This is a genomic window from Paraglaciecola aestuariivivens, assembly GCF_052983255.1.
In genome coordinates, this window is sequence record NZ_JBRKBA010000006.1 from 229,297 (window position 1) to 286,967 (window position 57,671).

Sequence of the window (57,671 nt, forward strand, 5' to 3'; positions counted from 1 at the left end):
TTGTTTATTTTATCTTATATAAAGCAAGGCGTTAATTGGCTTTAAAGCAATTGTTTATATGTTGCGCTATTTTACTATTTAGCTAGCGTTGGTTTTTTGGTAGGATCCCCGCCTAATTTTCTGACGCTCAATATCCATGGCTAAAAACGTTGTTGTACTCGGCACCCAATGGGGTGATGAAGGAAAAGGTAAAGTAGTAGATTTATTAACTGATCAAGCTACTTATGTGGTTCGCTATCAAGGGGGCCACAATGCAGGTCATACCTTAGTCATAGACGGTGAAAAAACAGTTCTGCACCTGATCCCATCTGGAATTTTAAGAGAAAATGTTACCTGTGTAATAGGTAATGGAGTGGTTCTCAGTCCAGAAGCTTTGCTAAAAGAAACCGCTATGTTAGAAGCACGCGGAGTGCCAGTTAAAGAGCGCTTAAGGATCAGTGAAGCTTGTCCTCTTATCTTGCCTTATCATATTGAATTAGATGTCGCTCGTGAAAAAGCCCGAGGCAACAAAGCCATAGGTACGACTGGTCGTGGTATTGGTCCTGCCTATGAAGACAAAGTATCACGTCGTGGTTTACGTGTGGGGGATTTGTTCAATCCTCAAGACTTTGCGGTTAAGTTAAAAGAAATCCTTGAATATCATAACTTTATGTTAACTAACTACTACAAAGTAGAACCAGTTAGTTATGAAAAAGTATTGGCTGATGCGTTAGCTGTCGCCGATATTTTAAAAGCCATGGTAGTAGACGTAACTGATGTACTAGATAAAGCCCGTTTACGTGGTGATAAAATAATGTTTGAGGGCGCGCAAGGCACCTTATTAGACATAGATCATGGCACCTACCCTTATGTGACTTCTTCCAATACCACTGTTGGTGGCGTGGCCACTGGCGCTGGATTTGGTCCACTTAACTTAGATTATGTACTAGGCATAGTTAAAGCTTATACCACTCGTGTGGGGTCTGGACCTTTTCCTACTGAACTAGATTGTGAAGTGGGTCAGCATTTAGGGGTGAAAGGTCATGAGTTTGGAGCGACCACAGGACGTAAACGTCGAACAGGTTGGTTTGATGCTGTGGCCATGAAGCGTGCCGTACAAATTAATTCTATTACTGGATTTTGTTTAACCAAGTTAGACGTACTTGATGGCCTTGAAAGCTTAAGTATTTGTACTGGTTATAAAGATGCACAAGGTAATATCAGCGATGTGCCTCCAATGGCGGCAGATGGTTATGATTTGATTACCCCTGTATACGAAAGCATGCCAGGTTGGAGTGAAAACTCTTATGGTGTTACTGAGTATGAGGCTTTACCACAAGCTGCTAAAAATTATATTAAGCGCTTAGAAGAACTCACAGGCGTGCCAATTGATATCATTTCAACCGGCCCAGATCGCAACGAAACCATAGTATTACGCCACCCTTTTGAGGTGTAAGCAAGCAATCAATTAACCAAGCCTACTAAAGATTTAGTGGGCTTTTTTTTCGCTTTATAGACCAATATAGCTAAAATTGATTAATTATTGACTGGCATTGTATGATACAAAAATCTTTTCTAGATCCCTAAGTTGCCAGCAATTGAACCATACCAACATATTAGTCATAGACGACGTAGAAGCCATTCGAACCTTTATCAGTTTAGTGCTTAAGCGCATGGGATATGAGTTTGTTGAAACCGCAGACAGTGCTGAAGTAGCGCTAGTTAAGGCTCAGAAAGTCATGTTTGATCTTATTTTGTTAGATATCAATCTGCCTTCTATGAATGGTCTAGCCTTGCTTAAACAGTTAGTTGAACATAGCCCTAACAGTAAAGTTGTGATGTGTTCAGCAAAAAATTCTGAATCTAACATCCAACAAGCTATGGCCGATGGAGCGGTGGGCTTTTTAGAAAAACCTATTACTCAAACAAGTTTAAAGTCTATGCTGTCACGTTTAGGTTTTGCCACCCAAGCCAATTAAAGCCCAAGTGATAGGCGCAATGAAGCATAGCTCACCTATAGCACTACTAAAAGTTTAAAGGAACTTCATGCACCCCTCTAATTCTCAAACGAGCGACACTAAGTTAGTGGATATAGCAACTTCAATTCAGGTGTTAAGGCAGACATTTGAATCAGGACGAACCAAAGATTTGTCTTGGCGCTGCGCGCAACTAAAACAAATTCAAAGCATGGTAGAAGAGCATCAAGACGCTATACTTAATGCATTGCAATTAGATTTGGGGCGCTGTGCAATGGAATCTTGGACAGCTGAATTAGGTGGGGTGATTAGCGAAGTAAAACATGCACTTAAACATATTAAAAAGTGGAGCAAAGCTCGTAAAGTCAAGACTCCTTTAGTGGCTCAACCTGGGGCTAGTTATATTTTGCCTGAACCTTTAGGTAATGTATTAATTATTGGGGCTTGGAATTATCCTTTGTTGTTAGTGTTGTCACCTTTAGTGGCAGCAATAGCTGCGGGGAACTGTGCCGTCATTAAACCCTCTGAATTGTCGGCCAATATGTCACAATTGTTGGCACGCCTCATTCCGCGTTATTTAGACAGCCAAGCAGTATGTGTAGTGGAAGGCGCTGTTGCTGAAACCACTGAATTGTTAAAGCATAAATTTGATCACATTATCTACACTGGGGGTGAAGCTGTAGGTAAAATTGTGATGCGCGCAGCGGCAGAATTTTTGACCCCAGTCACCCTAGAGTTAGGGGGGAAAAGCCCATGTATAGTGGATGATTCAGCCAATTTAGAAGTAACAGCTGCACGTATTGTGTGGAGTAAGTGGATGAATGCTGGGCAAACATGTGTTGCTCCAGATTATATATTGGTTGATAAAGAGTTAGCCCCGGCATTAATTGCGGCAATAAAAACCAAGATCCAGGCCTTTTATAGTGAAGACGCGGCACAATCAAAGGATTACGCTCGTATAGTTAATACCAGACATGCTCAACGTTTAGTGGATAGTTTAGCTGGACAAAATGTGATTTTTGGAGGGCAGCATGATGTGCAGAATCATTTTATTGAACCCACATTAGTGTTAGATCCCGCGCATGATAGTCAATTAATGCAAGCCGAAATCTTTGGCCCTATTTTACCCATAATCACTTTAGATAAGGTTCGACAAAGCATAGATTTTATAAATCAAAACGATAAACCTTTGGCCTTATATCTTTTTAGTAAAAACAATCAGTTAGAACAACAAGTGCTGCAGCAAACGAGTGCCGGTATGGTATGTATTAACGATGGATTTATGTTTGCTGCCAACCCCAATTTACCTTTTGGGGGAGTGGGCAATAGTGGCATGGGGGCCTATCATGGAAAAATTGGTTTTGATAACTTTAGTCATTTAAAAACTGTAATGAAACGTAGTTTTTGGATGGATATTCCTCTCAGGTACCCACCTTTTAATCACTTAAAACTTAAATTATTAAAAAAAATACTCTAGGAAAATTATGTCTATTATGCCTTTTCATTTAGCCATTCCAGTGACAGATTTACAGCAAGCTGAAAGGTTTTATCAAGGTTTGCTAGGATGCGAAAAAGGTCGAAGTTCAGCACACTGGATAGATTGGAATTTTTTTGGCCACCAGTTGGTTACCCATAAAGTTGCTAATATGCCTACTATGCCGACCCACAATCAAGTTGATGATAAGGCCGTACCTGTACCGCATTTTGGTGTAGTGTTGGCCTGGCAAGATTGGCAACAACTGGCAGCACGCTTAGAAGACAGTAATTTAGATTTTGTGATTAAGCCTTATATCAGATTTGCAGGTGAAGTAGGCGAGCAAGCCACCATGTTTTTTTATGATCCCAGTGGCAATGCGTTAGAGTTTAAAGCCTTTAAAGATTTGTCACAGTTGTTTGCTATTTAATCCTAAAAACTAATTGGTAGTTATTATATTGATTATTTTTTACGATTAGATGATCTAATATTCTTCATTAGCCTTATGAGTAATACAGCCTTAAGCTGTAGTGAGAATTTTAAGTTAAAAAAGGAAAAATAATGAGTACTATTAATATCGGTATCAATGAGCAAGATAGAGAAACAATAGCCGAAGGCTTAAAAAACCTATTGGCCGATTCTTATACTTTGTATCTACAAACTCATAATTTTCATTGGAATGTCACAGGGCCACAGTTTAGAGAGTTGCACCTAATGTTTGAAGAGCATTACACCGAATTGGCGGTGGCGGTAGATGATATTGCCGAGCGTATTCGTACCTTAGATGTAGTGGCACCTGGCACTTACAAAGAGTTTGCTAAACTCAGCTCGATTAAAGAAGTTGACGGCGTACCTAGTGGTAGTGAAATGGTCAAAATTTTATTACAAGGTCACGAAGCTGTGGTTAAAACCTGTCGTAAAGTGTTAGTGGCTGCTCAAAAAGCTGATGATGAATCAAGTGCAGCTTTAGTGTCTGATCGAATGCGCATTCATGAAAAAACCGCTTGGATGCTACGAGCCTTAGGTCACTAAACTCAGCGCATAATGCATTTTGAAATAGCCCAAATTCACCCAGAGTTTGGGCATTTCTGTTTAAACTTGTAGGTTATTCAGTACATTGCACCGCTTTTAAGGCTTCTTCTTCTAAGGTCTCATCTTTAGCTTTGGATTTTTTAGGCTCTAAGTAAGCTTGATATCGTCCTGGTTTGTGATTAACCGCAATAAGTAGATTCATGGTGATGGCACCTATCACTGACAGAATCACCAACTCAAAATTAAAAATTAAAATTGAAGAGCCTAAAATGGTGGCGTCAACTAACAAACCAAAGTTGCCCGCTCTAATATTAAATTTATTTTGCAGGTACAGGGCTAAAATGCCTAAGCCACCCAAACTAGATTTATGTCTAAACATTATTAACAGCCCTACCCCTATCAGCATACCGCCTGAAAACGCGGCAAACAGAGGATCTATGCTATTAATATTAATTAGTTTAGGCATTTGTTCACTCATCACTGAAACCACAGTCACCGATATAAAAGTGTTAACAGTGAAGCGTTTGCTTAATTGAGTCCAGGCTATGTAATAAAAAGGTAGGTTGACCAAAAAAAATAATAAACCAAAGTTTAATTCAGTTAGGTGAGCACCAATAATGGCGATACCCGCTGTGCCACCAGTGATTAAATTGTGTGTGCCAAATAATGCCACCCCAAAAGATACCAATAAGCCGGCACATAATAAGGCCAACACATCTTCATAAAATCTATGGGTGGGGAACTGCACAGTTTACCTCTATTTGGTTAAGTGACTAAAAATTAGTCTAATTGAACGAGGCGCGAATTTTACACAGTTAAGTGCGCATTGTTAGGGTAAACAGGTTATTGCGTGGGCGCATTTAAATAGCCTAAGTACCTAAATCTTTACGACTATCGCAGTCTATGTAAACACAGTGTAGACAGCATGTTTTTTAGGCCTGTGTGACCTCTCATCAGAAAAATTTATTGGCCTTACTAACTTAGTCGCCCTTGCAACAAAGAGACAAAATAAAAGTGCTTACATTTAGGCTAGTGACAAATAGGCCGTTTATAGGCCAAACTAGGTGATAATTATTTAAGGAGATAATAATGAACAAAGATATTCAGGGCATGTGTTTATTTTTAGGCATGATTGGATTGGCTTATGCTGCAATTTTAGTGATTACTATGGTGTTTACTGGCGTTAAGATCCTCAAGAGCATTATTTTTATTTCGGCGTTTTCCTCATTTTTAATTAGCTTAGGTTTAACCCCACAGGTGAAAGAAAGATTAGTGCAAACCATTAAAGCTAAATTGATTGCCTAATTCCATTCTTTAAACATTTAGGAGGCACAATGAAAAAGCTTATAACTGGCGTTTTTGTCATAAGTGTTGCGCTAATTTTAAGTGCTTGTGCCAATCTCACCCCGCATTTTGAAAAACCACAGGTAAAGGTTAGCTCTTTTCGGGTATTGCCAGGGCAAAGCCTGAACCCAACTTTTGAAATTGGCTTATTAGTGACTAACCCAAATTCAGTCGATTTAAATATAAAAGGTATGGCCTACACTGCCAGTATTGCTGGCAAGGAGTTGTTATCTGGTGTGGCGAATCAGCTACCTATAGTGCCCGCTTATGGGCAAGAGTCTATAAGCTTACATGCTCAAGCTGATTGGTTGTCGGGCATTAAAGTCTTAGCTGGGGTGTTGAAAAATCAAGATGCGCCTATTCGTTATCAACTCAAAGTGAAATTAGACGTGGGGTTATTTTCATTGCCCATTTATATTAACCAAGAGGGTGAACTAAGTTTACCTCGTCAATATTAAAAAAAAGGGCAGGTTAATGACTTAACCTGCCCTTAGATTTTTAACAGATTAATTAGGTACGTTCAAATACCGTTGCAATCCCTTGGCCTAAACCAATACACATAGTAGCTAGTCCTAGTGACTTATCATTGGCTTCCATTAAATTAATCAAGGTAGTTGAGATACGTGCTCCTGAGCATCCAAGTGGGTGACCTAGTGCAATGGCGCCGCCGTTTAAGTTCACTTTGTCATCGTAACTATCAATCCAGCCTAATTGCTTAATGCAAGACAAGGCCTGGGCGGCAAAGGCTTCATTAAATTCAGCTAATTCAATATCTGCCATAGTTAAACCAGCGCGCTTTAAGGCTTTTTGCGTAGCTGGCACTGGGCCAAAGCCCATAATAGCGGCGTCACAGCCTGCTACTGCCATTGCCCGGATTTTTGCTCTAGGGGTTAAGCCCAATGCCTTAGCTTTATCTGCAGACATAATTAACATAGCGGCCGCGCCATCTGATAAGGCCGAAGACGTGCCAGCTGTCACTGTGCCATTCACAGGGTCAAAGACCGGCCTTAGGCCTGCCATTGTCTCTATGGTGGAATCAGGACGTATGACTTCATCAACACTAATAGATTTTAGAATACCCTCTGCATCATGGCCTTGGGTTGCCACAATTTCGTTAGCCCAACGGCCTTCTTGTGTGGCTTTGTGCGCGCGTTGGTGAGAGCGTGCCCCAAAGGCGTCTTGCATTTCACGACTAATGCCATTTTGGCGACCTAATAACTCTGCGGTCATGCCCATGCTGCCTGACGCTTTGGCAGTATGTTTAGCAATGCCAGGATGGAAATCTAAGTTAAAGTCCATAGGCACATGGCCCATGTGCTCAACCCCACCTATCATGTACACGTCGCCGCGTCCTGACATTATGCCACTAGTGGCATCGTGCAATGCCTGCATTGACGAACCGCATAGGCGATTAACTGTTACCGCGCTGGTTGAGCGAGGAATATCAGTTAATAGTTGCGCATTACGGGCAATATTAAAGCCTTGTTCTTTAGTTTGTTGTACACAACCCCAAATAATGTCTTCTATTTCATTTGGATCTAGGTTGGGGTTACGTTCTAGTAACTTAGTCATTAAATGGGCTGAAAGGGTTTCAGCTCGCACGTGTCTGAACATTCCGCCTTTAGAGCGACCCATAGGTGTGCGTATGCAATCAACTACTACCACTTCTTTCATGATCATCTCCTTAGACTAGTTGGCAAAATAGGATTTATTTTCTGCGGCCATCGCTCTGACGCCATCAGATATTTGGTAAATGGGCCCTAGATCAGCGTATTTATCTGCTAACGCAACAAATTTGTCTAAGCCCATGGTTTCGATGTAACGGAAAATCCCGCCTCTAAATGGTGGGAAGCCTAATCCGTACAATAACGCCATATCAGCTTCGGCAGCGCTGCCTACTATGCCTTCTTCCAAACACCTTATGGCTTCGTTGGCCATAGGGATCATCACACGTGCGATGATTTCTTGCTGATCAAATTCTCGGGTTTGAGCACAATGTGGAGCAAATAAACTATAGGCTTCGCTGGCTGCTTGCTTGGTAGGGCGACCGCGCTTATCTACACCAAAGTCATAAAAGCCTTTGCCATTCTTTTGTCCTAAACGCTGCGCTTGATACAACAGAGTGACAGGATCATTAGCAATTTTTTGCATACGCTCAGGTATACCTTCGGCCATCACACCAGAGGCATGATCAGCTGTATCCATACCTACAACGTCTAGTAAATAAGCTGGGCCCATAGGCCAGCCAAATACTTTTTCCATGACTTTATCTACTGCTACAAAATCAGCCCCGTCCATTACTAGGCGACTAAATCCGGCAAAATAAGGAAACAACACTCGGTTAACTAAAAAGCCAGGGCAGTCATTCACTACTATTGGGGTTTTACCCATTTTTAAGGTTGCAGCAACAACAGCAGAAATGGTCTCGTCAGAGGTGTGTTCACCACGAATGATTTCTACTAAGGGCATTTTGTGCACTGGGTTAAAAAAGTGCATACCGCAGAAGCGTGCAGGATTTTTTAAACTCTTGGCTAATTGATTAATTGAAATGGTAGAAGTGTTGGAACAAATGATGGCATCTTCTGCTACATGTTGTTCTGTTTCTGCTAAAACCACACTTTTAACTTTAGGATTTTCAACAACTGCCTCTATCACTAAGTCAGCATCTTTAATGGCAGAATAGTCTAAAGTAGGGGTAATGTTGTTAAGGGTGGCGGCCATTTGTTTGGCATCTACTTTGCCACGCTGCATGCCTTTGGCTAAAATGCCAGCGGCTTCTTTTAATCCCAAATCTAATGCAGATTGCTGAATATCTTTCATGATCACGGGGGTGCCTTTTACCGCCGATTGATAGGCAATGCCACCCCCCATGATCCCTGCACCTAGCACAGCAGTTTGATTGACCGCTTTTTTGGCTAATTTAGCCTGTTTTTTACCTTTACTTTTTACCAGTTGGTCGGCTAAGAAAATCCCCACTTGGGCTTTCGCGGCATCTGACTTGGCCAATTCTACAAAACCTTGGTTTTCTAATTTCATCGCGCCATCGCGATCTAGCCCAGCGCCTTTTGCGACAGTATCTACCATCATATGGGGAGAGGGATAATGCTTGCCAGCTTTGGCAGCAACCATAGCTTTAGCAGTTGAAAAACTCATCATAGCTTCATTTTGGTTTAGCTTTAATGGCGCCATTTTTTCTGCGCGGCGAGATTGCCAATCTAACTCTCCAGATATGGCATCTTTAAGCATGCTAATTGCCGCTTCTTTAAGTTTTTCAGGGCTAACTACCGCATCTACCGCGCCTTCAGCTAAGGCTTTATGGGCATTACGATCGCGACCAGTGGTCATCCATTCTAGGGCGTTATCTGCGCCTATTAAGCGAGGTAATCTGGCCGTACCACCAAAGCCAGGCATTAAGCCTAATTTGACTTCAGGTAAGCCGATTTTTGCTGTGGTATCTGCGACTCTTAGGTCACAAGCCAAGGTCATTTCAAACCCGCCACCCAAAGCAAAACCATTTACAGCGGCTATGGTGGGTACAGGTAAATCTTCAAATTGGTCAAAGGCTGCAGAGGTCTTTTTCACCCATGCTAATACTTCTTCGTCTGGCATAGCAAAGAGTTCGGTAAACTCAGTGATGTCTGCACCTACAATAAAAGTGGATTTGGCAGAACTAACCACCACTCCTTTTACCTTAGGATCAGCTGCAATGGCTTTAGCTGCGCCGTCTAAGTCAGATACTGTTTGTCGGTCGAATTTATTAACTGAGCCTGGGGCATCAAATACCATATCTGCAATTCCGTCTTGCAGTAAGCTTACTGTGAGGCTCTTGCCTTCGTATATCATTATCATCTCCTGTGGCTTATGCCATAGCATGGGTTGGGAGGCAGGGTAATGCACTGCAAATACCTGAGGCATAGATTCTTGTTAATAAAGTGCTAAAGCGCAACCTAAGTATTAACAAAATATATTCAAAATATGCCAAGTCATGTTACATGTGGGTAAAAAACCAAAATTCAACTGGTCATTCCAGTTAAGCTAAACTTTACCTTTATTTCGCCACTTAATCACTCTCAATTTTGCTAGGATCAAGCTAAGCTTATTTTCTGTTGCATTTTAGGGAAGACATTTTTGAACACGCGTTATTTATTTTTTTTAGCAGCGGTTTTCTCAATCTTTGTGGCTAACAGTGTTGCCCAACCCGCTGCTTCTGTTGTTGATGAACATCTTGAGTTGCAACGCAAAAACTTTATGGCAGCAGAAGCCTTAGCTCATAATCCCAATAGTCGTACCTTTAAACGCTTAATGAGATCCTTAGAAGGTTATCCGCTCACCCCTTATATTGAGTTAAAGACCCTAACAAAATTTCCGTACATGGCGAACCAAAAACGCATCGCTAAGTTTTTAAAAAACTACGAATCTACGCCATTAGATAAACCGCTAAGAAAAAAGTGGCTGCAATATTTGGCTAAAAAAAATCAGCCAGATTTATTTATTGAGTTTTACCGCGACTTAGGAGACAGCGCCTTAACTTGCCAATATGGCAGCTACTTAATCAATAAAGATCCACAGCATCAAGAGGCCCTAGCCTTGGCTGAATCACTGTGGGTGGTAGGCAAGTCGCAACCTAAACAATGTGACCCCTTGTTTTCCCATTGGCAACAGCTTGGTTTAAGAACCCCAGAATTAGTATTAAAAAGACTGGCACTGGCGGCTAATGGCGGTAATCACACACTTATTCCTTATTTGAAAACCTTGTTGCCTAAACCACAGCAATATTTAGCCGATTTGTGGTTAAAAGTAAGGCGCTCTCCTAGTCAGGTGAGTCGTATTTCGAATTTTCCCAAACAATTTCCTGAAGTAGAAACAGACATTATGGTTTATGGGCTGAATCGCCTTATTAGCCGAGATAGAGAATTAGCCTTAAAAAGTTGGGAAAAACTTTCTAACCAATTTACGTTTTCAACTCAACAATTAACCACTTTAACTCATAGGTTTGCCGTGTTTTTAGCCTTGGCTGATCACCCTCAAGCAGAAACTTGGTTGGAAAAAGCCAGTAATTATCAGCCCGATGCTGAATTATTAAGGTGGCATTTAGCCCATGTTCTTCGTCAACAAGATTGGCAGCATGCCATAGATGTCATAGATTTTGTGCCAGAAGAGGTGGCCCAAGATTTTGTTTTTCAATACTGGAAATCACGGGCCTACGGACAACTGGCCGCAACAGATTTGGCCACCTTGGGCCTTCAAAAGCTCGCTAAGCACAGACATTATTATGGCTTTTTAGCCAGTGCTAAATTAGCTATTCCGGCAAATTTAAACAATATTCCATTATATATTGCGCAAGCCGATTTACACACAATAGCAAGCATGCCAAGTGCCCAGCGAGCTTTCGAATTTAGACATCTCGGACGTAATCTTAGTGCAAGACGTGAGTGGATTTACTTACAGAGTCAACTAACTACTGAACAGCAACTTACGGCTGCGGTTTTGGCTAGTCAACAAAACTGGCATGACCAAGCCATTTTTGGCTTTACGAGGGCTGGCTATTTAGACGATCTAGCCCGTCGTTTTCCTATGCCTTTCGATACTCATTTGCAAACTCATGCCAAGAAGAATGATATCGATCCTGCATGGGCATTTGCCATAGCCAGACGCGAAAGTTCTTTTATGCCCGACGCCGCATCTGGGGCGGGTGCGCTAGGTCTAATGCAAGTAATGCCTGGTACCGCGCGTTATTTAACTAAACAAAAAGTCGGTCAAAGGCATTTATTCAATCCCGCCAAAAATGTAGCTCTAGGCACTAAGTATATGCGCTATTTATTGAATAAAATGGATAACAATACTGTGTTAGCTACGGCCTCTTATAATGCAGGGTGGCGCCGGGTAAAACAGTGGTTGCCAGAAAACCAACCTATGGCATTAGACTTATGGATAGAGACCATTCCTTACAAAGAAACCCGCAACTATGTAAAAGCGGTGATGGCCTATCAACAAATTTACCAACAACAATTAGGCGAAAAAGGCTATTTATTTAACGAATTGGCACACATGCAGATTGAGCCCTCAGGTTAACTGATCCAAATTGAACTGTTACATGCTCTGTAAAAACTCTTGTGTTAATCTAGTGCCATATGATCACCCAATTACCTTGATGAGAGTATTTGCATGTCTTTAGAAGCAAATTTAGCCCAGACCTATCCCCAGCATATAAGTGAATTACAAAGTCGTACCCGTGAAGCCATTCAGCGCGAAAGTATTGATGGATTAATCATTCACTCTGGCCAAGGCAAACGGATATTTTTAGACGACAATAATTATCCGTTTAAAGTCAATCCACATTTTAAAGCTTGGTTGCCTGTTATCGATAATCCAAATTGTTGGTTGATTGTTAATGGTGAAGACAAACCCAAATTAGTGTTTTATCGACCTAAAGATTTTTGGCATAAAGTGCCAGACGAGCCAAGCGCCTTTTGGGCAGAACACTTTGATATTGTACTGCTTACTCAAGCCGATGCGGTGGAAAAACATTTGCCTTTTGATAAGTCTAAATATGCTTACATAGGTGAGTATATTGAAGTAGCAAAAGCCCTTGGTTTTAGTTTGGTAAACCCCGACAGGGTACTGCATTATTTGCATTACCAACGTGCTTATAAAACAGATTATGAATTACATTGTATGCGTGAAGCTAACCGCTTAGCAGTGACTGGCCACCGTGCCGCACGCTTAGCTTTTGAGCAAGGTTTAAGTGAGTTTGATATTAATCTGGCTTATTTGTGTGCGGTTAGGCAAGGCGACAATCAAGTGCCTTACAACAATATTATTGCCTTAAATAACAATGCCTCAATTTTGCATTACACAGAATTAGAAATGGAAGCACCGGCAGAATCACGTTCATTTTTAATTGATGCAGGAGCCAATTTTAATGGCTATGCGGCCGATATCACCCGAACTTATACTAACCAGCCCGGGCTGTTTGCTGATTTAATTGAGGCGCTGCATAAGATTACTAAGAACTGTATAGATGCATTAAAACCTGGTGTTTCTTATGTGCAAATTCATGCCTTAGCCTTTAAACAAATCGCGGCCGTACTAAGTGAATTTAAGATAGTCAATTTAAGCCCAGAAGACGTGCTAAGTTCAGGAATGGTTGGAACTTTTTTCCCCCATGGAATTGGCCACTTTTTAGGGTTACAAGTGCATGATGTGGCTGGCCATGTGTCTGACGATCGTGGTACCCCTTGCCCAGCGCCCGCCGAGCATCCGTTTTTACGAACAACCCGTATGATAGAAGCTAGACAAGTTTTTACTATTGAGCCTGGTTTGTATTTTATAGATAGTTTATTGGCAGATTTAAAAGCCACTGAACAGTCAAAATTCATTAATTGGGATGTGATTGATGAGTTGCGCCCATTTGGGGGCATTCGCATTGAAGACAATGTCATAGTGCATAGAGACAAAAATGAAAATATGACAAGAGATCTACAATTAGACTAACAATGAAAGTGGCCGAGAATATTCTCTCGGCCACATGTTCTTATAAGGAAAAAGCACAGACTTAATTTGTAGTAGTGTGGTTACGACAAAGTTGCTCGGTAAGTAAACCGACATAATCCCTTGGTAATCACACTTATTCACTTAATTGAGCTGTTGGTCTGAGAAAAGAGCTAGATTTGTGAGGTTTTTAAGCCTTTTTTTGCTCATTCCTAAAAAGTATATGTTATTTATCGAATCCTCCCGGTCATTGGCCGCTAAATTATTTGCTTGCTAGGTAAATTGTTTTAGCCTTGCGCCAATTTTTCAAAGCTGTGCCTTTGAAACTCTCAATTTTTTACACGGAACCTATTTTTATGCCAAGACTTTTGTTGTGTCTTCTGCTCTTTTTTGTTCATTTAAATGCCATACATGCTCAAGATAAATTAACTAACAAGTTTGCCAATGTTGATATTCCTAATATCACTGGCGACATAGTTTTAGATGGAGAGTTAGACGAGCAGCAATGGCGTCAGGCCACAGAGCTATCATTAAATTTTGTTACTCACCCTTTTGAAAATACCCGCCCGCCTGTTGCTACTAAGGTTAGAGTTTTTGAAAATGGAGACACTCTGTACGTGGCATTTGTTGCACAAGACACCTCAGTGCAAGACATTAGTGCGTTTTATCGCGACCGAGATGGCATATGGAGCAATGATTTAGTTGGCATAAAACTAGATACCTTTAACGATAGTCGCTTAGCCTATCAATTTTTTACCAATCCTCTAGGTATTCAAGCCGACGCTATACAAAATGAAATGACTGGCCGCGAAAGTGATAGCTGGGATGGGATTTGGCAATCTGCTGGTAAGTTAGTTGCAGATGGCTATCAGGTAGAAATGGCCATACCTTTGCGAATTTTAAATTTTGCTGAAGGCCAAGAAAATAAAACATGGGGGGCTGAGTTTGTTCGCTTTTACCCACGTGAAGACCGCTTACGTATTTCTAATGTGCCTTATGACAGAAATAATTCCTGTAATTTATGCCAACTGGGCGCTATTAATGGGTTTAAGCAAGCCAAGCAAGGTAAAAACTTAGCCGTCATTCCAACTTTAGTTTTGGGTAAAGGGCAAAGTCGTTCACCTGAATCTAGCTTAGATTGGAGCGACTCTGACAATAAAGAAGTGGGGCTAGATCTTAAATGGGGAGTAACGCCAGAAATTTCTATCCAAGCCACCTTAAATCCTGATTTTTCACAAGTTGAAGCAGATGTTGCGCAACTAAGTATTAACGATACCTTTGCACTATTTTTTGCTGAAAAACGCACCTTCTTTTTAGAAAATGCTGATTATTTTTCAAGTAACTACAACTTAGTTTATACCCGTAACGTTGGAAACCCTGACTATGGCGCCAAAGTAACTGGGCGCATGGGGCAACACACTTTTGGGTTATTTGTGGCTAACGATGAGAGCACCACCTTTTTAGTACCAGGCAACTTAGGCTCTACAATTGCAAGCCTAGACGACGAGTCTTTAAATTTAGCGTTGCGTTATCGTTATGACTTATCTTCACAACTGTCTATTGGCTGGACTAGCACCCTAAGAGATTCAGAAGGCTATTATAACTATGTAAATGGCTTGGATGGTAAATACCAGATTACCGAAAAAGACACCATTAGGGCGCAAATTTTGCGCTCAGATACTCTATATCCAATAGATTTATATAAAGATTATTGCGCTAACGACTGTGAGCAAGAGCAAGATTTTTCAGAAGCAGCCTTAAGGCTAAAAAAAGACCAAGCTTTTAGTGGTAACGCTTACATCATTAGTTATGCCCATGAAGAACGTAATTGGAACCTTAGGGCTCAGCAAAATAGTCGTGGTGAAAATATAAGAACAGATCTCGGATTTGGTGCCTTAGCCGATCGTACCCAAGCGGTTATTGGTGGAGGGTATAATTGGTTTAGTGAAAATACTTGGTGGAATAGAGTTCGACTGTCGGGAGATTGGGATATCTCGCACAATGATAATGGCGAATTAATTGAAAAAGAAATAGAAATGGATCTTGGGGTAAGCGCTCAGCTGCAATCCTATTTTCAGATTGGAGTGTTAAAAAGACAACGAGTGGGTTTACGTGCCGATCCTTCAAACTTATCAATTAAAGGCAACAGTTCTTTATTTACTGAAAAAATGGGCAAGCTGTACTTTGAAATGCGCCCAAGCCCAGCTTGGTACATTAGTGGTTTTAGTCGATTTGGTGATCACATAGATTTTGATAATAACCGATTAGGTAAACAATTTTTGCTGCGCCCTACTGTTAATTGGAATTTAGGCAGCAGTTTACAATTTAAAGTTCGTCATACTTATCAAAAGTTTGAAGTAGAAGAGCAACCATTATTCACTGCTAATCTAACCGACTTTAGAGCAACCTATCAATTTGACCAGCGCCAATTTTTACGGTTAATTTTGGTGTATGCAAACATAGAGCGTAATCAGCAAAACTATAACTTTGAGGTAGACGAAAACCGTAAAAGTTTAGGCACTCAGTTACTCTATTCTTACAAGCTTAATCCCTTAACCAAGTTTTTTGTAGGTTATTCTGACTCAGCTTATCAAGATGACGATTTAAGTACTTTAACTAAAAATCAGCGTTCAGTATTTATGAAATTCAGTTATGCTTGGTTAAATTAGTCTAGTAAATAAAGCAAAAGCTTAAGGAATTAAAAATGGAATTATTGTTCGAGTATATTTTTACTGCGCAGTTTGTATTACTGGTTTTTGTAGTGGCCTTGTTAAAAACCTCTATTAAATTTGTGCCGCAAAACCGTGCATACGTAATAGAACGTTTTGGAAAATATCAATCAAGCAAAGAAGCTGGGCTGAATTTTATTATGCCTTTTATCGACCGTGTAGCGGCTGACCGTTCGTTAAAAGAGCAAGCAGTTGATGTACCCGAACAAAGTGCCATTACTAAAGATAATATTTCCTTGCATGTAGATGGGGTGTTGTACTTTAGAGTGTTAGACCCCTATAAAGCTACCTATGGTGTAGACGACTATGTGTTTGCGGTTACTCAGCTGGCTCAAACCACTATGCGTTCTGAATTAGGTAAAATGGAATTAGATAAAACCTTTGAAGAAAGGGATATGCTTAACACCAATATTGTTGCGGCAATTAATGAAGCGGCAGGTCCATGGGGAATTCAGGTATTAAGGTACGAGATTAAAGATATAGTGCCGCCTCAATCAGTTATGGAAGCCATGGAAGCTCAAATGAAGGCTGAGCGTGTTAAACGCGCACAAATTCTAGAGTCTGAAGGTGATAGACAAGCAGCCATTAACCGTGCAGAGGGTGAAAAAGCCTCGGTGGTGTTAGCCGCTGAAGCAGATAAATCTGAGCAAGTACTACGTGCCGAAGGTGAAGCTAAAGCTATAGTGGCAGTTGCGACAGCACAAGCCGAAGCACTAAGGCAAGTAGGTGAAGCAGCGGCCACAGATGAAGGGCAAAAAGCCATTCAATTGGATCTGGCAACCAAAGCAATAGAAGCCAAACAAGCCATAGCAAAAGAGTCTTCTGTGGTGTTATTGCCAGATAGTGGTACAGAAGCGGCAAATGTAGTGGCGCAAGCTATGACAGTGATTAATCAGCTAAATAAGGGGTAAGTTATGGATTGGATAGTCAATAATTTAGCTGAAACCTTGTTGGTTGTAGGACTCTTGTTACTAGTAGTAGAGATAGTAGTTTTAGGTTTTTCTACTTTTGTGTTGTTTTTTGTAGGCTGTGCCGCAGTATTAACATCGGCATTATTATATTTAACTTGGTTGCCCAACACCCTTGTTGCTGCATGTCTATCTACGGCTATTATAACCGCTATATTAGCCATCTTTTTTTGGAAACCTTTAAAAAATATGCAGTCAAAAGTAGATGATAAGTCAGCTAAAGGAGATCTTGTTGGCCATCAATTTATTTTAACTGAAGAGGTTTCACCTTCAAGCCAGCCTATTTATCGCTATTCTGGCATTGATTGGAAGCTACAATCGGACCAAACCATAGCCGCTGGCTCTAAAGTAGAAGTGATACAAGCAGAAGTAGGAGTGTTTCACTTAAAAGCGCTTTGAGTTTAATAAAGTGACCCAAGTCCGCCAATTAAATAGGCGCACTTGGGTTTGAATCTAAATGTGCTAGTTCATATAGCATAGTGCGCCATAACTTTTCTTTTCTAAAGATCATATTTTTAACTTTTTGAAATTAATTGCTAGGACTACTCTCAACTCAAATGAGTAGCACTTATACATGTAACCTTTAACCAATATAATTAGAGTTTACTGAAGATGAGCAAGCGAATTACAAAAACATACTAGATCAACCGATTACAAATATTAGTTTGGGAAATAAACATTGAGTCACAGATTTCAAGACTATGCACTATTTTATACTATGTTATGGACTTGCATACTTTATATTTAAAGATTTTACTAAAAGTTTTGGTACCATTCTGCCACGCGACAATAAGTAATGTTGAACTTAATCTATGTCGCTTTGGAGATGTTATGAGTAATAAAATTACGAAATTTATTACTGTGATTACGATTGCAGTAGGGATGGCCGGGCAAGCAAGTGCTACGCCTATTCTGTATTTTCAAAATGGACAGAATTATTCTGATGGTCAAGGTAACCTATGGGAGTTTTTAGGTTCATTTGATTTAGGTGCCGGTGAAGAGTTCATCGATCTAAATAACAATGGAATTGAAGACGCGGGAGATAATTTTCCTACGCCTTTAAATGGCCTTCAAGCTGCTGCGTTTTTAGGTTTTGGTAATATTCAAGATTTAGCGATTTCCGCTTTTCATTTTGATGTTGGCAACGGGGCGATTAGTGCACAAGAATTTGAGTTTTTTGAAAGTATGAGTGCAAGTGGCATAGTCGAAGTAAACTTTATGGCTTGGTATGATGGTTTTGAGCAGGCAATAAAAATTGATGCACAAGGTCTTGATGCTGATAAAAATAATGATGGAAAATATCAACCAGGAGATGATCGCTCAGCTTATGTTAAGGACCGTTCTGATATTGGTGATTATACCAATTATGTTTTCAAAAGAGTTGACGTGCCAGAGCCTTCTACATTAGCTATTTTTGCAATAGCTATTGGAGGGTTAGCTTTCCGTAGTTTTAGAAAATAAAAGCAAAGACTTAATAGTTAAAGCTTAATATTATTTAAAAGCACCTTGCTTACTTTTTATACTTAGGTACAAGACGGCATACCTTATGTCGTCTTTTTTTGTAAAACCCCACCGCTTTTTTTGCTAATGTAAGACTAATAAGGAATTGGATCTTTTAGTTAGATCCCAAGGTATCCCAATGCCTACTGACGTATAAATAAAGGCGTTAGTTTTCATTGAGATAGATAAATTTTATTAGGAAACACTCTAATGCAAAACTTAACCACTTCTAAACTAGCCAAAGTCGTTGAAGTTAACGGCCAAGTGCAACTTGATTCGGAGCAAAACTTGGTCATACAAGCCGGGCAAAGCCTGGATTTTGGGGCTACTTTGCGCTTTGAAAAAGGCAGCCAAGTCACGTTAGCATTTGAAGATGGAACTGTGCAAAAAATTAGTGCCCCTGCTTCAGAGCATGACAGTGAGTTAAGTGTTGAGACTTTGGCTAACAATGTAAATTTTGATGCATTAGATGAAATTCAAGATGATATAGCTGCCATACAAGCATTAATAGAGTCAGGCGAAGAAGTGGAATTGCCTGATACCGCGGCAGGTGGATTACAAGGCAATGAAGGAACCAGTTTTGTTACCTTAAGTCGTGATGGAGATGAGCTTTTAGCACAAGCAGGTTACGACACAACAGGAATAGATAACCCCAACACTACCAATGAACAGCCAGAACTGGCAGCTAGAACGGCGCAGCCTACTATTACTCAAAGTGACTTTAACACTATACCGGAAGATACTATTGCCACAGGTAATGTATTAGATAACGATAGTGACTTGGATGATGAGTTAACTGTTCAATCTTTTACTGTTGAAGGGGATTCAACCGTCTATTTAGCCGGCCAAACCGCTTTGGTTGAGGGTGGAAACATTGTTCTAAACCAGGATGGTAGTTACACCTTTACTCCAGATGAAAATTTTAATGGTTTAGTACCTGTAGTCACTTACACCACCAATACTAACGCTTCTGATACTTTGACTATCGAAGTCACTCCGGTATCTGATCTTGTTGATGACAATGAGTCAGTTACAACCGCGGAAGATACCAGCGTGAGCGGGAACGTATTAACTAATGCCTCAAGTTCCGATGGTACGCCTGTCATTACTAGTTTTGTGGTAGGCGGCGTGACTTATTCTGCGGGTGCCACCGCAAATTTAACCGAAGGTGATTTAACTCTTAACGCTAACGGTAGTTTCACCTTTGTGCCTGCGGCTAATTACAATGGCGCAGTGCCTGTTACTACCTACACAGTATCTGATGGAGTGAACACAGATATCTCAACCTTAAGCATTAATGTGACACCAGAATCAGATTTGGTGGACGGCGATGAGTCAGTTACTACAGCTGAAGATACCAGTGTAAGTGGGAACGTATTAACTAATGCCTCTAGTGCCGATGGTACGCCAGTGATCACAAGCTTTGTGGTAGGTGGCCTAACATATTCTGCGGGTGCCACGGCTAATTTAACTGAAGGTGACTTAACCCTAAACGCCAACGGTAGTTTTACCTTTGTGCCTGCGGCAAATTACAATGGTGCGGTACCTGTTACCACTTATACCGTATCTGATGGAGTGAACACAGATAGCTCTACTTTAAGCATTAGTGTGACACCAGAGTCTGATTTGGTGGACGGCGATGAGTCAGTTACTACAGCTGAAGATACCAGTGTGAGCGGGAATGTGCTGGCGAATGCTAGCAGTGCCGATGGTACGCCAGTGATCACAAGCTTTGTGGTAGGCGGCGTGACTTACTCTGCGGGTACCACAGCTAAATTAACTGAAGGTGATTTGACCCTAAATGCCAACGGTAGTTTCACCTTTGTGCCTGCGGCAAATTACAATGGCGCGGTACCTGTTACCACTTACACAGTTTCTGATGGAGTGAATACTGATAGTTCAACTTTAAGCATTAGTGTGACACCAGAGTCTGATTTAACGGATGGCGATGAGTCAGTTACCACAGCTGAAGATACCAGTGTGAGCGGGAATGTGCTGGCGAATGCTAGCAGTGCCGATGGTACGCCAGTGATCACAAGCTTTGTGGTAGGCGGCGTGACTTACTCTGCGGGTGACACGGCTAATTTAACTGAAGGTGATTTGACCCTAAATGCCAACGGTAGTTTCACCTTTGTGCCTGCGGCTAATTACAATGGTGCAGTACCTGTTACTACTTATACCGTATCTGATGGGGTAAACACTGATAGTTCAACTTTAAGTATTAGTGTAACGCCTGAATCTGATTTAACTGATGGTGATGAGTCAGTTACCACAGCTGAAGATACCAGTGTAAGTGGGAACGTATTAACTAATGCCTCTAGTGCCGATGGTACGCCAGTGATCACAAGCTTTGTGGTAGGCGGCGTGACTTACTCTGCGGGTGCCACAGCTAAATTAACTGAAGGTGATTTGACCCTAAATGCCAACGGTAGTTTCACCTTTGTGCCTGCGACAAATTACAATGGCGCGGTACCTGTTACCACTTACACAGTATCTGATGGAGTGAATACTGATAGTTCAACTTTAAGCATTAGTGTGACACCAGAGTCTGATTTAACGGATGGCGATGAGTCAGTTACCACAGCTGAAGATACCAGTGTGAGCGGGAATGTGCTGGCGAATGCTAGCAGTGCCGATGGTACGCCAGTGATCACAAGCTTTGTGGTAGGCGGCGTGACTTACTCTGCGGGTGCCACGGCTAATTTAACTGAAGGTGATTTGACCCTAAATGCCAACGGTAGTTTCACCTTTGTGCCTGCGGCTAATTACAATGGTGCAGTACCTGTTACTACTTATACCGTATCTGATGGGGTAAACACTGATAGTTCAACTTTAAGTATTAGTGTAACGCCTGAATCTGATTTAACTGATGGCGATGAGTCAGTCACTACAGCTGAAGATACCAGCGTGAGCGGTAATGTTCTAAGCAACGCCTCAAGTGCCGATGGTACGCCAGTGATCACAAGCTTTGTGGTAGGCGGCGTGACTTACTCTGCGGGTGCTACAGCTAATTTAACTGAAGGTGATTTAACCCTAAACGCCAACGGCAGTTTCACCTTTGTGCCGGCGGCTAACTACAATGGCGCAGTGCCGGTCGCTACCTATACAGTGTCAGATAGCGTTAACACTGATACTTCTACTTTAAGCATTAATGTGACACCAGAATCAGATTTAACGGATGGCGATGAGTCAGTTACTACAGCTGAAGATACCAGCGTAAGTGGGAATGCTCTAAGCAACGCATCTAGTGCTGATGGCACGCCAGTGATAACAAGCTTTGTGGTAGGCGGCGTGACTTACTCTGCGGGTGCTACAGCTAATTTAACTGAAGGTGATTTAACTCTTAACGCTAACGGTAGTTTTACCTTTGTGCCAGCTGCTAACTACAATGGCGCAGTGCCGGTCGCTACCTATACAGTGTCAGATAGCATTAACACTGATACTTCTACTTTAAGCATTAATGTAACCCCAGAATCAGATTTAACGGATGGTGATGAGTCTGTCACCACAGCTGAAGATACCAGTGTGAGCGGTAATGTTCTAAGCAACGCATCTAGTGCTGATGGCACGCCAGTGATCACAAGCTTTGTGGTAGGCGGCGTGACTTATTCTGCTGGTGCCACCGCCAATTTAACTGAAGGTGACTTAACCCTAAACGCCAACGGTAGTTTCACCTTTGTGCCGGCGGCTAATTACAATGGCGTAGTGCCGGTCGCTACCTATACAGTGTCAGATAGCGTTAACACTGATACTTCTACTTTAAGCATTAATGTGACACCAGAATCAGATTTAACGGATGGTGATGAGTCTGTCACCACAGCTGAAGATACCAGCGTAAGTGGTAATGTGCTGGCGAATGCTAGCAGTGCTGATGGCACTGCAGTTATCACCGGTTTTGTAGTAGGCGGCCTAACTTATTCTGCTGGTGCCACAGCCAATTTAACTGAAGGTGACTTAACCCTAAACGCCAACGGTAGTTTCACCTTTGTGCCGGCGGCTAATTACAATGGCGTAGTGCCTGTTACCACCTACACAGTATCTGATGGGGTGAACACAGACAGCTCTACTTTAAGCATTAATGTAACCCCAGAATCTGATTTGGTGGATGGCGATGAGTCTGTTACTACAGCTGAAGATACCAGTGTAAGTGGAAACGTTTTAACTAATGCTTCAAGTGCTGATGGTACACCTGTCATTACTAGTTTTGTGGTAGGCGGTGTGACTTATTCTGCAGGTGCCACGGCTAATTTAACCGAAGGTGATTTGACCCTAAATGCCAACGGTAATTTTACCTTTGTGCCTGCGGCTAATTACAATGGCGCAGTGCCTGTTACTACCTATACAGTGTCAGATAGCGTTAACACCGATACTTCTACTTTAAGCATTAATGTGACACCTGAATCAGATTTAACTGATGGCGATGAGTCAGTTACCACGGCTGAAGATACCAGCGTAAGTGGGAACGTTCTAAGCAACGCATCTAGTGCCGATGGCACGCCTGTCATTACTAGTTTTGTAGTAGGCGGCCTAACATACTCTGCGGGTGCCACGGCTAATTTAACTGAAGGTGATTTAACCCTAATTGCCAACGGTAGTTTCACCTTTGTGCCAGCTGCTAATTACAATGGCGCAGTGCCTGTTACTACCTACACAGTATCTGATGGGGTGAACACTGATAGCTCAACTTTAAGTATTGAAGTCACTCCTGGCAACAACCCTCCAGTAGCGGCCGATGATAATTTCACTGTTAATGAAGGAGAAAGCGTTTCTGGTAATCTAATCACTCATGATGACGGTGATGGTGTTTCAGATTCTGACGGTGGAGATGGCGGTACGCTTAAAGTAACTGAAGTAAATGGTGTTCCTTTAGTGTTTGATAGCGTTACTGGCATAGCAACAGTGGCAATAAAAGATGGCACTTTATCTATTAAAGAAGATGGCAGTTATACCTACCAAAATGATGGTTTTGTTTTGGGCAGTGCCGCCCCTACTTTTACTTATACTTTAAGTGATGGGACAGATGTTGATACCGCCACTGTTACTATAAACGTTGTGGATGCGGCTCCTGATGCACGTGACGATTTTAATTATATTTCGTTGAATGAAGCCTATGGTTCAGGTAAAGCCTTTACTAGCATTGCACGTGGAAATGTGATTAAAAATGGTAGTACAGGCGATAGAGCTGACGTTTCTGCTGATGGCTTTGGTACCCCAATTATTACTCAGGTTGTTTATGATGGAAAAGTATATGAATTTACTGACACTGTAACTTCGCATAGCATTGAAACCGAATATGGAACTTTAACCATATCTAGTTCTGGCGCTTATAACTTTACTACACCATTTGGAATGGTCATTCCAAGTGCTGAAGTCAATTTAAAATTTAGTTACACAGTGCAAGATGCAGATAATCAATCGCCAGAAGAAGATTCGGCCATATTGACTATTAATATTAAGCCACCTAGTACTGCTTCTAAGGAAGTACCCATTGATGTTGAAGATCTTAGCAGCACAGCGACTATAGATACCTCTTTTGAAAACAAGAACTTGTCTCATGCCGATGAAGAAGCTTTTGAATATGCGCCAGATACCGATCACGATGGGTTAAACGATATTTTAATCGATTCAAATACAGGTGGGTTGGAAGAGTATTTAGCTATGTTGGGTGAGCTTGATAAGGCTATGCAAAATGACGATAGTCAAAACGAATCTGCACAGCCTATCGATGAACAGGTGCTTATGAGCAAAGAAAATCCAGCGCAAAATGCCCAATCTAAAATCATCAATAATGAATTATTAGAAGACGGGGCTTTGATTGTGAGTGACACCTTAGCCAACGGCAATAACACTCATGCCGAATTAGACTCGCCAGACTTGTTATAGTAAAGTCAGTTTTTCGCATTTTATAGACCTTAGCTCAGCCAAAATCCCTAGGACTGTGTTAAGGTTTATGCGTTTTTCTGAAGGAATATAAAACCCAGTGCAATCTTCGGCTAATTCAACCGATCAATGGAAAATTAACGCTAATCAAAGAGTTAACACTGATCCTCTATTAGATAGTTTGGTCTTGTTAACCGAGCATTTTGGCGAACCCTGCTCAGCAGAAGCTTTAACGGCTGGTTTACCTGTTGCTGGTCAATTCCTCACTCCTGAATTGCTTCCGCAAGCCGCTTCTCGGGCAGGTTTAAGTGCAAAATTAGTGCGTAAGGGATTAAACGAAATTCCTTCTATGTTACTGCCTTGTATTTTAATGCTTAAAGATAAACAAGCCTGTGTTTTACAAGAGTTAGATCTTCAAGCAAATCACGCCATAGTGACTCTGCCCGAAACGGGGGGCGAAGAAAAACTTAGTATTGAAGAATTAGAATCTAACTTTGTTGGGTATTTGTTTTTAGTCAAACAACAATACCGCGGTGATAGAAACTTTGATGTATTTGTTGGCGACAGTAAAGAGCATTGGTTATGGCAACATATAAAAAGTGCCACTCCTATTTATCGAGACGTAATTATTGCCTCGATTATGGTGAATATTTTTGCTTTAGTCTCGCCGTTATTTGTAATGAATATTTATGACAAAGTTGTACCTAATTTAGCTTTTGAATCTTTGTGGGTATTGGCCTTGGGAGCGGGTATTGCTTACATATTTGATTTTATTTTAAAGCAACTCAGGGGTTATCTAATAGATGTGGCGGGTAAAAAAGTAGACATAGAAGTCTCAGCCAAGTTGTTTGCAAAAGTGGTAGGCATTCCCTTAGAAAAGCGTGCTCCTAGTATTGGGGGCATGGCCAAACAACTCACCGATTTTGATAATGTTAGAGAGTTCTTTTCATCTGCAACTATAACGGCTTTAGTTGACTTGCCTTTTGCCTTGTTATTTATGTTTTGTATTTGGTTAGTTGCCGGCGACTTAGTGTTATTTCCAATTATTGCCTCTGTACTAATCATTGGATATACCATCTATACCCAGCCCAAATTGCGCCATGCCATTGAAGAAAGCAATAAATTTTCCAGTTTACGTCATGGACACTTAATTGAGTGCTTGGGGGCCTTAGAGTCGATTAAAGCCAATGGTGCAGAAGGCATAGTGCAAAATGCTTGGCAACAAATGATAGGCCATACCTCTAATTGGTTATTAAAATCAAAATTCATAACTAACTCAGTAGTCAATGTGGCCAGCTTTATAGTACAGGTCGCTGTTATTGGGGTAGTGGTACTAGGGGTATACCGGGTTTCCGACAACCTCATTTCTATGGGCGGTATCATTGCTGCGGTTATGTTAACAGGCCGGGCAATTTCACCTGTGGCTAAATTAGCCAGCCTGATGACAAGATCTAACCAAACTATTACTGCATTGAGGCAGCTAGATCAATTAATGGAACAAGAAGGGGAGTTTGAAGATAAGGCCCATCTTGCCAGTCGAACAAAATTATCTGGAAATATTACTGCTGAAAATGTTGGTTTCCGTTATCCAGAGTCCAAAACCACTGCACTTTACCCTATGTCGATTGAGATCAAACAGGGTGAAAAAATTGCAATTGTGGGTCGCAATGGCTCTGGAAAAACCACTTTAGCTAAATTGCTTTTGGGCTTATACCAACCCACTGAAGGTAGTCTGCGTTTTGATGGTTTAAATCATCAACAAATCCACCCTAGTGATTTAAGGCGTAATATAGGTTACCTACCTCAAGATATAGTGTTGTTTCACGGTACTATCCGTGACAATATTTTATTTGGTACTAAGCAAGTCACTGAGTATCAGCTAATCCGAGCGGTGCAATTGTCTGGAGTAAGTAGCTTTACTGATCACGACACTCAAGGGCTAGATTTACAGGTAGGAGAAAGCGGTAATAATTTATCTCGCGGGCAGCGCCAATCTATTGCTTTAGCGCGAGCCATTCTTAATGCCCCACAAATTTTATTATTAGATGAGCCGACTGCAAGTTTAGATGCGCGTGCAGAAAAACAGTTTATTCAATCAATTCAGGCCACTGCAAAAGATCGCACTTTGTTATTGATTACCCATAAAACTGAATTGTTATCCCTAGTAGACCGAATAGTGGTTTTAGATAAAGGTAAGCTAGTACTAGATGGTCCAAAAGGTGTGGTATTACAAAAACTGCAACAAGGCAAAACTCAATCAGAGGCTAAGCCATGAAAGTTAGCCAACAAGATTTAGAAATGGCCGATGATGTATACGGGGCTATGTTAACTCAAGCCCCAAGCTTGCATCGTTTAATCATATGGTCATTGGCTGGGTTTTTAGTTAGCTTTATTTTATGGGCATCGTTTTCTTCATTAGATCAAGTTACCTCTGGGGTAGGTAAAGTGATCCCCTCGTCACAGGTGCAAATTATTCAAAGTTTAGATGGCGGTATTTTGCAAAAGTGGTTTGTGCAAGAAGGCATGCCTGTTACTAAAGGGCAACCCATTGCGCGCATTGACGATACCCGTTTTCGTTCTGACTTTGCCGAACAAAAACAAGAAGTAGACAGTTTACGCGCAAACATAATTCGCTTAAGAGCAGAGCTCGCAAGTATTTTGGTTGGCAATAACGACAACTGGAAGTTGCAAATAGAAATAAACAAAAAACCGCCTATTTACCCTGATGATCTAATCGAAAGTGCAGAATTTATGGTGGCAGAACAGCAAGAAGAATATGCTGGTAGGCTTGATAATTTAATTAATCAATTGGCTATTCAAGGTCAACAAATCCAACAAAAAGAACAAGAAATTACTGAATTAGAATCTAAAATTAGCACTCTCGAAGTCAGTTATCAGTTATCTAAGAAAGAACTAGAATTAACCCGACCTTTAGCCGAAAAGGCCATAGTGTCTAAAATTGAGTTGTATAAAATAGAACGCACAGTTAATGATTTAAAAGGTGAATTAAGCGCAGTGCGTTTATTAACACCTAAACTAAAATCAGCCCTTCAAGAAGCAATTTTAACTCGCCGCGAAACGGTTTTATCTTATCGCAACGAAGTCAGAGCTAAACTTAACGAGTTACAAAACAAGCTTTCTAGGATCAATGAATCACAAGTTGGGGCACAAGATAAAGTCAATAAAGCTTTGATTTTATCCCCTGTAGTTGGAACGGTTAAAACCATACATATCAACACCTTAGGTGGTGTGGTAAAACCGGGAGAAACCATAGCAGAGATAGTGCCAACCGAAGATATGCTAATGGTAGAGGCCAAAATTAAGCCTAGGGATATTGGTTTTATATACCCAGGTCTTCCTGCTGTGGTTAAAATTACTGCTTATGATTTTGCCCGTTATGGTGGATTAACAGGTACGGTTGAACATATCAGTGCCGATACTACTCAAGACGAAGAGGGTAATAGTTTTTATCTTATCAGGGTGCGAACAGATGCATCTAGTATCAAAAATAAGCACCAAGAAGAAATGCCAATTATTCCTGGGATGATGACAAATGTGGATGTCATCACAGGTAAACGCACCATTTTAGAATATATTTTAAACCCATTATTGCGTGCGAATGAGGCCGCGTTGAGGGAAAGGTAAGCAAATATGGAATCCAAAGGATTAGATTTTGAAAGTAGGTAATTCAACATGCATTTAAAAGCTGTTTTATGCTCAATGGGCTTGTTAATTACGCCTATTCAGCAGTTGCAGGCTCAAAGTTTAGAGCAAGCAGTGGCCCACACTGTGGATACTCATCCAGACATTCGGGAGGCGTTTGCACGCTTTAAAGCCAAAGAAGAAGATGTAAATCGAGCTTCATCAGGTTATCTGCCAAGCATAGATCTCACTGCTGGATATGGCTACGAATATACAGACACGCCAGGCAATCGTCGTTCTGAGTTAGGATTTAGTGACGGCGAAACCGAATTAGCGCGCGGCGAGTTTGGTTTGAGCCTTAGGCAAATGCTGTTTGATGGTATGTTAACCAGAAGCGAAGTGAAACGTACTAAATATGAAGCCAGTGCCGAACAGTGGACACTGCTTAGCACTGCAGAAGACTTAGCCTTGGCCGTGAGCCGCGCTTATATTCAGTATATAAAAACCTCTGAATTGGTGACCTTAGCTGAAAAAAATGTGGCCTCTCATCAGCAGATATTTTCGCAAATAAAAGAGCGTACCGATTCAGGGATGGGCAGTATTGCTGATTTATCTCAAGTTACAGGTCGTTTAGCCAGAGCCCAATCTAACCTAATTGCAGCACGTAATAATTATTATGATGCAAGAACTGAATTTATCAGCTTAACCAACATCACTCCCAAAGATTTAGTCATTCCTGTACCTGATGCCGATATGTTACCAAAAGACAAAGTGAGTGGTTTGGCCTTTGCATTAGCCAACCACCCTGTGATTAAGTCTGCCCAACAAGATATACAGGCTGCTCGCGCTTTTAGTGACGTTGTTCAATCGAATTATTACCCTAAATTATCTTTAGAGGTAGAAGCTAATGCAGACAATGATGTAGCTGGTGAAGACGGCGTTAATCGATTTGCCCAAAACGTAGGTGGGCATAGAAATGACCTTAGGGTTATGTTGCGTATGCGTTACAACTTGTATTCTGGAGGCAAAGATGTGGCAGAAGAGCGCAGTGCTGCCTATAAAGTTTCTCAAGCTAAAGAAATTAATTATCGCGCCCATAGACAAGTTACCGAAAGTTTTGGTTTAGCCTGGAATGCTTTCGAAATGTTAGGCCAACAAAAAACCTTTATTCAGCAACATGTTGAAACTTCTAAAGATACTCAACTAGCCTACCAACAACAATTTAGCTTAGGCCAGCGCAATCTTTTGGATTTATTAGATACAGAAAACGAATTGTTCCAAGCTCGCAAAGATTACTTAGATGCTAAATTTGATGAATTGATGGCACGATATAGATTATTAAATGTGACAGGCCAATTATTGGATTCATTGCGCGTAACCCGCTCGCAAACTTGGAATGGCGAACATCAATATTCGCAAGGAGGCCAGCATGATTAAGCTTAAGCCAATTTACCCTTGTATGGTTTTGCTAGCAGCAAGTTTAAGTGCATGTAGCACTGTAGATCTTGTACAGCCTGAGCAAAGCGTAGTTCAGCTTTATGATTTAAATGACCATGATAGTGATGGGGTGATTGAAGCGCGGGATAAATGTGACAATACAGTGCTTGGCGCAGCTATTGATAATGTTGGCTGCGGTACTTACAGTACTTATGTTGAACCAGTTAATATTGACATTAAATTCGAACATAACTCTTACGCTATTCCTGCTTCTGCTTTGCCTAAACTTAAACAGCTAGCTGCTTTTTTACAGCAAAAGCCCGAGCTTAAAATTGTGATTGAAGGGCACACCAGCAAAGTAGGTAAAGCCAAATATAATCAAAGGTTGTCTGAATTACGTGCCCAAGCAGTAGCCAATATTTTGGTAAATAACTTTAAGTTAGATCCTGCTAGAGTAAAACCTATTGGTTATGGATTTGAGCGACCATTAGATGACTCTGACACTGAATATGCACATAAAGCTAATCGTCGAATTATGGCGCAGTTTAACAAAGATGTGCGTGTTGACGATATGATATGGACTATTTACACGGTTGATCAAGTTGATTAATTCAGGGTGAATGGTATGAGGGTTTACCATTTTTTAACTCAGCACTTAGTTAAAAAGCCCATGTGTTTTTTATGCTTAACTTTGGTCTGTTTACCCGTGTTATATGCACAAAGTCAAAAACCATTAGACGCTAAAAAAATCGTATCGGCATTAAAACAAAATTATGGTGAACGCGCGGCTAAACGCGGCCATGCATGGCTTAATATGATGCAATCAGAAGGTGATATATCAGAGCCTGAAAGGTTAGAAAAAGTGAATCGCTTTTTTAATTTATTTCGCTTTGTAGATGATATCGACCTTTGGGGGGTTAACAATTATTGGGCCACGCCAGTTGAATTTATTGGGGTAAATGGTGGAGATTGTGAAGACTATTCAATTGCCAAGTATTTTACCCTGCTAGAACTAGGCATAGCGGATGAAAAAATGCGTATTACCATGGTTAAAGCGGTGACACTCAATCAATATCATATGGTCTTAGCTTATTATGACACTCCCGCATCTGTGCCGCTGATTTTAGATAACATTGATGGCGAAATTAAACCTGCTAATCAACGCCATGATTTGATCCCAATTTATAGTTTTAACGCGAGCCAATTATGGCTAAATAAAGAAAGAGGTCGCAGTGTACAAAGCGGCAATTCTTCTCGATTAAAGCGTTGGCAAGATTTACGTCAACGAATTAATTCAGCAAAACTTAAACAACCCAAGATGACATTGGAGTTTTAACCCCATGACCTTATTTCGACAGATTAACTCATTATTATTTGGGCTATTTTTACTGGTGATGAGCTGCTTAGTGTATTTCCAATATACGCAAGTTCGCGATTTTATGAATCAGCAAATGGAATCTGATTTAAACAACACTATGACGTCATTGGGATTAATGTTACAGCCGCATATCGAAACAGGTGACTTAGTTTCAGCTGAGACTTTAGTCAATGTTATTTTTGAAGGGGGCTTTTATCGAAAAGTTACCTTAACTTGGTTAGCAGATGGCAAAGAACAAAATTGGGAAAACCCGATAGAAGTAGAAGGGGTACCAGATTGGTTTATTAATTTAGATATTTTTGCCTTACAGAAAAAACAAAGTGTGATCACCTCGGGTTGGATGCAATTAGCCACCCTAGAAGTAGAAGCCCATCCAGCGCTTGGGTATCAACAATTATGGCGGGTTATGAACGATACCATCATGATCTTATCCTTGTTGTTTATCATCAGTATTGTGATTTTAAGAGTGCGATTAAACACCATTCTTAAGCCGCTTCATGATATTGCCGCTGAGGCAAAAGAGATTGCACAGAAAAAGTTTGGTGGGCATATTAGCTTGCCTAACACCACAGAATTAAAAGACGTGGTGGCAGCCATTAACTATATGTCGGGCCAGTTAAAACAAGTGTTTTCGACTTTAGATCAAGAGGTCAGCCAACTTAAAGAAGATAAATTGCTGGATCAAGTATCGCAATTACCCAACCGCCAGTATTTAACTGCGCAAATTAACAGTTGGTTAGATGAGCCAGGCTATGGTGGCTTAATTTTGACTCAGTTTGATTGGTTAGAAGACATACATAGTAAATATGGATATCAGGGGCGCGACCAAATTATAAAATTGTTATCGGCCAGAATGCAGGCTGAGCTTCCTGATATTGCGCCATGTGTGATTGCTAGGATCAGTAATACCGAGTTTGCCTTTTTGCTTACTAAAGCTGAGCGTCATCAAATTGAACAATATTTAACTAGCCTAATTCGCATCATTAACCAAGAAATTACTAAAGCAGGCTGCTTAGCCAATGCCAAGTTTGCACTAGGGGTAAGCCAACGCATTGATAATATGCAGCCTTCAGATCTGCTGTCGCAATCAGACAATGCCTTACAGCAAGCGCGTAAAGAGCGCAAAATAAGCCATTGGATTGACGCTCAGCAGCCACAAAAGTACAACCGCGAACAATGGCGCGAAAAACTTGTAAGTGCCATTGAAAACAATCAATTTAAGTTTCAGTGGCAAGCGGTTAATCACATGCAATCTGCAGATATTTTGCAACACGAATTGTATTGCCGACTTAATATAGATAATCAGCTAGTTAATGCCTCTGAATTTATGCCTTTTATCGAATTGTTGTCTTTAGGCAGTCAACTCGATAGGTGTTTGTTAACTACCATAGTACAACAACAGATCTTGGCCAAAACTCAGCAACCTGTGGCGATTAACCTAACCCATGACAGTATCCAAGATCCGGCATTTACTACTTGGTTAACTACTTTCTTAAAAGAAACACAACAGGCCAGTTCAATGTTATTTGAACTACCAGAATCGGCCTGTATCAGTGCTCCAGAACAAAGCCAAAATCTTACTCATATTATTCGTGCGGCTGGGGCCAAAATAGGTATAGACCAATGTGGCAGACAAATGGGGTCTTTGCAGTACTTACAAAACATTCAGCCCCACTACATTAAGCTAGACCAATCTTTTGCATTTTATGAAAAGTTAAAACAAGGCAATGAAATGTGTAGAGCTTTAGTGAATGTAGCTAAAGGGTTGAATATAGAAGTGATTATTACTGGTATCGAAGATCAGGCACAACTGGAAACTTTTAACAATTTACGTGCAGATGGTTACCAAGGTTATATTTCGGCCCCAACAGATATTCCAGAATAAGGCTCATTAAATGCAGCGCTTTGTGCGCTGCTAATAGGTTAACAGCCTGTTATTCTCCGGCTACTTGCATTGCCTCAATTAAGACTGAGCCAGTTTGAATACTGCCGCGGGTTTCTTGTTCTGCACCAACAGCTACAATATTCATTAACATGTCAGTGAGATTACCGGCTATGGTAATTTCGTGTACGGGGTATTGGATCACACCATTTTCAACCCAATAACCCGCAGCTCCGCGAGAATAATCTCCGGTAACTATATTCACCCCTTGACCCATAAGTTCAGTGACCCATAATCCGGTGCCAAGTTTAGCCAATAATTGTTGATCAGATTCCCCAGTGGATTGGATAAACCAGTTGTGGATGCCGCCAGCATGCCCTGTAGATTGCATCTTTAACTTACGTGCCGAGTAACTGGTTAATAAGTATTGTTGCAATTGACCATTGGCCACAATATTGCGGTCAATAGTGGCTACCCCTTCATGGTCAAATGGTGAACTGGCTAAGCCTTTTAAAATATGTGGGCGTTCGTCAATATTAAACCACTTAGGAAAAACACTTTGTCCCAGCTTATCTAATAAAAAAGAAGATTTTCGGTATAAGCTACCGCCACTTATGGCACTAACAAAATGCCCAAATAATCCAGAAGCAATTTCACGATCAAATAATACCGGCACTTTACAGGTTTTAATTTTGCGCGCACCTAATCGATTTAGGGTAAAAGCCGCAGCCTCTGTTCCTATTTGTTCTGGGCTACTTAAAGCTGTGCTATCGCGGCTAACGGTATAACTATAGTCGCGCTGCATGTCGCCATCTTGTTCACCTATAACCACGCAACTCAAACTATACCTACTGCTATTGTAACCAGCGTTAAACCCGTGGGTATTGCCATAAACTTTAGTGCCTAAGTTGGCGTTGTATGATGCGCCGTCTGAATTGGTGATACGAGGATCATGGGCTAAGGCACTGGTTTCTGCTGCTATGACTTTGGCAATGGCTTGTTCTGTGTCTAACTCTACTGGGTGGAATAAATCGAGATCTGGGATAGTGCTGGCCAACAGGGCTTTATCGGCTAAGCCCGAACAGGGATCATCACTAGTGTGCTTGGCAATTTCTAGGGCTTTTTCCACTGTTAGTTCTAAGGCTTGAGGGGATAAATCGGCAGTGGAAGCACTACCTTTTTTCTGACCGTGATACACAGTGATGCCTAAGCCACCATCATTGGTAAATTCAACGGTTTCAACCTCTTTTAAACGCGAAGACACTGCAATACCTTCTACTTTAGACATACTGGCTTCTGCCGCTGTAGCGCCCTTGCTTTTGGCCATTTTTAGTACGTCGTCTACTATATTTTGAATGTCAGCTAGTTGTTGTTGCATAAAACCTTCGTCGTTGGGTTTAAGTAAAAATTTTAATAAAACCTGTACATTTGATGAATTTAATCAGGCTTGGTAGTTTATTCTTGCTTAGAGGGTTACAATCTTGCCTAGTGTATCACTAAAGATAAAGTCATGGTCGCACCGAATAACAACAAAGACATCGAAAATGATTTTGATGAGAATGAAGAAACAGAGTTTCTAAGTAAAACCCAAATTAAAGCCCAAATGCTTGAACGCCAAAAACTTGGTGAGTCGTTAGTGCATTTAGGTCAGTCCTCTCTAGCTAAAGTGCCAATGGATCCCGAGCTATTAGATGCGGTGATGTTAGCGCGTAAAATATTACGTAAAAAAGAAGGTTATCGTCGGCAATTACAGCTGATAGGTAAAATTATGCGGAATACAGATGTGGCTCCAATAGAGCAAGCTCTGAATAACATTAAAGCGGCGCATAAAAAAATTAATAATGCTTTTCATGAAATCGAAAACTTACGTGATGAAATAATTAGTCAGGGCGATGAAAAAATCGAAGCATGTATTGCAGATTACCCCTTGCTAGAAAGGCAAAAATTACGGCAATATGTACGACAAGCAAAAAAACAGCAGGCTGAAAATAAGCCGCCAAAAGCGTCACGAGAACTTTTTCAATATTTAAAACAAGTGATAAATGGATAACCTTATGCGAATAGTGTTGGTTTTAATGGTTTTATCTACCTGGGTTTTGTCAGGTTGTGGTGGAGGGGTATCTGGCGACAATGGTTCAGATCCATTTGGTACAGGACAAACACCTGAGCCGATCAGTCTAAAACTAGGGCATTTTGATGCGTCTGGTCAATTTGTTGAAGGCGTTATTGGGGTAACCCTTGAGCCAGAAAATGGCGTGTACGAAATAAGTGCAAGAGGCTCAGTAGGGCTAAATGTTGCCATAGTAAATCAAGACTTAGAACGGGTTTTGGAAAACTATGAGGTGAATTTTGAATCAGCCTGTGTGGCAGCGGGTAATGCCAGTTTAGACTCAAACGTCAGCACCATAAATGGCGAAGCCAGTAGCACCTATACCGATATCAGTTGTGCCGGCGGCGCGGGTATAACAGATGCCATTACTGCCACGCTAAACATCGACAGCCAAAGTTACAGCGCTAATCAAGAAATCCGCATTCGCCCAGAAGCCATAGGCGGTATTAGTTTTACCGAAAGTGCTAGCGACACTATTATTTTGCAAGGAGCAGGGGATCCTGTTTTATCTAAAACTAAGTTAACCTTTAATGTCAGCAACGACATTGAACAAGGGCTGAGTAATCAACAAGTTGAGTTTAGTTTAAGTACTACAGTAGGCGGGTTGACACTTAGCACAGAGACGGCTGTTAGTGATCAAGATGGCAACGTATTTACTGAAGTCATTGCGGGCACAGTGCCTGGCTCAGTGCGAGTTACTGCTAGTGTGCAAACTTTGTCTGGTGAGAGCATTAGCTCCCAATCAGAGGCCATCATTATCTCAACAGGTTTGCCTAATCAACGTAACTTTACTTTAAGCACAGATGTCTTAAATCCAGAAGCAGGGCAGATTAATGGTGTAACCACAAATTTAACTGTGCAACTTGCCGATCTATTTAACAATCCTGTACCAGACAATACTGTGGTTAACTTCACTGCAGAAGGGGGTACGGTTGAGTCTAGTTGTGTCACTCAAGGTGGCAGTTGTTCTGTGGTGTGGACCAGCGCAGAACCCAGACCTAGTGATAATCGCGTGACTATTTTGGCTACGGCAATTGGTCACGAAACTTTATTTGATAGTAATGGCAATAATGTTTATGACGATGCCGATGGTGGACCCTTAGCTGACGACAACAATGCCGCTAGCGGATTTGGAGTTAGCCAACCAGGTGAAACAGGATTTGTTGATTATTCGGAAGCGTGGTTAGATGAAAACGAAGATGGCGTGTATCAAGTAGGCGAGCGCTTTTTAGACTATTACAAAAATGAAAGTTTTGATGCTGCCGATGGCTTGTTTAATGGGGTGCATTGCCAATCTGAAACTTTATGTGGTCAAGGGGATGCTGCTACAACTTTAGTACGCAAAAGCCTAGTGCTAATTATGGCTGGCAGTAGTTTAGACGCAGAAGTGTTTGATAACGCGGGTCAATTATATGCGAGCAATGCCCCAGCTTCAGATAGAGGTGACATTAGTATTGCTAAGCTAGCTAAACATAGATTTAGTGTGAATTTTAAAGACGGTGCAGGTCAAACCCCACCAATGGGTTCAACTTTAGAGGTTGAGACTAGTGCAGGTACAGTGGTAGATTTAGGCCTAACTACAGTACCAAACACTAACCAAGCAGGCGGTTTTAATACCCAGTTTGCTATTGAAAATACCGAAACTGAAGATCCTGTGACTGCAACTGTGTTGGTCACTATGACCACCCCAGGTGGTTTTATTAGTCAGGTGAGCTTTACCCTAAACTTAGAATAAAGTGTTCAAGTACCCAAGGCCGCGACGGCCTTGGGTGCGGTTAATTAAGCTGTGCCGCCTACAGTTAATTCATCAACTTTTAAGGTGGGTTGTCCAACCCCAACAGGCACACTCTGTCCATCTTTACCACATACCCCTACGCCTTTATCTAATGACAAATCATTGCCAATCATAGATATTTTTTGCATGGTTTGTGGGCCATTGCCTATTAGAGTTGCACCCTTAATAGGTGTGCTAATTTTACCTTTTTCAATTAAATACGCTTCAGAGGTAGAAAATACAAACTTTCCAGAAGTGATATCTACCTGGCCGCCTCCAAAGTTAGGTGCGTAAATACCTTTGTCTATTGAGGCAATAATTTCTTCAGGAGCATATTGCCCAGCTAGCATATAGGTATTGGTCATACGCGGCATAGGCAAGTGAGCATAGGATTCACGCCTACCGTTACCTGTTGGCGCCACTCCCATTAACCGCGCATTTTGTTTATCTTGCATGTAGCCTTTTAAAATTCCGTCTTCAATTAGCACGTTATATTGGCTTGGGGTACCTTCGTCATCAATGGTTAAAGAGCCACGTCTGTTGGCCAAAGTACCATCATCTACTACAGTACAGCCTTTTGCCGCCACTTGTTCACCTATGCGCCCACTAAAAGTCGATGCGCCCTTACGGTTAAAGTCGCCTTCTAGTCCATGACCTACAGCTTCGTGTAACAGAACTCCAGGCCATCCACTACCTAATACCACTGGCATATTTCCAGCAGGTGCGGGTACAGCTTGCATATTGACCCTGGCCATATGTATGGCTTCATCTGCTAGTTGCTGGTATCTGGGTCTGCCGTCTTCTGCGGCAACAAAATAGTCATAGGCAAAACGTCCACCTGCTCCAGAGCTTCCTCTTTCTCTGCGGCCATCTTTTTCCATCAGAACTGAGCAATTTAAGCGAATTAAAGGACGAATATCGGTGCAAAAGGTGCCATCGGTTGCGGCCACCAAAATTTCTTCGTACACCCCACTTAAACTAACAACCACTTGGCTAAGCGCAGACTCTTGTTGGCGAATATAGCTGTCTACTGCTCTTAATAAGGCAATTTTTTCTTGTTCTTGCATGCCAAGCAAGGGGTTGTCTGCATGATAGCGACTCGCTGCATGCTGAGTTTTTAATCCTTGAACCTGATGCTTTCCACCTTTGGCTGAAATACTGCGTGAAGCCTTAGCCGCTTTGGTTAAGGCTTCTGGAGAAATGTCATCTGAGTAAGCAAAACCGGTTTTTTCACCACTTACAGCCCGTACTCCTACCCCACGTTCAATGTTATAGCTACCTTCTTTAATAATGCCGTCTTCTAGCACCCAGGTTTCATGCTGACTTGATTGAAAATACAGGTCTGCAAAATCATTGTCGTGTTGATAAATACTGTCTAGTGCCACCTCTAAATGAGCAGTGGTGAGATCAGATGCCGTGAGTAAGTTTTCTTCTACCAAGTTAGGCAAGGTGACTCCTGAATTTGTTGTGTTGATACACCGGCATTTTTTGTCGAATATCAGTTAATAATGAAGGTTCTATGACGCTGCTAACTAGGCCTGTCTCAGTCGGTCGTTCAGCGAGCTTTTCACCCCAAGGGGATATAATACAGGAGTGACCATAAGTTTGTCGTTTATTCTGGTGTTCACCGGTTTGGTTGGCCGCAACTAAGTAACATTGATTTTCAATCGCACGAGCAGTTAACAAAGCCTGCCAATGCGCTTGGCCTGTTTGCTGGGTAAAGGCAGCGGGTAATGCCAGTATATCTAAGGGGGCCTGCTCTGCCATAGCTAAAAACATAGCGGCAAACCTAATATCGTAACAAACTGCCAAGCCCAAATTACCAAAAGGGGTATCGAGCACCACTAATTTATTGCCAGCATCTGTATAGCGCGATTCTAAATAGTGTCCGGTATTATCTGCTACTTGCACATCAAACAAATGAATCTTTTGGTACTCTGCCACGCGTTCACCTGTGTCATTTATTAATAAACAAGAAGCTGTATATTTATTTGCTGTTTGACTTTTTATGGGCATACTGCCGGCTACAATCCACACCCCATATTGTTTGGCTAAGTGTTTTAATCGTTGCTGAATAGGGCCTTGGTCTAAAGTTTCTGCAATGGCTAAAATTTGTTTATCAGAGCCACCAAAACAGGCAAAACATTCGGGCAATACCACCAAACATGGGCGCATTGGGGGCAGCTGTTGTAGCTGCTGTTCAACAAACTTAAGGTTATCTTCTACCTCAGGACTTGAGGTCATTTGAATCGCAACAACTTGAGTTGAATTAGACGCCACTGAGAGGAATGTCCTTATCGTTTTGGTTTTCTAGATCAGTAGGGGGTGGTTGCACTCTAGCTGGTAAGGTGACTTCTTTGCTATCACGACCTAATTCTATAAGTTGTGGATCATCTAACGTGCCAGTTAAAGAAAATTTAATATTTGAGATAACTTTAGCTGAGGTCAACATTTGATCTAAGGCCACGGCTGCCAGTGCAGTGGCAGGGTTGACCATCCAAGCGATAATAACAGGCAAACTAGAGGTGACATTAGGCGCAAAAGCTATCTGATAATTTAATTGCTGGGCGCTGAGGTCGGTATAACCCTGCATGGTAATTTCACCTGCGCCACCATCCACTTCAGTATCTTGAGTGTAAGCAATACCGTTTTCTAACTGAAAACTGCCATTCATCTTGTCGTAGAAAAAGCCTTTAGCAAATATGTCTCTAAAGTCTAATTGCAGCTTGCGCACTAAAGACTCTAAGCTGAGTAAGCTAAATATACGTGAGCCTTTGTCACTCACTTCTGTTAAATACCCATCTGATAAGCGCCAATCGATTTCTCCGTTTAAACTGGCAAAGTTAAATTCGTATGGTGCGCGTTGCCAACTGATGTCGAAAGTTGAATTGGCTTTAGAGTCTTTAATGCCCGAATTTATATTAAAGTCTTGTAAAAATGCACCAAAATCTGAGCTGCTAAAGTCACCTGTTAGTCTAGTACTGCTAGCCCCATCAGCTAAATACCAATCGCCCGACCCATTAAATAAACCATGAGTGTTTTTTAACCTAAGGTTTTCTATTTTCATGCCTGTGGCCGAGCGTGCCAGGCTAAAGTCTATTTGCCCAAGATCATTGTCTTTAAAGCGACAACGTTTACAGGTAAATTTGACCGGCGGCAGAGTCGCCAGATCAGGATTAAAGTCAGCTACATTGCTTGAGTCTGAGGCAGATTGCCATTGATTTAATTCAATAAAATCAGCTTGTATATCTACCCCTTTAGTTAACCAATCTTTATATAAGGCAATCTGCATTCTGGCTTGCTTTGCATTGACATCAAATTGCCAATGGTCAGAGTTATTCTTCACCACCATTTCTAAATCTGTTACCCGTTGTGAGGCGATAGTGGCTGCGTCTGCATTAATAAAAATTCGTTTGGGCGAAGCTAAAAGTGGCGCCTGTGCATCATCGGGTAAATCATCGATTAACGCATCTATCACGTCATACCAAGGCGCAGTGTCTAACTCAGCGACATTCGCAGATATACTAAAGCCTAACCCCATGCCAATTAAGTCTGATTCGCCTATGGCTAAATGGGCCCGTGAAAATTGCATGGTATCGTGGGGCAGATTGCCATTAAATTCCACTTGTTGACCTAAGGTTATATTAATGGACGAAGCTTGTTGATTACCCTGGCTAGTGACCTTTAAAGGTAAACTCGATTGTTTAGCTTTGGCAAAAGGATTAGGCAACTTAGAATCTAATTGGTCTAACTCACTGAGGATAGTTGCACTATATTGGTAGCCCTCTTCGGGCAATGATAAATCAATTTCAGCCGACCATTTACTGTGCCCAGACAAATATTTAAGTAAGCTTTTAGAATATGGGGTTAACAAAGGCGTAATTTGCCAGTCACCCGCTAGCTGGATCTTGGCCTGATAAATGTCGTTTTGTAATTCGCTGCTGTAATTTAAGGTCACCTCTTGATCTAATAATTTGCCTGTTAAACCCGAAGCTGTGACTTGCTCATTAATAAAATCTAAGTTGCCAGAAGCTTGGGTTAACTCAATATTCAGATCGGGCAAATCTAGCCTATTTTTTTGCAGCCCAACTCGCCCTTTTGCAATGAGTTGCTCGCCAGATAAGGGTATGGTTAATGCTAATTCAGTCTTTAATGGACCATGAATTTGCACTTTCTCTAGGGTCTTACCTAAAGAATCAGCAATGCTGCTTTGTAACATTAGCTCGGTAATTTGTTGACCCGTTGCATGGGACAACACATCTATACTTAGGGTGGCGTTTTCTGCCAAATGTGGGATTTGGGCAGTTAAATCGGCTAACTGCACATTTAACAACTGACCTTGTTGGCTGTGCATAGTTAAACTTTGGTTTTCAAACCACAGGTCTAAAGAAAGGTTAGTTAGAGCAGGCCAGTTGGGGTCAAACTTTAATTCCCCTTGTTCAATTTGCACTTGAGCTTGAAACAACCCTTGATTTTGCGCATAAGGAAATTCATTTAATGCGCCATGCCACAATATTTGGGCACCTTTGACCTGCCCTTGAGTGAAAGACGCGACTAAATAATCCCGTGTCTCAACGCCCATTAACTCACTAGGATAAAGTTTAGGCAGTTGAGATACTTGGGTATTCTCGACCCTTAAAGTTAAGGCCAAATGGTTATCTACACTACGGTAAAAAGCACTAGGATGAAGATTGATAAGCTGGCTTTTAAAAAAACTATCGTGCAGTGCAACACTAAAGTCGTGTTCTGAGGTTTGAAAATACAGTTTGGCTTCAAAGCGTTGATAAGGAATATTATTGGCAAGCAATGAATCTATGGCTAAGGTATCGGCTTTACTTTTTAGGTGTAAGCGACCTTCTGAGTTATACCAATGCAGTTCAGATGAAACATTCTGCATGCCAGGTAGGCCCATGGCTTGTTGCCATTGCATATTATCTAAATGAGCTTTTAGGGCTAAGTTACCAGCCTGATCTTGATTAAGATAAAGCTGACTTAATCTAGCCTTTGGATCCAGCGCTTGTAACATTGCCATAGGCTCAGCGGGTAAGGCTAAGCTAAACATGGGTAGCAAGGCTTCTATTTGGAGAAAGTCTTGGTGTTGTAAGCTCAAACCGCTAACAGGGCTAATTTTACCTTGCCAATTGCTTAGTAATTCATTCTGATTGACTTCTAGGTTAAGGTTGTTGAGATTAAAAATCCATTCGTCATTCAGTGGGCGCGCGTTGAGTTGCCCAGCTAATACTTCTAATTGCACCTCTAGTTCTGCTGGCTCGGCAGTAGGATCTTGCCAATGAAAACGACTTTTAGAAAAGTCTAACTGCACTGACTTGAGGGACTTTTCTTCTATGCTGGCCCACATAACAAAACTGCCACGACTTTCAATAAGTTGATGGTCACTAATAATCCATTGGCTTACCCAAGGTGAGAGGTCTATTTCTGCTCCTTGGGCGAAAAAGGTGCCAAAAATTTCATCTTTTTGACCATATAAGTCCAATACAAAAGACACGGAATTTTTAGCAATTTCTTCTATTTGCAGCTCACCCGTGCCTTGGTGATGATCTTCTTTGTTAACCCAAGATACTTGGTCAATTAACACCACTTGCTGCTGGGCATTGGCGGTATTAATAATGATTTTACTTTGACTGATAGAAAACATTTGCAGTTGCTGTAAAAACAACTTTTCTAGGGCTTCTACTATGGGGTATTCGGCTTCTTTTTGTTCAAAAGAAGGTAAATTTAAATTTAATTCTAGGGCTTTTAAATCAAACTTATTTGCTTGCAACTGCAAACCAAGTACAGATTGCCAAAAGTCGACTTCAATGGCGGTTTCCGCAATAGACAGGCTGATAGGAGATTGCTGACTATCTACAAGTCGAAGATCACGCAGCACTATGGCCGGGCCTAATCCTTGCCATTTAGCTGAGATTTCAGCAATGCTTAATTCGGCCCCAATTTGGCTAGACAACCATTGCTCTACATGATGTTTTTGTTGTTGCATGTACGGAAGCGAATATCGCAATAAGCTAATACCCACAGCCACCACAACTAAACTAATAGCCAATAAGGCCCATAGTTTTTTTATGATGTAGGCCACATAATAAGCGCCATTTTTAGGAGTATTTGCCATTTAGCTCACTTTACATCATGACAACGTCAAATTTGTCTTGGTTGTATAACAGTTCAGTATGGACCTTAATTTGCTTAGTCACGAATACTTCTAGTTCAGCTAACATGTGTGACTCTTCACCTAACAAAGCTTCAGCTACAGCGGGTGAGGCATAAACCACAAAACGATCAGCATCGTAAGCGCGATTGACCCTAACGATTTCTCGCATAATTTCAAAACACACGGTTTCTACTGTTTTAATCGAACCACGGCCTTTGCACGCTGGGCATTCACCACACAATATGTGCTCTAAACTCTCTCTGGTGCGCTTGCGTGTCATTTCGATTAAGCCTAACGCGGTAAAGCCATGAATATTAATTTTAGCTCTATCTTTGCTGGTCGCCATTTCTAAGCTATGGATCACTCGCCTTTTGTGATCTTCATCAGTCATATCGATAAAGTCGATTAATATCATGCCACCTAAATTACGTAAGCGTAATTGCCGTGCAATGGCAGAGGTTGCCTCAATGTTGGTATTAAATATGGTTTCTTCGAGATTTCTATGTCCAACAAAGGCCCCAGTATTAATATCAATAGTGGTCATGGCTTCGGTTTGGTCAATAATTAAATAACCGCCAGATTTTAAATCTACGCGTCGCTCTAATGAGCGCTGGCACTCATTTTCAACATCGTATAAATCAAAAATAGGCCGTTCACCAGGGTAATACTCGAGTAACTTGTGCAGCTCAGGCACATATTCTTTGGTAAATACCTGCAGCTCTTGCAAAGATAATTTTGAATCGATTCGAATACGGTCAAGTTGAGTGCCAACAAAGTCGCGTAAGACTCGCCTTGCTAAGGGTAAATCTTCGTACAAAATGTGTGACTTATTTTTCATGCGTGAACGAATTTTTTGCCATAGACGTTTTAAAAAGTCGGCATCTTGGGTGAGCTCTTGTTCTTTTACTCCTTCAGCGGCTGTACGTAAAATAAAGCCACCGTCTTCACTGCAAAAGCCTTGCACTAAAGATTTTAAACGTTCTCTTTCGGTTTCATCTTCAATTCGCTGTGAAACCCCAACATGTTCAACACTAGGCATAAAGACTAAGTAACGCGACGGAATGGTAATGTCTGTGGTTAGGCGTGCGCCTTTAGTACCAATTTGGTCTTTTACCACCTGAACGACTATGTTTTGTCCATCTCGAACTAGCTCACGAATGTCTCGTTTTTCAATGTGATTGGGTGAAACGTCTTCTTCTACTTCACTATGTACCACTATGTCTGAGGCGTGTAAAAATGCGGCTTTGTCTAATCCTATATCTACAAAAGCGGCCTGCATGCCAGGTAACACTCGACTCACTTTGCCACGATAAATGTTGCCCACTAGCCCACGTTTAGTGTGCCTTTCTATGTGAATTTCTTGCAAAATTCCATTTTCAATTAAGGCAACTCTAGACTCAGAGGGGGTAACATTAATTAATAATTCAGCACTCATTGATTAGCCCAAATTCGGTTAAAAGCTGATTGGTTTGATATAGAGGTAAGCCTACTACAGCGCTATAACTGCCCTCTATCTGTTTCACAAATTTTCCACCTATACCTTGGATACCATAGCCGCCAGCTTTATCTTGCGGCTCACCTGTTTGCCAATAATGCTCAATTTGCTGTTTGGTTAGAGGGCCAAAGTGCACCTTGGTTTCAACTAATAAGGTTTTTTGTTGAGATTGATTGATGAGGCTCACTGCAGTAAATACTTGATGACTGCTATCAGATAAAGTGCGCATGGTAGCGGCAAAGTCTAGTTTATCTTTAGGTTTACCCAGTATCTGTTGGTTGGCAACGACTATGGTGTCAGCCCCTAATACGCAAGCAACAGTTGATTGTTGAGTAAAGCCTAAAGCGGCTTTTTGTTCTGCCAAGCGCCAAACATAATCCTGTGCCGATTCATTTGGCATTAGCGACTCGTCAAGATTGACGGCTTGTTGAATAAAATCTACCCCTAACTGCTTGAGTAACTCGGCACGCCTAGGAGATTGCGAGGCTAAAATTAACATAGTTAACGTATTCTAAGTTGACGGCGTACTCTACGTAACAGCCAAAATAGCCAAGGCCAAATAATCATAGAGCTGGCTACTGGCCACAGATAATCCAATAAAAAGTAAATATCGGTGAGCAAGTGTTGTAACCAAAAAATCACTAGATTATATAACGCAACTATTACCCCTATGATAATAGATTGCTGCCATACTGAATAATTGCGTAAGCGTTTATAATTGGTGGCTAACACGTAAATGCTAAGGCTCATGGCAAAGCTATGAACACCCATACTGGTGCCAAGCAGAATATCTAAGATCAAGCCTGTGAAAAACGCCACACCCACATTGACTCTATTAGGTAAAGCCAAAGTCCAGTAACTCAGAACCAACAATACCCAATCAGGTCGAAATAGATCGACTATGGCAGGCATAGGCATAATCTGTAACACCAGTGCCACTAATATGCTTAAGGTAATAGTATAATGCCTGATGCTCATGGTGCGCTTGCCTCACTAGTTTTATCTAGTGCCGAGGTGCGCTCAGACCAAATTAATAACAAGTACTTTAACCTGTCTAGTTTAGCCACAGGCTCAGCTTTAATTTGCGCAAAAGGTCGGCTTTCGTCGCGCACAATAGAGGTAATAGTGGCCACAGGGTAACCTTCAGGAAACACTTGGCCTAAGCCAGAAGATAATAGTAAATCACCGACTTTGAGGTCACTACTGTGAGGTACATGCTGGATCAGCAACTGCTTTAAACTGCCCGAGCCCGACACCACTAGCCTGACATTGTTACGTGCTACTCTAACGGGAATAGCATGAGTCACATCTGCAATTAATAACACACGGCTATTGGTCGAGCTTACCTGCATGATTTGACCCACTATGCCGTTTTCATCTAATACAGGTTGGCCTTCAAACACCCCATTAATCGCGCCTTTATTAATCACAATTTGATGGCTGTAGGGGTTGTTATCAACCGCCATTAGCTCAGCCACAACTTTGCGGGTGTTATCTTCTACTGGGGTATTCAGCAAACTTCTGAGTCTACGGTTTTCTTCTTGTAAAAATACCAGACGTTGTAATTGCCCATTCATTAACAATGCATCGTGGGTGAGTTTGGCATTGTCATTTAATAAACGCTGGTGAGAAACAAAACGCCCAGCACTAGCATTTAACATTTGCCCAGGTAAGTTGGCTAAATATTGTAATGGGCTAACTAAGGAATTGAGGTAAACCCGGGTGCTACCAAAGCCATCGAATTTGTGATCAAACACAATTAAGGCAACCGACAATACCAAGGCTAAGGCTAGCCTGTGTGGTAGAGAAGGTTCGTTTGAAAACATTAAATTCATGTTTGTTCGCCTAAAGGTGACCAAAGGTCACCTTGGATGTTGGGGCTTTTCTATAGTGACTACTCGAAACTAAAGAGATCGCCTCCGTGGATATCGATCATTTCAAAGGCTTTACCACCTCCACGGGCTACGCAGGTAAGAGGATCATCAGCAATCACTACTGGGATCCCAGTTTCTTCCATTAATAATCGATCGAGATCTTTTAATAAAGCGCCACCACCTGTTAACACCATGCCGCGCTCTGAAATATCCGAGGCCAATTCTGGCGGTGATTGTTCAAGCGCCACCATTACTGCAGACACTATGCCAGTTAATGGCTCTTGCAAGGCTTCAAGAATTTCATTGCTATTTAAGGTAAACCCACGAGGTACACCTTCAGCCAAGTTACGCCCTCTTACTTCAATTTCTTTAACTTCTTCACCTGGGTAAGCGGCACCAATTTCATGTTTTATTCTTTCGGCTGTGGCTTCACCAATAAGTGAACCAAAATTACGTCTAATGTAAGAAATAATCGCTTCGTCAAACTTGTCACCACCAATACGTACTGATGATGAGTAGACTATGCCGTTTAATGAAATAATGGCCACTTCAGTGGTACCACCACCTATATCTACCACCATTGAACCTGTCGCTTCTGATACAGGTAAGCCAGAACCAATAGCCGCCGCCATAGGCTCATCAATTAAGTAGACTTCTCGTGCACCCGCACCTAAGGCAGATTCACGAATGGCACGGCGTTCTACCTGAGTAGAGCCACAAGGTACACAAACTAGTACTCTGGGACTAGGTCTTAAAAAGTTATTGTCGTGTACTTGTTTAATAAAATGCTGCAGCATTTTTTCGGTAACATAAAAGTCGGCAATTACCCCATCTTTCATTGGGCGAATGGCTTTAATGTTGCCAGGCGTTCTGCCTAACATACGTTTAGCTTCACTCCCTACAGCCGCCACACTTTTAGGGCCACCTGCACGTTCTTGACGAATAGCCACCACTGAAGGCTCATTAAGAACAATACCCTGATCTTTAATATAGATAAGTGTATTTGCTGTACCGAGGTCAATTGACAAATCGTTGGAAAACATTCCCCGTAGCTTTTTAAACATGAAAAAACCGCACTTTAATTAATTGAATTGAATTGCTGTAACTGTACCAATGCCCCTTAGTTTGGGCAAGGGTGCAAGGCACTCAATGTGATAAAAATAGCGCTTTTAGATAGTTTTTATCTGATTGCTGCTAAAAGTCTTAACTTTCTGCTAGCCATGTTTTAAAAATGCCAGAGCTTAGCTAAGCAATTAAGCTTGCTCTGAGTGAGTTTTAATTGCTTTAGCTGTTAATGAAATACTTCGCGCCATTGGATGATTTTGTCATTTCCTCTAAATTGTCCAAAACTGACAATGGCTTTAGGAAAGTCACTGGTATCGATTTTGCCATCTGCGTTCCAGTCGTAATTTAGATGAGTTGGCCAATCAATGTTAGTGGCTGTGGGGTCTAACGAGAGCTGCAATTGTCCTTGGGTACAAGTTCCTCCTGAGCAGGGTGCCGCTAAGGTCAGTTGGTCTCCTACTGGCAAGCCATTAAGCAACTGGCCTTGGCTTTCTACCGCTCCAACTAGATTAGTAATGTCGTTGTCTATTGCAGTCAAAACAATTTGATTGTTGGCCTCAGTAAACGCAATGCTAGTGCAACTATCATCTGTGTTTAGCAGCCATTGATTATTGCTAAAGTATTCAGATTTTATAGGAACATTTAAAGATTCTGTTTCGGGGCCATAGGTACTTTCTAACACAAGTCGGCCATAACGAATTTCTGTGCCTTGTACATCGGCAATGGTAAGTCCATTACAACTGGTACTGGCATAATTGTCTTTATAACAAATACTTTGAGTGCCGCCTCGACCCACAAAGTTTTGGTTAAAAAAGGCAGCGTTAAAAACTAAGTCTATATTGGCGGCAAAAGGCGAGACTTTGGCGTAGGCTAATCCTGTGCCGTCTACTTTGTCATAGGTAAAGCGGCCTTTTACCTGAGCCATCAAATCCATTGTTATCTGAAACAATAGGCGCGTCACCTAAGCTCATAACACTTGCAGTGCCCGTGCTGGTATAAGTGGAACTATCAACATAACTTAAAGCAGAATTTAACAGGCTTTGAGTGGGAAAATAGTTCCAGCTATTGTTGTTGGCAGTGGTGCTGGCAGTGTAATTTTGGGTGATTTGATCAAGCGCATTGTAGGCTGTCATAGTCAACACAGGATCTGTGGCAAAGTCGATTTCCTCACCTAAATAACTAAAAGCACTGCAGGTATCAGCTAGCACCGGTTGAGTGGTGACGGCTAAGTCAAAATAGGCTGGGAAAAAGTTACCTAATACTAAGCTTCCATTTGAGTTGATTTGGTTGCCCAAATAATCGTTATCTTGGGCATCTATTTCAATTCGCCCCACTTCAGAATAATAGGCATTGGCGTAACGATATTCTCCGCCGCTAAACGTAAGGTTATTGGTGGTTTCAAAAGTTGCAGCTAAAGTTGCCAGTTTAAAGGCAGAATTGGCGTATCTAAATGTTCCATTAGCACCGCCGCTATCTGGTGCAAGTCGGCTAACTTTTAATCTAGAATCTTTAATTTGATAGTTGGGTAATAACCCATCATTTACGCCATAGGCACCTATCACTAAGGTAAAGTCTTTACCTGCTATATAATTATTTTCGTTGGCCGTGGCAGAATAATTAAGGGCAGTATCTGTCACGCTTAAGGCAAGGTAGCTAGGATAAAAATCTATGGGTTCACCATTAGTGGTGGCGGTAAAAGTGACATTGTTAATTTCTGCTTCAGCTTTGATTTTTACGCGCCCAGCATCGGCATAACTAAGCCCAGATAACGAGGCGACCCCATTAATATCAAAATTTAAGCGAACTGTGCCCGAACTTTCACCACTGCCATCACCCGCTACGGCTATGCCCGCAAAAGGAGTTTGACATACATTAGGATCGTCACAATCGTAAATCAGGGTAACATCTTGCTCTCCTGCTAACAGACCTTGGCAAACCCCATTATTATTTCGAATTGCGCGTAAATTGACGTTAGTGATGTTGGCTTCTGCCAGTTGGTCAGGCAGACTGGCACCACCATTGGCATCTGAAAACTCAAATCCATCATCTACAAACTCCATGTTGCAGGTTTCTACGCTGCCATTAAAACAACGTAAGTCAGCTTCAGGCGAGGCAGTACTTTTAGTAAACGTTATTGTGCCTGCATCTGTGACACTTAAAGTGGTATTAATTTGTTCGGTAAAAGTAATAGTATCGCCACCACTCCAACCAGAAGGTGAAAGCGTAATAGATGCCGCAGTAGAATATAAAGTACTGCAGGTTTCATCAGCACAGGCTTTTATGGTGATGGCCTCGGCTTCACAGGTAAAACCTTTGGTATCATGTTCAATGCGGTAATGATCCACAGCTTGGCAGCTTTCAGTGTCGTTCATATCTTGACTGATGGCTGCTGTGCTTTGCACCACTTGGTATATGCGCACGTCATCAAATTGGCCATTGGCAGAGTTGCCAGTGCTATCAAATTGAAAATAGTTGGTTCTATTGTCACCCAAATATAGTGTGGCTGTATCGGATATTTGGGTATGTAGACTAGAGCTTTTGTCGTAGGTTATACCTAGTGGAACGGCGTTAACTAAAATTTGTACACTTCTATCAGGTAAACTCCAACTAACAGCAATATGCGTCCAAGTGTCGGCAGCAGTATCAAAGCTATTGTTAGTGGTAGCCGTCATATGTTTATCGTTTTTATCTTCTAAACTAAACTGCAATTGTCCAGTGCTAGTTAAGGCCATAAAAAAGTGCTTATTGGGATCGGGGTTACTGGCACTTTGAGTAGAGGCATCAAAAAATTGCCTTGCATTGCCTGAGTTCCAGGCTTCATTGCTGCGATACCAAAAAGAAATTGTGCCTTTATTGCCTATAGTGCTGGCTTTTATGCCGGTATCTATGGCATCAAAACTTGTGGCAGAAGTATTTTGGGGTACATCTAAATAGCGGCAGGCAATTTGATCGGTTTTTAAGATTGAACTGACATTATTGCCTATGGCTGTACCATTATAGGCATTGACTGAGGAATCCAGTACATCTCCTGCATTCGGCCAACTTTCTTGCTCAAATTGATAATGGCTTAATAAGTCTAAACTACATGGGCTAAGTGCATTGGCATCATTGTTTACCTGCTCAGCAGTTTGAGGGTAATTATAGATGCGAAAATCATCAAATTGACCATTGGCTGAATTACCGTAATTACTAAAGTAATTACTACGATTATCCCCTATATACAGACTGGCTAATTCTCCTAAAACACTACTGGCGATGCTATTAGAATTAGAGGCTATGGTGGCTTGAGCGCCATTGACAAAAATAGCATAACTATTGGTTTGAAGATCCCATGATGCGGCAATATGTACCCATTCATCGGCGCTAAAAGTATAGGCATTAGTGGTTATTATACTTTGGCCGCCTGTATCGTCTTGTAATGCAAAAAGTAGCTCTCCTGAATTATGAATTGTCATTAAAAAATAGGCGGGATTGGTTGCGCTGGCGTCTGATGCATCAAATAAGTATCTATGGTTGCCACTGTTCCAATTTTCATTTGATTTATACCAAAATGAAATCGTACCTTTAGTGTTAAAGGTATTAGGATCAAAGCCTGTATTTACCGCAGCAAATTCAGTGCTAGAAATATTGCTTGGTACATCTAAGGCTTGACAAGATTTTTGATTTAATTCTTCAAAGATAGGATTAACAGCACCTATGGGGTCGCCATCATATAAATTATCAGATGAATCGATTACATCCCCTGCAGTCGTCCAGCTTTGTTGTTCAAATTGATAAAACACCTCAGGATCTGGGTCCGGACAGATGCGCAAACTGCCATCGTAACCTAAGCCAGCATTCTGATTATCAAAAACATCACTTACCCCTGTTAAATCTAAGGCGTAATGGAAAATCAATAATTCATCAATTAAACCATCATAGGCCTGGGCTGCATCAAAACCACCGCCTACATTATCTTGTTCTTGGCCTAATATGAGACTTTGAATGCTTAAGGCATTGCTAGATTGGGTTACACAACCCATTAAGGTTTTATCAAAATACAAACAACTCTGATCCCCTTGTCTAGTCCAAACTAAGTGATGCCAACTGTTATCGGCAATATTAGTAGTGGATACACTGCCATTCGATGCCCCTTTTAAAAATGGTGTGAAAGTCTGGCTATTAGAAAAAAACATCAGTAAGTCATTGTCGCTGGCCCCAGCGCCAGACAACATACTTTGCACCGCAGTTTTACTGGTTTTAACCCACATAGAGACAGAAAAATCACTTTGTCCTGTTAAAGTATTTTCATTTAGAATCACATAGTCGTTAATGCTATTTACACTTAGATCTACAGCATTACATACTTTGCCTGGCACCGGCTGGCTCAGCTTGGCTCTACCATTTAAGCCACTTATACTGTCAATGACTTCATTTTCTACATCGCTATATTCAAACTCGTCAAATCGATACTCAGCTATAGGGTTAAAGTGGCAAGTGGTGACATCGTTCATGTCGGCTGTTATCGCCAAAGTTTTTTGGAATACTCGGTAAACTCTTAGGTTATCAATTTGACCATTAGCTGAATTACCTGCATTAGAAAAATAAGGGCTGCGGTTATCCCCTACATACAGGGTATCTACGTTGCCTAAGGTAGTATTGGTTATACTATTAGTAGATGAAGCGATAGTGGCAGCTACCCCGTTTAAATAAATGGCATATTGATTGGTGGAGAGATCCCAAGCCGCGGCTACATGTACCCATTGATTAGCGCTATAACTTAGGTTGTTGGTTACCAATAACGCTTGCCCGCCACCTGTATCTTGCAAGCCAAACTGCAATGCTCCACTGTTGTTAATGGCAAGGTAAAAGCGTTTGGGCGCACTAGATGTGACTTCTGAAGCGTCAAACAAAAATCTGTGGTTGCCTGAATTCCAATTTTCATTGGATTTATACCAAAAAGAAATAGTGCCCTTGTTATCTAAATTATTGGGATCTATGCCTGTGTCTATGGCGTCGTATTGAGTATTAGAAAGGTTTTTAGGTACATCTAAAACCCGGCAAGAAATTTGGTTAGGCTCGTCTTTAAGTGGAGCCACACCGCCAACAGGGCTAGCGTGGTTAGCATTAGTAGTTGAATCTAAAATATCCCCAGGATTGCTCCAACTTTCTTGTTCAAACTCATAAAGCGCGACAGGTGAGGGATCAAGACAACTACGTGCACTACCATCGTAATTTAGGCCGGCATTTTGATAGTTGTAAAGAGTATCAATTTGCCTTGCGGTAAGTGCAGAATCGTAAATTAATAACTCATCAAGCAAACCATCAAAAGCTTGGCTTGCTTCGAAGCCACCACCCAAACTGTCCTGCTCTTGACCTAAAATTAAACTTTGGATCTGTAAGGCCGCACTGGTTTGGGTGAGGCAACCCATTAATACCCCATTTAAGTAAAAACAACTTTGGGCATTTTTCCTAGTCCATACCAAATGATGCCATTGATTATCAGACACTGAATTTATACTAATATCGCCATAATAAGTGCTTTTTAAATATGGAGTAAAAGTGGTGTTGTTGGTCAGCACCATGATTAGGTCGTTAAGATCAGTGCCCGCGCCTGATAAGATGGTTTGTAATCGGCTAGTACTGGTTTTAGCCCATACAGAAATCGTAAAGTTACCCTGTCCATTAAGGGCATTTTGGTGCAACACCGCATAGTCACTGGTTCCAGTGGCGCTCAGATCTATGGCATTACAAATCTTGCCTGTTGCGGGTTGAGAAGATTTTGCTCTGCCGTGCAAACCACTAGTGCTGTCGATGATTTCGTTTTCGACGTCACCGTACTCTAATTCATCAAATCGATACTCTACTAGTGGTACAGAAACCGCTTGCGAAAAAGCCAAGCTCGAAAAGACACTAAGCAATATCAAGCATAAAATTGAGTTAGCTAATTTAGTTTTAGATACTCGAGTAACCACTTTATAACTTTGCATCTATATACACCGTTCGACTGACCATGATTTTACCTGCAGTACATTGCCCGGTACTGGTAAAAGACCAATGAGTAAAGTTTTTAGCCCCATCTTGCACTGCGGTATTGTTGCTTATTACAGAATAACTGCAGTTTTCTAATCCAGGCACGCCATTAAAGGTAAAACTAGTTGGCTGACTGCAACCGGCCCCAAACTGAGCCGCTACTGCGCAATCTATACCAGACTTGGCTGCATTAAAGGCACGTTGGCCTAAAACTTCATGAATTATGCTGTCTGAAGAGGCGGCCAATAAGCGTGTAAGGGTTATGCCCAATAACCCTAAAACTATAATCACAAATAACGCAATGACCAACATGCTGCCTTGTTGTTTAGCTAAGCTTTTAGATGAATAGGTAAAATCAGTATTAAGGCACATTAGGAATATGTACCTCTGTTGAAAAGTTGACAATTTCTTCTTCACGCTTAAAGGCTAATAATATTTGCACTAAGCTATTTCGACTTAAGGTGGCCTCGGCCACTGTAAAGGGGGCTTCGTTAGTTAGGCTTAGGTCGTTATTCAGGTTTTGCACCATTAAGTCACCCGAACTATGTATCACTTGAGTGTTAGTAAAGTTACTATTTTCTACTCTGTACACAGTGCCATTGCTATTAGCACAATAGCTGACTGTGTTTCTGGCAATAAACAATCTAGATGCTGGTGAGTGATCGGCAAAGGGACCCGCTAAGGTTAAGTTAGCCAAACCATTAGGATCATCATTGGTGCTACAACTATTGGTGCCGCCTGCAGTATCGCCCTGATCCGTACAGTCGGTGATTTCTATACGTTTATTAAAAGAAGGATCGTACACTTGCTCAGTTGAAGTGGGATAAACCACGGCAAAATCTCCTGCCGCTAGATCAAAGCCACTGGGGTTGTCGGCAAAAGCAAAAATATTGGCACTAGTGCTGGTATCTGGTGTGACGGGTAAAGTGCTATAAAAGCTCACCCATAGTGCTGGCACAAATTCTAAGCAGTGAATGCTATTACTGCCATTTACTGCGACTCTTACACTATTAGGAATGGCGCCACGTAATTCGCGGCTTAGCCTTTCCATCACAAAGCGGCTGTCGCCTAATAATTGATCGCGCTGAGTATTATCTGAATAAATGTCGACCCCAGTGCGAATAAACCCAGAAATACCAACCGAGACTACCCCCAAAACTATAATTACAGTAATGAGTTCTACTAGGGTGAAGCCTTGAGCTGCTGCGCGCTTAGGAGTAAACATTAATAATTACTCCTAAAGCTCGAAAAAATAATTTGTTCATCGTTAGGGGTAGTAACAGTCACAGTAATTAATTTAGTGTTGCCCACCACAGTATCAGCTACGCCATCCATATTGGCATCGTAAACAACACTCACTGCTACACTAAAGCCTTGATATAAATGGCCATCGGTTATTTCTATGTTTTGATTTAAGGCATTTTTTATTGAGCTGTCTGACTCTGTGAGCCCGTGATAATCGTCCACATCATCAAAACTTTCACGCGACTCGCCATCTGGCCCTAAATTTATAGTGCCAATGCAGCTGGCATCACATAGTGAGCTTCCGCCGGTACGGTCTGACTTTTCATCAAAAGATTTACCACTGATTTCGCTCATTAATGACTGAGCTAACTCAGCCGCGCGTACCTGAAAAATCGGATCTACACTACGAATAGCTTGGGGCACAATGAGTGAGGTAAATAAGCTCAAGGCAATGGAAAAAACAATAATGCCTATGACAAGTTCAATTAAGGTAAAACCTTTAGTGTTATTCGCAGGCATGGATAAACCCCTGTGGCTCAATGCATACCGACACGGCTGACTCACCGCTTAAGGTGATTTTACAAGTACCAGAACAGTCAGATGAATCTATGGATGGTCGGCCTAAGTTATCAAAATTTACCCAATTAAAACTTGGTGTTGTGGTTATAGCCACGCCTTCTGAAGTCATTTCGGTAGAGCTGGTGGCTAGGTAATCTGGGTTGCTAAAGTCTATGCTGTTGCCACAAGTATCAGCTGCATTACCTACAGGAGCATAATTTAAGACTGGGGGGCCAAAGGCTGGGGTGCTTTGGTCAAAGATAAGTTTGAAACAAAAATTCGCTCTGTTATCAAACATGGCCCGAGTTTGCATATTGCGTAAGGCAGAAATTAATCTTGCTTGATATGTGTATTCAACAAAGCCTGATGTGCCGCTAAATCGACTAAAGGCAGATACCGCTAACACCCCTATCAAGATAATCACAATGATCAGCTCAACCAGAGTGAAACCTGCATGTCTGTTAGTGTGATGTTGGATCTTGGGCATATTGGCTAATTTCGCGGCATAGTACTCAAAAGGCTAGGGTGTAAACAGAAGAGGGAGCAAACGCTCCCTCTAAATGATTATGCTCTATAAGGTGTTAACAACCGCCTGAAACCACTGTCACAACTGGACCTGTAGTTGAACTTGTTGCTTCAGTATATAAAACATGGCAGCTTAACCCAGTTTCTGCAGTAAGAGTATAGTCAGTAGTAGGTGAGCCGCTAGCAGGGATAATCGCAAAGGTTCCAGCAGCTGGTACTGTTGCTGTACCTGTTCCTGTTCCTGGAACTAAGGTAAATTCAGTGCTGTTAATGTCTACCCAATAATTTAAAATTGTAGATGTTGTTACACTTTCAGCATCTGGATAACCAAAATCTATATCTACTGTTTGGCCATTGACAGTAACTTCAGATGTAGCGTCAGTTGTATGTGCATTCTTTTGCTTTCCGGCAATGGCAGCTTTTGCATACACTAGCTGCGCCCCACCTTGAACTGCGGCTTTAACCCCTTTCAAAGTAGAGGCCGTAGCATCACCTTGAATGTCTATAAATTTAGGTGCCGCTGTTACGGCTAAAATACCTAAAATGACGATTACAATAATCAATTCTATTAGGGTAAAACCACTTTGTTGTTTCATTATACTGTTCCTCTACCGAAAATTTTGTTTAAGTCCCTGAAATTCATAAATGTTTTATACCATCAAAACATACATAAACGCCAATAGGTTATTTTATTATAGGTTATTTTATTTCATACCTAAGTATTAATGGTAAGAAACTGATAACACTATATTTTAGTTCTACCCCTAAATTGACAATTAAACTTTACTGCTAATTGTTACTAAATACTATAACCTGACCAATTCTAGGGTCGTAAATAAAACCATTGCCCGCTTGGTTATCTGTAGGCTCGTTGGTACGGTTTTTAATGGTTTGAGTTAGGTAATAATAACAAACGTCATTGCCGCCCGAGCCCGAATCTGTACTTACTCGGGTAAAATATCTATGGTCTTCAAAAGGTCGCTCAGTCCAATCAGAAGTAATAGTAGGGGCACTTTGCATTATGAGATTAAAAATACTTTCGCAATCTAAAGTGCTCATTTGGGTATCTTCACTGCTACTGTCTGTATCTAACTGACCTGTTGGATAGCCTGTATCTTTATCGACCCCAATTTGAATACCTTCAATGGTAACAAAGGTGGAATTGGTGGCATTGTTTTCTTTTGGTCGGCCTTCAAGCTCCCACTCAGCTCGCACTAGCCCAACACCTGTTGCAAAACCACCGGCTACACCGTCTACAGTGGCATCTTCAGCATCGGCTGTTACATCAAGTAGTCTAGGTAAAGCAGTGGCGGCCAATAGACCTAATATAACTACTACTATGACTAACTCAATTAAGGTAAAACCGTGATTTTTGTGCACAGTCTTACCTGTTGTTTTGCTTAGCTTATTCATCTTAATATGCTCCTGCTTAGTGTGGCATTCATCTTAATAAATTCTCATTGTTTCACTTTGGTCACTTTCCCCGAATAGATGGAATATTCGAAATAAGGACCAGTTGATAGTCGATAGCGGCAAATGGAATGCAACGCATTGTCGCTTAATTTAACCCCGTCAAAATATTCTGCAAAAACTTTAAATCCTTCAATTTCCATGGGTACATTTAGCACCATGTTCCAAATATCGGCACAACCTTTGGCGCTAGGCTCTGCTTTAGGCCAACCCAAGTGGCTCATGAAAATCGGACGTCTATTGGTTTCTACTAAAGTTTTATCATTCCCAAGCTTATTTGCATAGGTGATCAGAACAACAATTTGTGGCCTGCCTTCTCCTTGCCATTGCCAATGTGCATTACTGACTCCTGTGGCAAATCTTTCCGCTAAATTCTCTAACGCCAATTTTTTGATATTGGGGGTCTCGTTATTTAAGTACACAAGAAACCCTAACATTAGGCTGACAAATACTATGACAACGGTAATATTGATAAAAAAACTTCTACTACGTTCATCACTGGCTTGAATTTTTTTCATATAATTTGTCAGTCGCCTTAGCCTTTTATTGCCCCCATCATGTCCCACATAGGAGTAAATATACCTAAGGCTAATATTAGTACCATACCCGCAACTACACTTATTAAAATAGGCTCTATTTTTGAGGTTAAGCTTTTTAAATCGTAA

Annotated in this window: 45 protein-coding genes (2 of these 45 only partly in view); 23 read left to right on the forward strand and 22 right to left on the reverse strand. The window is 41.4% G+C overall.

The features are described 5' to 3' along the window. From ACVCDT_RS11280 to ACVCDT_RS11305, 6 genes are all read left to right on the forward strand, one after another. Positions 1 to 22, forward strand: partial view of a DUF2065 domain-containing protein gene (locus ACVCDT_RS11280; protein ID WP_447132882.1) — the final stretch only. It extends 188 nt beyond the left edge of the window; 22 of the gene's 210 nt are visible here — the last part of the coding sequence; its start codon lies beyond the left edge, outside the window; it ends in the stop codon at positions 20 to 22. Between the two features lie 114 nt (positions 23 to 136). Then, a complete protein-coding gene (locus ACVCDT_RS11285) occupies positions 137 to 1,435 on the forward strand; it encodes an adenylosuccinate synthase (protein ID WP_447132883.1) in 1,299 nt (432 codons plus the stop codon). A 142-nt stretch (positions 1,436 to 1,577) separates the two neighbouring features. After that, positions 1,578 to 1,958, forward strand: a complete 381-nt coding sequence (locus ACVCDT_RS11290; RefSeq protein ID WP_447132884.1) for a response regulator — start codon at positions 1,578 to 1,580, stop codon at positions 1,956 to 1,958. A gap of 67 nt (positions 1,959 to 2,025) precedes the next feature. Next, on the forward strand, positions 2,026 to 3,432 hold the full coding sequence (locus ACVCDT_RS11295; RefSeq protein ID WP_447132885.1) for an aldehyde dehydrogenase family protein: 1,407 nt from the start codon (positions 2,026 to 2,028) through the stop codon (positions 3,430 to 3,432). A gap of 7 nt (positions 3,433 to 3,439) precedes the next feature. Next, positions 3,440 to 3,859 (forward strand): VOC family protein, encoded by a 420-nt coding sequence (locus tag ACVCDT_RS11300; RefSeq protein ID WP_447132886.1) that lies wholly within the window; start codon positions 3,440 to 3,442, stop codon positions 3,857 to 3,859. 131 nt (positions 3,860 to 3,990) lie between these two features. Continuing rightward, on the forward strand, positions 3,991 to 4,461 hold the full coding sequence (locus ACVCDT_RS11305; RefSeq protein WP_447132887.1) for a Dps family protein: 471 nt from the start codon (positions 3,991 to 3,993) through the stop codon (positions 4,459 to 4,461). A gap of 73 nt (positions 4,462 to 4,534) precedes the next feature. On the opposite strand, the gene ACVCDT_RS11310 is transcribed toward ACVCDT_RS11305, so the two are convergent. After that, a complete protein-coding gene (locus ACVCDT_RS11310; RefSeq protein WP_447132888.1) occupies positions 4,535 to 5,209 on the reverse strand; it encodes a YitT family protein in 675 nt (224 codons plus the stop codon). Positions 5,210 to 5,550: 341 nt separating this feature from the next. Here ACVCDT_RS11310 and ACVCDT_RS11315 point away from each other — a divergent pair, with 341 nt between their 5' ends. Both ACVCDT_RS11315 and ACVCDT_RS11320 read left to right on the forward strand, forming a co-directional pair. Beyond that, complete coding sequence (locus ACVCDT_RS11315) at positions 5,551 to 5,766, forward strand: hypothetical protein (protein ID WP_447132889.1); 216 nt, start codon at positions 5,551 to 5,553, stop codon at positions 5,764 to 5,766. 29 nt (positions 5,767 to 5,795) lie between these two features. Next, positions 5,796 to 6,263 (forward strand): LEA/WHy family protein, encoded by a 468-nt coding sequence (locus tag ACVCDT_RS11320; protein WP_447132890.1) that lies wholly within the window; start codon positions 5,796 to 5,798, stop codon positions 6,261 to 6,263. A 52-nt stretch (positions 6,264 to 6,315) separates the two neighbouring features. On the opposite strand, the gene fadA is transcribed toward ACVCDT_RS11320, so the two are convergent. Both fadA and fadB read right to left on the reverse strand, forming a co-directional pair. Then, positions 6,316 to 7,479 (reverse strand): acetyl-CoA C-acyltransferase FadA, encoded by a 1,164-nt coding sequence (gene fadA / locus ACVCDT_RS11325; protein WP_447132891.1) that lies wholly within the window; start codon positions 7,477 to 7,479, stop codon positions 6,316 to 6,318. Between the two features lie 15 nt (positions 7,480 to 7,494). Further along, positions 7,495 to 9,648 (reverse strand): fatty acid oxidation complex subunit alpha FadB, encoded by a 2,154-nt coding sequence (gene fadB, locus ACVCDT_RS11330; RefSeq protein WP_447132892.1) that lies wholly within the window; start codon positions 9,646 to 9,648, stop codon positions 7,495 to 7,497. 285 nt (positions 9,649 to 9,933) lie between these two features. Here fadB and ACVCDT_RS11335 point away from each other — a divergent pair, with 285 nt between their 5' ends. The 13 genes from ACVCDT_RS11335 to ACVCDT_RS11395 all read left to right on the forward strand — a co-directional run bounded on the left by ACVCDT_RS11335 (position 9,934) and on the right by ACVCDT_RS11395 (position 32,715). After that, a complete protein-coding gene (locus ACVCDT_RS11335; RefSeq protein ID WP_447132893.1) occupies positions 9,934 to 11,877 on the forward strand; it encodes a lytic transglycosylase domain-containing protein in 1,944 nt (647 codons plus the stop codon). Between the two features lie 93 nt (positions 11,878 to 11,970). Continuing rightward, a complete protein-coding gene (pepQ, locus tag ACVCDT_RS11340) occupies positions 11,971 to 13,299 on the forward strand; it encodes a Xaa-Pro dipeptidase (RefSeq protein WP_447132894.1) in 1,329 nt (442 codons plus the stop codon). A 353-nt stretch (positions 13,300 to 13,652) separates the two neighbouring features. Continuing rightward, positions 13,653 to 15,965, forward strand: coding sequence for a carbohydrate binding family 9 domain-containing protein (locus ACVCDT_RS11345; protein WP_447132895.1), 2,313 nt, complete (start codon positions 13,653 to 13,655; stop codon positions 15,963 to 15,965). Between the two features lie 35 nt (positions 15,966 to 16,000). Then, positions 16,001 to 16,936 (forward strand): SPFH domain-containing protein, encoded by a 936-nt coding sequence (locus tag ACVCDT_RS11350; RefSeq protein WP_447132896.1) that lies wholly within the window; start codon positions 16,001 to 16,003, stop codon positions 16,934 to 16,936. Between the two features lie 3 nt (positions 16,937 to 16,939). Next, positions 16,940 to 17,392: an NfeD family protein gene (locus ACVCDT_RS11355; RefSeq protein WP_447132897.1), complete on the forward strand. Its 453-nt coding sequence runs from the start codon at positions 16,940 to 16,942 to the stop codon at positions 17,390 to 17,392. A gap of 432 nt (positions 17,393 to 17,824) precedes the next feature. Next, positions 17,825 to 18,454 carry a PEP-CTERM sorting domain-containing protein gene (locus ACVCDT_RS11360; protein WP_447132898.1) on the forward strand — a complete coding sequence of 210 codons (630 nt, stop codon included), beginning with the start codon at positions 17,825 to 17,827 and terminating at the stop codon, positions 18,452 to 18,454. 249 nt (positions 18,455 to 18,703) lie between these two features. Continuing rightward, entirely contained in the window at positions 18,704 to 24,376 is a 5,673-nt protein-coding gene (locus ACVCDT_RS11365) for a retention module-containing protein (protein WP_447132899.1), read from the forward strand. 97 nt (positions 24,377 to 24,473) lie between these two features. After that, on the forward strand, positions 24,474 to 26,648 hold the full coding sequence (locus tag ACVCDT_RS11370) for a type I secretion system permease/ATPase (RefSeq protein ID WP_447132900.1): 2,175 nt from the start codon (positions 24,474 to 24,476) through the stop codon (positions 26,646 to 26,648). Continuing rightward, the gene (locus ACVCDT_RS11375; RefSeq protein WP_447132901.1) at positions 26,645 to 28,018 is read left to right on the forward strand and encodes an HlyD family type I secretion periplasmic adaptor subunit; all 1,374 of its coding nucleotides are present in this window, start codon (positions 26,645 to 26,647) and stop codon (positions 28,016 to 28,018) included. Before ACVCDT_RS11370 ends, ACVCDT_RS11375 begins: the two co-directional genes overlap by 4 nt. Positions 28,019 to 28,066: 48 nt before the next feature. Beyond that, on the forward strand, positions 28,067 to 29,452 hold the full coding sequence (locus ACVCDT_RS11380) for a TolC family outer membrane protein (protein ID WP_447132902.1): 1,386 nt from the start codon (positions 28,067 to 28,069) through the stop codon (positions 29,450 to 29,452). Further along, complete coding sequence (locus ACVCDT_RS11385) at positions 29,445 to 30,062, forward strand: OmpA family protein (protein ID WP_447132903.1); 618 nt, start codon at positions 29,445 to 29,447, stop codon at positions 30,060 to 30,062. The genes ACVCDT_RS11380 and ACVCDT_RS11385 overlap by 8 nt, the downstream gene beginning before the upstream one ends. Positions 30,063 to 30,077: 15 nt before the next feature. Then, on the forward strand, positions 30,078 to 30,788 hold the full coding sequence (locus tag ACVCDT_RS11390) for a transglutaminase-like cysteine peptidase (RefSeq protein ID WP_447132904.1): 711 nt from the start codon (positions 30,078 to 30,080) through the stop codon (positions 30,786 to 30,788). Positions 30,789 to 30,792: 4 nt separating this feature from the next. After that, positions 30,793 to 32,715 (forward strand): bifunctional diguanylate cyclase/phosphodiesterase, encoded by a 1,923-nt coding sequence (locus ACVCDT_RS11395; protein WP_447132905.1) that lies wholly within the window; start codon positions 30,793 to 30,795, stop codon positions 32,713 to 32,715. A 49-nt stretch (positions 32,716 to 32,764) separates the two neighbouring features. Here ACVCDT_RS11395 and pmbA read toward each other — a convergent pair whose 3' ends face one another. Beyond that, positions 32,765 to 34,090 carry a metalloprotease PmbA gene (gene pmbA / locus ACVCDT_RS11400; protein ID WP_447132906.1) on the reverse strand — a complete coding sequence of 442 codons (1,326 nt, stop codon included), beginning with the start codon at positions 34,088 to 34,090 and terminating at the stop codon, positions 32,765 to 32,767. A gap of 132 nt (positions 34,091 to 34,222) precedes the next feature. Between pmbA and yjgA the strand changes: the two genes are divergently transcribed. Beyond that, positions 34,223 to 34,762, forward strand: a complete 540-nt coding sequence (yjgA, locus tag ACVCDT_RS11405; protein WP_447132907.1) for a ribosome biogenesis factor YjgA — start codon at positions 34,223 to 34,225, stop codon at positions 34,760 to 34,762. Then, a complete protein-coding gene (locus ACVCDT_RS11410; protein WP_447132908.1) occupies positions 34,755 to 36,557 on the forward strand; it encodes a hypothetical protein in 1,803 nt (600 codons plus the stop codon). Before yjgA ends, ACVCDT_RS11410 begins: the two co-directional genes overlap by 8 nt. A gap of 44 nt (positions 36,558 to 36,601) precedes the next feature. Here ACVCDT_RS11410 and tldD read toward each other — a convergent pair whose 3' ends face one another. From tldD to ACVCDT_RS11500, 18 genes are all read right to left on the reverse strand, one after another. After that, positions 36,602 to 38,044 (reverse strand): metalloprotease TldD, encoded by a 1,443-nt coding sequence (gene tldD, locus ACVCDT_RS11415; protein ID WP_447132909.1) that lies wholly within the window; start codon positions 38,042 to 38,044, stop codon positions 36,602 to 36,604. After that, a complete protein-coding gene (locus ACVCDT_RS11420; protein ID WP_447132943.1) occupies positions 38,037 to 38,840 on the reverse strand; it encodes a carbon-nitrogen hydrolase family protein in 804 nt (267 codons plus the stop codon). The genes tldD and ACVCDT_RS11420 overlap by 8 nt, the downstream gene beginning before the upstream one ends. A gap of 25 nt (positions 38,841 to 38,865) precedes the next feature. Then, positions 38,866 to 42,723, reverse strand: a complete 3,858-nt coding sequence (locus ACVCDT_RS11425; protein ID WP_447132910.1) for a YhdP family protein — start codon at positions 42,721 to 42,723, stop codon at positions 38,866 to 38,868. A gap of 10 nt (positions 42,724 to 42,733) precedes the next feature. Then, complete coding sequence (gene rng / locus ACVCDT_RS11430; protein WP_447132911.1) at positions 42,734 to 44,197, reverse strand: ribonuclease G; 1,464 nt, start codon at positions 44,195 to 44,197, stop codon at positions 42,734 to 42,736. After that, positions 44,187 to 44,756, reverse strand: coding sequence for a Maf family protein (locus ACVCDT_RS11435; protein WP_447132912.1), 570 nt, complete (start codon positions 44,754 to 44,756; stop codon positions 44,187 to 44,189). Before ACVCDT_RS11435 ends, rng begins: the two co-directional genes overlap by 11 nt. 2 nt (positions 44,757 to 44,758) lie before the next feature. Continuing rightward, the gene (gene mreD, locus ACVCDT_RS11440) at positions 44,759 to 45,235 is read right to left on the reverse strand and encodes a rod shape-determining protein MreD (RefSeq protein ID WP_447132913.1); all 477 of its coding nucleotides are present in this window, start codon (positions 45,233 to 45,235) and stop codon (positions 44,759 to 44,761) included. Next, entirely contained in the window at positions 45,232 to 46,092 is an 861-nt protein-coding gene (gene mreC / locus ACVCDT_RS11445; RefSeq protein ID WP_447132914.1) for a rod shape-determining protein MreC, read from the reverse strand. Before mreC ends, mreD begins: the two co-directional genes overlap by 4 nt. Positions 46,093 to 46,151: 59 nt before the next feature. Then, entirely contained in the window at positions 46,152 to 47,195 is a 1,044-nt protein-coding gene (locus ACVCDT_RS11450) for a rod shape-determining protein (protein ID WP_447132915.1), read from the reverse strand. A 227-nt stretch (positions 47,196 to 47,422) separates the two neighbouring features. After that, a complete protein-coding gene (locus ACVCDT_RS11455) occupies positions 47,423 to 48,145 on the reverse strand; it encodes a DUF6701 domain-containing protein (protein WP_447132916.1) in 723 nt (240 codons plus the stop codon). Next, on the reverse strand, positions 48,090 to 53,165 hold the full coding sequence (locus ACVCDT_RS11460; protein WP_447132917.1) for a LamG-like jellyroll fold domain-containing protein: 5,076 nt from the start codon (positions 53,163 to 53,165) through the stop codon (positions 48,090 to 48,092). The genes ACVCDT_RS11455 and ACVCDT_RS11460 overlap by 56 nt, the downstream gene beginning before the upstream one ends. Continuing rightward, the gene (locus tag ACVCDT_RS11465; RefSeq protein WP_447132918.1) at positions 53,152 to 53,580 is read right to left on the reverse strand and encodes a pilus assembly PilX family protein; all 429 of its coding nucleotides are present in this window, start codon (positions 53,578 to 53,580) and stop codon (positions 53,152 to 53,154) included. The genes ACVCDT_RS11460 and ACVCDT_RS11465 overlap by 14 nt, the downstream gene beginning before the upstream one ends. Continuing rightward, positions 53,570 to 54,433 (reverse strand): prepilin-type N-terminal cleavage/methylation domain-containing protein, encoded by an 864-nt coding sequence (locus ACVCDT_RS11470; protein WP_447132919.1) that lies wholly within the window; start codon positions 54,431 to 54,433, stop codon positions 53,570 to 53,572. The genes ACVCDT_RS11465 and ACVCDT_RS11470 overlap by 11 nt, the downstream gene beginning before the upstream one ends. After that, complete coding sequence (locus tag ACVCDT_RS11475) at positions 54,433 to 54,972, reverse strand: type IV pilus modification PilV family protein (RefSeq protein WP_447132920.1); 540 nt, start codon at positions 54,970 to 54,972, stop codon at positions 54,433 to 54,435. Before ACVCDT_RS11475 ends, ACVCDT_RS11470 begins: the two co-directional genes overlap by 1 nt. After that, a complete protein-coding gene (locus ACVCDT_RS11480) occupies positions 54,959 to 55,498 on the reverse strand; it encodes a prepilin-type N-terminal cleavage/methylation domain-containing protein (RefSeq protein ID WP_447132921.1) in 540 nt (179 codons plus the stop codon). Before ACVCDT_RS11480 ends, ACVCDT_RS11475 begins: the two co-directional genes overlap by 14 nt. A gap of 94 nt (positions 55,499 to 55,592) precedes the next feature. Further along, complete coding sequence (locus tag ACVCDT_RS11485) at positions 55,593 to 56,132, reverse strand: prepilin-type N-terminal cleavage/methylation domain-containing protein (RefSeq protein ID WP_447132922.1); 540 nt, start codon at positions 56,130 to 56,132, stop codon at positions 55,593 to 55,595. 193 nt (positions 56,133 to 56,325) lie between these two features. Beyond that, positions 56,326 to 56,949, reverse strand: coding sequence for a pilus assembly FimT family protein (locus ACVCDT_RS11490; protein ID WP_447132923.1), 624 nt, complete (start codon positions 56,947 to 56,949; stop codon positions 56,326 to 56,328). 44 nt (positions 56,950 to 56,993) lie between these two features. After that, entirely contained in the window at positions 56,994 to 57,524 is a 531-nt protein-coding gene (locus tag ACVCDT_RS11495; protein WP_447132924.1) for a hypothetical protein, read from the reverse strand. Positions 57,525 to 57,541: 17 nt separating this feature from the next. Further along, on the reverse strand, positions 57,542 to 57,671 hold the final stretch of the coding sequence (locus ACVCDT_RS11500; RefSeq protein WP_447132925.1) for a type II secretion system F family protein. The gene runs 1,091 nt beyond the window's last position; 130 of the gene's 1,221 nt are visible here — the last part of the coding sequence; its start codon lies off the right edge, out of view; it ends in the stop codon at positions 57,542 to 57,544.

Excerpts from the sequence above, each read along its gene's own strand:
- ACVCDT_RS11285 (WP_447132883.1), top strand. The coding sequence starts at position 137 with ATGGCTAAAAACGTTGTTGTACTCGGCACCCAATGGGGTGATGAAGGA.
- ACVCDT_RS11295 (WP_447132885.1), top strand. The coding sequence starts at position 2,026 with ATGCACCCCTCTAATTCTCAAACGAGCGACACTAAGTTAGTGGATATA.
- ACVCDT_RS11300 (WP_447132886.1), top strand. The coding sequence starts at position 3,440 with ATGTCTATTATGCCTTTTCATTTAGCCATTCCAGTGACAGATTTACAG.
- ACVCDT_RS11305 (WP_447132887.1), top strand. The coding sequence starts at position 3,991 with ATGAGTACTATTAATATCGGTATCAATGAGCAAGATAGAGAAACAATA.
- ACVCDT_RS11315 (WP_447132889.1), top strand. The coding sequence starts at position 5,551 with ATGAACAAAGATATTCAGGGCATGTGTTTATTTTTAGGCATGATTGGA.
- ACVCDT_RS11320 (WP_447132890.1), top strand. The coding sequence starts at position 5,796 with ATGAAAAAGCTTATAACTGGCGTTTTTGTCATAAGTGTTGCGCTAATT.
- fadA (WP_447132891.1), bottom strand. The coding sequence starts at position 7,479 with ATGAAAGAAGTGGTAGTAGTTGATTGCATACGCACACCTATGGGTCGC.
- fadB (WP_447132892.1), bottom strand. The coding sequence starts at position 9,648 with ATGATATACGAAGGCAAGAGCCTCACAGTAAGCTTACTGCAAGACGGA.
- pepQ (WP_447132894.1), top strand. The coding sequence starts at position 11,971 with ATGTCTTTAGAAGCAAATTTAGCCCAGACCTATCCCCAGCATATAAGT.
- ACVCDT_RS11345 (WP_447132895.1), top strand. The coding sequence starts at position 13,653 with ATGCCAAGACTTTTGTTGTGTCTTCTGCTCTTTTTTGTTCATTTAAAT.
- ACVCDT_RS11350 (WP_447132896.1), top strand. The coding sequence starts at position 16,001 with ATGGAATTATTGTTCGAGTATATTTTTACTGCGCAGTTTGTATTACTG.
- ACVCDT_RS11355 (WP_447132897.1), top strand. The coding sequence starts at position 16,940 with ATGGATTGGATAGTCAATAATTTAGCTGAAACCTTGTTGGTTGTAGGA.
- ACVCDT_RS11360 (WP_447132898.1), top strand. The coding sequence starts at position 17,825 with ATGAGTAATAAAATTACGAAATTTATTACTGTGATTACGATTGCAGTA.
- ACVCDT_RS11365 (WP_447132899.1), top strand. The coding sequence starts at position 18,704 with ATGCAAAACTTAACCACTTCTAAACTAGCCAAAGTCGTTGAAGTTAAC.
- ACVCDT_RS11375 (WP_447132901.1), top strand. The coding sequence starts at position 26,645 with ATGAAAGTTAGCCAACAAGATTTAGAAATGGCCGATGATGTATACGGG.
- ACVCDT_RS11380 (WP_447132902.1), top strand. The coding sequence starts at position 28,067 with ATGCATTTAAAAGCTGTTTTATGCTCAATGGGCTTGTTAATTACGCCT.
- ACVCDT_RS11385 (WP_447132903.1), top strand. The coding sequence starts at position 29,445 with ATGATTAAGCTTAAGCCAATTTACCCTTGTATGGTTTTGCTAGCAGCA.
- ACVCDT_RS11390 (WP_447132904.1), top strand. The coding sequence starts at position 30,078 with ATGAGGGTTTACCATTTTTTAACTCAGCACTTAGTTAAAAAGCCCATG.
- ACVCDT_RS11395 (WP_447132905.1), top strand. The coding sequence starts at position 30,793 with ATGACCTTATTTCGACAGATTAACTCATTATTATTTGGGCTATTTTTA.
- pmbA (WP_447132906.1), bottom strand. The coding sequence starts at position 34,090 with ATGCAACAACAACTAGCTGACATTCAAAATATAGTAGACGACGTACTA.
- yjgA (WP_447132907.1), top strand. The coding sequence starts at position 34,223 with ATGGTCGCACCGAATAACAACAAAGACATCGAAAATGATTTTGATGAG.
- ACVCDT_RS11410 (WP_447132908.1), top strand. The coding sequence starts at position 34,755 with ATGGATAACCTTATGCGAATAGTGTTGGTTTTAATGGTTTTATCTACC.
- ACVCDT_RS11420 (WP_447132943.1), bottom strand. The coding sequence starts at position 38,840 with ATGACCTCAAGTCCTGAGGTAGAAGATAACCTTAAGTTTGTTGAACAG.
- ACVCDT_RS11425 (WP_447132910.1), bottom strand. The coding sequence starts at position 42,723 with ATGGCAAATACTCCTAAAAATGGCGCTTATTATGTGGCCTACATCATA.
- rng (WP_447132911.1), bottom strand. The coding sequence starts at position 44,197 with ATGAGTGCTGAATTATTAATTAATGTTACCCCCTCTGAGTCTAGAGTT.
- ACVCDT_RS11435 (WP_447132912.1), bottom strand. The coding sequence starts at position 44,756 with ATGTTAATTTTAGCCTCGCAATCTCCTAGGCGTGCCGAGTTACTCAAG.
- mreD (WP_447132913.1), bottom strand. The coding sequence starts at position 45,235 with ATGAGCATCAGGCATTATACTATTACCTTAAGCATATTAGTGGCACTG.
- mreC (WP_447132914.1), bottom strand. The coding sequence starts at position 46,092 with ATGAATTTAATGTTTTCAAACGAACCTTCTCTACCACACAGGCTAGCC.
- ACVCDT_RS11450 (WP_447132915.1), bottom strand. The coding sequence starts at position 47,195 with ATGTTTAAAAAGCTACGGGGAATGTTTTCCAACGATTTGTCAATTGAC.
- ACVCDT_RS11460 (WP_447132917.1), bottom strand. The coding sequence starts at position 53,165 with ATGCAAAGTTATAAAGTGGTTACTCGAGTATCTAAAACTAAATTAGCT.
- ACVCDT_RS11465 (WP_447132918.1), bottom strand. The coding sequence starts at position 53,580 with ATGTGCCTTAATACTGATTTTACCTATTCATCTAAAAGCTTAGCTAAA.
- ACVCDT_RS11470 (WP_447132919.1), bottom strand. The coding sequence starts at position 54,433 with ATGTTTACTCCTAAGCGCGCAGCAGCTCAAGGCTTCACCCTAGTAGAA.
- ACVCDT_RS11475 (WP_447132920.1), bottom strand. The coding sequence starts at position 54,972 with ATGCCTGCGAATAACACTAAAGGTTTTACCTTAATTGAACTTGTCATA.
- ACVCDT_RS11480 (WP_447132921.1), bottom strand. The coding sequence starts at position 55,498 with ATGCCCAAGATCCAACATCACACTAACAGACATGCAGGTTTCACTCTG.
- ACVCDT_RS11485 (WP_447132922.1), bottom strand. The coding sequence starts at position 56,132 with ATGAAACAACAAAGTGGTTTTACCCTAATAGAATTGATTATTGTAATC.
- ACVCDT_RS11490 (WP_447132923.1), bottom strand. The coding sequence starts at position 56,949 with ATGAATAAGCTAAGCAAAACAACAGGTAAGACTGTGCACAAAAATCAC.
- ACVCDT_RS11495 (WP_447132924.1), bottom strand. The coding sequence starts at position 57,524 with ATGAAAAAAATTCAAGCCAGTGATGAACGTAGTAGAAGTTTTTTTATC.